Source organism: Photorhabdus aegyptia (assembly GCF_000612035.1).
Lineage (GTDB): Bacteria > Pseudomonadota > Gammaproteobacteria > Enterobacterales > Enterobacteriaceae > Photorhabdus > Photorhabdus akhurstii.
Map to the genome: position 1 here is coordinate 1 of NZ_JFGV01000028.1, position 57,671 is coordinate 57,671.

50 protein-coding genes, 1 tRNA gene, 1 other RNA gene and 2 pseudogenes (1 of these 54 running past the window's edge) are annotated in these 57,671 nt (G+C 40.2%); 17 read left to right on the plus strand and 37 right to left on the minus strand.

The window, feature by feature from the left end; translation table 11 throughout:
* Positions 1-861 (minus strand): annotated as a pseudogene (locus tag BA1DRAFT_RS10370) (lipase family protein); the annotation flags it as partial.
* Between the two features lie 1,430 nt (positions 862-2,291).
* Between BA1DRAFT_RS10370 and BA1DRAFT_RS10375 the strand changes: the two are divergent.
* Positions 2,292-2,663, plus strand: coding sequence for a LecA/PA-IL family lectin (locus BA1DRAFT_RS10375; protein WP_036778599.1), 372 nt, complete (start codon positions 2,292-2,294; stop codon positions 2,661-2,663).
* Positions 2,664-3,036: 373 nt separating this feature from the next.
* Here the strand turns inward: BA1DRAFT_RS10375 and BA1DRAFT_RS10380 are convergent, their stop codons facing one another.
* Entirely contained in the window at positions 3,037-3,615 is a 579-nt protein-coding gene (locus tag BA1DRAFT_RS10380) for a YceI family protein (RefSeq protein WP_036778601.1), read from the minus strand.
* Positions 3,616-3,641: 26 nt separating this feature from the next.
* Positions 3,642-4,196, minus strand: coding sequence for a cytochrome b (locus BA1DRAFT_RS10385; protein ID WP_036778604.1), 555 nt, complete (start codon positions 4,194-4,196; stop codon positions 3,642-3,644).
* Between the two features lie 542 nt (positions 4,197-4,738).
* On the opposite strand from BA1DRAFT_RS10385, the gene BA1DRAFT_RS10390 reads away from it, so the two are divergent.
* Together BA1DRAFT_RS10390 and argS are read left to right on the plus strand one after the other, a co-directional pair.
* A complete protein-coding gene (locus BA1DRAFT_RS10390) occupies positions 4,739-5,476 on the plus strand; it encodes a cyclase family protein (RefSeq protein ID WP_036778606.1) in 738 nt (245 codons plus the stop codon).
* Between the two features lie 228 nt (positions 5,477-5,704).
* A complete protein-coding gene (gene argS, locus BA1DRAFT_RS10395) occupies positions 5,705-7,435 on the plus strand; it encodes an arginine--tRNA ligase (protein WP_036778608.1) in 1,731 nt (576 codons plus the stop codon).
* A gap of 173 nt (positions 7,436-7,608) precedes the next feature.
* On the opposite strand, the gene murJ is transcribed toward argS, so the two are convergent.
* A complete protein-coding gene (gene murJ / locus BA1DRAFT_RS10400) occupies positions 7,609-9,147 on the minus strand; it encodes a murein biosynthesis integral membrane protein MurJ (RefSeq protein ID WP_036778610.1) in 1,539 nt (512 codons plus the stop codon).
* 769 nt (positions 9,148-9,916) lie between these two features.
* The gene (locus tag BA1DRAFT_RS10405; protein ID WP_036778612.1) at positions 9,917-10,351 is read right to left on the minus strand and encodes a DUF29 domain-containing protein; all 435 of its coding nucleotides are present in this window, start codon (positions 10,349-10,351) and stop codon (positions 9,917-9,919) included.
* Between BA1DRAFT_RS10405 and BA1DRAFT_RS24640 the strand changes: the two genes are divergently transcribed.
* The gene (locus tag BA1DRAFT_RS24640; RefSeq protein ID WP_420865129.1) at positions 10,350-10,727 is read left to right on the plus strand and encodes a hypothetical protein; all 378 of its coding nucleotides are present in this window, start codon (positions 10,350-10,352) and stop codon (positions 10,725-10,727) included. The two genes, BA1DRAFT_RS10405 and BA1DRAFT_RS24640, sit on opposite strands and share 2 nt — an antisense overlap.
* Before the next feature lie 132 nt (positions 10,728-10,859).
* Here BA1DRAFT_RS24640 and rimJ read toward each other — a convergent pair whose 3' ends face one another.
* A complete protein-coding gene (rimJ, locus tag BA1DRAFT_RS10410; RefSeq protein WP_036778615.1) occupies positions 10,860-11,444 on the minus strand; it encodes a ribosomal protein S5-alanine N-acetyltransferase in 585 nt (194 codons plus the stop codon).
* A 313-nt stretch (positions 11,445-11,757) separates the two neighbouring features.
* Between rimJ and mdtH the strand changes: the two genes are divergently transcribed.
* Complete coding sequence (gene mdtH, locus BA1DRAFT_RS10415; protein ID WP_036778617.1) at positions 11,758-12,963, plus strand: multidrug efflux MFS transporter MdtH; 1,206 nt, start codon at positions 11,758-11,760, stop codon at positions 12,961-12,963.
* Between the two features lie 38 nt (positions 12,964-13,001).
* Positions 13,002-13,565: a lipoprotein gene (locus BA1DRAFT_RS10420; protein ID WP_036778619.1), complete on the plus strand. Its 564-nt coding sequence runs from the start codon at positions 13,002-13,004 to the stop codon at positions 13,563-13,565.
* A 64-nt stretch (positions 13,566-13,629) separates the two neighbouring features.
* Here BA1DRAFT_RS10420 and BA1DRAFT_RS10425 read toward each other — a convergent pair whose 3' ends face one another.
* Positions 13,630-14,169, minus strand: a complete 540-nt coding sequence (locus BA1DRAFT_RS10425) for a TorD/DmsD family molecular chaperone (protein WP_036778622.1) — start codon at positions 14,167-14,169, stop codon at positions 13,630-13,632.
* 72 nt (positions 14,170-14,241) lie between these two features.
* A complete protein-coding gene (ghrA, locus tag BA1DRAFT_RS10430) occupies positions 14,242-15,183 on the minus strand; it encodes a glyoxylate/hydroxypyruvate reductase GhrA (RefSeq protein ID WP_036778624.1) in 942 nt (313 codons plus the stop codon).
* A 326-nt stretch (positions 15,184-15,509) separates the two neighbouring features.
* Between ghrA and BA1DRAFT_RS10435 the strand changes: the two genes are divergently transcribed.
* The 4 genes and pseudogenes from BA1DRAFT_RS10435 to BA1DRAFT_RS10440 all read left to right on the plus strand — a co-directional run bounded on the left by BA1DRAFT_RS10435 (position 15,510) and on the right by BA1DRAFT_RS10440 (position 16,369).
* Positions 15,510-15,599: transfer RNA gene (locus tag BA1DRAFT_RS10435), tRNA-Ser, on the plus strand.
* Positions 15,600-15,647: 48 nt separating this feature from the next.
* Positions 15,648-15,771: non-coding RNA, RtT sRNA (locus BA1DRAFT_RS21940), on the plus strand.
* Positions 15,772-15,983: 212 nt separating this feature from the next.
* A pseudogene (locus tag BA1DRAFT_RS23085) lies at positions 15,984-16,067 on the plus strand (type II toxin-antitoxin system RelE/ParE family toxin); the annotation flags it as partial.
* The gene (locus BA1DRAFT_RS10440) at positions 16,067-16,369 is read left to right on the plus strand and encodes a HigA family addiction module antitoxin (protein WP_036778628.1); all 303 of its coding nucleotides are present in this window, start codon (positions 16,067-16,069) and stop codon (positions 16,367-16,369) included. The pseudogene BA1DRAFT_RS23085 and the gene BA1DRAFT_RS10440, both read left to right, overlap by 1 nt.
* Before the next feature lie 36 nt (positions 16,370-16,405).
* On the opposite strand, the gene BA1DRAFT_RS10445 is transcribed toward BA1DRAFT_RS10440, so the two are convergent.
* Positions 16,406-17,575: an RNA-guided endonuclease InsQ/TnpB family protein gene (locus BA1DRAFT_RS10445; protein ID WP_036778704.1), complete on the minus strand. Its 1,170-nt coding sequence runs from the start codon at positions 17,573-17,575 to the stop codon at positions 16,406-16,408.
* Between the two features lie 41 nt (positions 17,576-17,616).
* Here BA1DRAFT_RS10445 and tnpA point away from each other — a divergent pair, with 41 nt between their 5' ends.
* From tnpA to mazF, 3 genes are all read left to right on the plus strand, one after another.
* A complete protein-coding gene (gene tnpA / locus BA1DRAFT_RS10450) occupies positions 17,617-18,057 on the plus strand; it encodes an IS200/IS605 family transposase (protein ID WP_420865130.1) in 441 nt (146 codons plus the stop codon).
* Positions 18,058-18,213: 156 nt separating this feature from the next.
* On the plus strand, positions 18,214-18,396 hold the full coding sequence (locus tag BA1DRAFT_RS10455; protein WP_235201027.1) for an AbrB/MazE/SpoVT family DNA-binding domain-containing protein: 183 nt from the start codon (positions 18,214-18,216) through the stop codon (positions 18,394-18,396).
* Positions 18,397-18,729: an endoribonuclease MazF gene (gene mazF / locus BA1DRAFT_RS10460; RefSeq protein WP_082303667.1), complete on the plus strand. Its 333-nt coding sequence runs from the start codon at positions 18,397-18,399 to the stop codon at positions 18,727-18,729. It abuts the gene before it with no gap.
* A gap of 748 nt (positions 18,730-19,477) precedes the next feature.
* Here the strand turns inward: mazF and BA1DRAFT_RS10465 are convergent.
* The 14 genes from BA1DRAFT_RS10465 to BA1DRAFT_RS10530 all read right to left on the minus strand — a co-directional run bounded on the left by BA1DRAFT_RS10465 (position 19,478) and on the right by BA1DRAFT_RS10530 (position 34,967).
* A complete protein-coding gene (locus BA1DRAFT_RS10465; protein ID WP_036778633.1) occupies positions 19,478-20,059 on the minus strand; it encodes a hypothetical protein in 582 nt (193 codons plus the stop codon).
* A gap of 168 nt (positions 20,060-20,227) precedes the next feature.
* Positions 20,228-21,340 (minus strand): long-chain-fatty-acid--protein ligase LuxE, encoded by a 1,113-nt coding sequence (gene luxE / locus BA1DRAFT_RS10470; protein ID WP_036778635.1) that lies wholly within the window; start codon positions 21,338-21,340, stop codon positions 20,228-20,230.
* Between the two features lie 96 nt (positions 21,341-21,436).
* The gene (gene luxB, locus BA1DRAFT_RS10475; protein WP_036778637.1) at positions 21,437-22,414 is read right to left on the minus strand and encodes a luciferase subunit beta; all 978 of its coding nucleotides are present in this window, start codon (positions 22,412-22,414) and stop codon (positions 21,437-21,439) included.
* 18 nt (positions 22,415-22,432) lie between these two features.
* Complete coding sequence (gene luxA / locus BA1DRAFT_RS10480; RefSeq protein ID WP_036778639.1) at positions 22,433-23,512, minus strand: luciferase subunit alpha; 1,080 nt, start codon at positions 23,510-23,512, stop codon at positions 22,433-22,435.
* 57 nt (positions 23,513-23,569) lie between these two features.
* Complete coding sequence (locus tag BA1DRAFT_RS10485) at positions 23,570-24,493, minus strand: acyl transferase (protein ID WP_036778641.1); 924 nt, start codon at positions 24,491-24,493, stop codon at positions 23,570-23,572.
* Positions 24,494-24,506: 13 nt separating this feature from the next.
* Positions 24,507-25,949, minus strand: coding sequence for a long-chain-fatty-acyl-CoA reductase LuxC (luxC, locus tag BA1DRAFT_RS10490; protein ID WP_036778643.1), 1,443 nt, complete (start codon positions 25,947-25,949; stop codon positions 24,507-24,509).
* A 766-nt stretch (positions 25,950-26,715) separates the two neighbouring features.
* Positions 26,716-27,684, minus strand: coding sequence for a hypothetical protein (locus BA1DRAFT_RS10495; RefSeq protein ID WP_152544304.1), 969 nt, complete (start codon positions 27,682-27,684; stop codon positions 26,716-26,718).
* Between the two features lie 87 nt (positions 27,685-27,771).
* Positions 27,772-28,647, minus strand: a complete 876-nt coding sequence (locus BA1DRAFT_RS10500) for a class-II aminoacyl-tRNA synthetase family protein (RefSeq protein WP_036778649.1) — start codon at positions 28,645-28,647, stop codon at positions 27,772-27,774.
* Positions 28,648-28,831: 184 nt separating this feature from the next.
* A complete protein-coding gene (locus tag BA1DRAFT_RS10505; RefSeq protein WP_036778651.1) occupies positions 28,832-30,583 on the minus strand; it encodes a carbamoyltransferase family protein in 1,752 nt (583 codons plus the stop codon).
* Between the two features lie 214 nt (positions 30,584-30,797).
* Complete coding sequence (locus tag BA1DRAFT_RS10510) at positions 30,798-31,982, minus strand: beta-ketoacyl synthase N-terminal-like domain-containing protein (protein WP_036778654.1); 1,185 nt, start codon at positions 31,980-31,982, stop codon at positions 30,798-30,800.
* Entirely contained in the window at positions 31,972-32,721 is a 750-nt protein-coding gene (locus BA1DRAFT_RS10515; RefSeq protein WP_036778656.1) for an ApeI family dehydratase, read from the minus strand. The genes BA1DRAFT_RS10510 and BA1DRAFT_RS10515 overlap by 11 nt, the downstream gene beginning before the upstream one ends.
* A complete protein-coding gene (locus tag BA1DRAFT_RS10520) occupies positions 32,711-33,571 on the minus strand; it encodes a hypothetical protein (protein ID WP_036778658.1) in 861 nt (286 codons plus the stop codon). The genes BA1DRAFT_RS10515 and BA1DRAFT_RS10520 overlap by 11 nt, the downstream gene beginning before the upstream one ends.
* Positions 33,572-33,632: 61 nt before the next feature.
* On the minus strand, positions 33,633-33,881 hold the full coding sequence (locus BA1DRAFT_RS10525; protein WP_046397594.1) for an acyl carrier protein: 249 nt from the start codon (positions 33,879-33,881) through the stop codon (positions 33,633-33,635).
* A gap of 393 nt (positions 33,882-34,274) precedes the next feature.
* A complete protein-coding gene (locus BA1DRAFT_RS10530; RefSeq protein WP_036778661.1) occupies positions 34,275-34,967 on the minus strand; it encodes an SDR family NAD(P)-dependent oxidoreductase in 693 nt (230 codons plus the stop codon).
* A 751-nt stretch (positions 34,968-35,718) separates the two neighbouring features.
* On the opposite strand from BA1DRAFT_RS10530, the gene dauA reads away from it, so the two are divergent.
* Positions 35,719-37,434 (plus strand): C4-dicarboxylic acid transporter DauA, encoded by a 1,716-nt coding sequence (gene dauA / locus BA1DRAFT_RS10535; protein ID WP_036778663.1) that lies wholly within the window; start codon positions 35,719-35,721, stop codon positions 37,432-37,434.
* Positions 37,435-37,569: 135 nt separating this feature from the next.
* Here the strand turns inward: dauA and kdsA are convergent, their stop codons facing one another.
* Genes kdsA through hemA form a run of 5 tightly spaced genes read right to left on the minus strand, consistent with a single transcriptional unit; the run spans position 37,570 to position 42,502 of the window.
* Positions 37,570-38,424: a 3-deoxy-8-phosphooctulonate synthase gene (kdsA, locus tag BA1DRAFT_RS10540; protein WP_036778666.1), complete on the minus strand. Its 855-nt coding sequence runs from the start codon at positions 38,422-38,424 to the stop codon at positions 37,570-37,572.
* Positions 38,425-38,484: 60 nt separating this feature from the next.
* A complete protein-coding gene (gene sirB1 / locus BA1DRAFT_RS10545; RefSeq protein WP_036778668.1) occupies positions 38,485-39,294 on the minus strand; it encodes an invasion regulator SirB1 in 810 nt (269 codons plus the stop codon).
* Positions 39,278-40,126, minus strand: coding sequence for a peptide chain release factor N(5)-glutamine methyltransferase (gene prmC, locus BA1DRAFT_RS10550; RefSeq protein WP_036778670.1), 849 nt, complete (start codon positions 40,124-40,126; stop codon positions 39,278-39,280). The genes sirB1 and prmC overlap by 17 nt, the downstream gene beginning before the upstream one ends.
* Positions 40,126-41,208 (minus strand): peptide chain release factor 1, encoded by a 1,083-nt coding sequence (prfA, locus tag BA1DRAFT_RS10555; protein WP_036778672.1) that lies wholly within the window; start codon positions 41,206-41,208, stop codon positions 40,126-40,128. The genes prmC and prfA overlap by 1 nt, the downstream gene beginning before the upstream one ends.
* A 31-nt stretch (positions 41,209-41,239) precedes the next feature.
* Positions 41,240-42,502, minus strand: coding sequence for a glutamyl-tRNA reductase (gene hemA / locus BA1DRAFT_RS10560; RefSeq protein ID WP_036778674.1), 1,263 nt, complete (start codon positions 42,500-42,502; stop codon positions 41,240-41,242).
* A gap of 289 nt (positions 42,503-42,791) precedes the next feature.
* Between hemA and lolB the strand changes: the two genes are divergently transcribed.
* The 3 genes from lolB (at position 42,792) to prs (ending at position 45,323) form a co-directional block, all read left to right on the plus strand.
* Complete coding sequence (gene lolB / locus BA1DRAFT_RS10565) at positions 42,792-43,436, plus strand: lipoprotein insertase outer membrane protein LolB (RefSeq protein WP_082303668.1); 645 nt, start codon at positions 42,792-42,794, stop codon at positions 43,434-43,436.
* Positions 43,436-44,311 (plus strand): 4-(cytidine 5'-diphospho)-2-C-methyl-D-erythritol kinase, encoded by an 876-nt coding sequence (gene ispE, locus BA1DRAFT_RS10570; RefSeq protein WP_036778677.1) that lies wholly within the window; start codon positions 43,436-43,438, stop codon positions 44,309-44,311. The genes lolB and ispE overlap by 1 nt, the downstream gene beginning before the upstream one ends.
* Positions 44,312-44,375: 64 nt before the next feature.
* The gene (gene prs, locus BA1DRAFT_RS10575; RefSeq protein ID WP_011146321.1) at positions 44,376-45,323 is read left to right on the plus strand and encodes a ribose-phosphate diphosphokinase; all 948 of its coding nucleotides are present in this window, start codon (positions 44,376-44,378) and stop codon (positions 45,321-45,323) included.
* 129 nt (positions 45,324-45,452) lie between these two features.
* On the opposite strand, the gene ychH is transcribed toward prs, so the two are convergent.
* The 9 genes from ychH to BA1DRAFT_RS10620 form a co-directional block, all read right to left on the minus strand.
* A complete protein-coding gene (gene ychH, locus BA1DRAFT_RS10580; RefSeq protein WP_036778679.1) occupies positions 45,453-45,728 on the minus strand; it encodes a stress-induced protein YchH in 276 nt (91 codons plus the stop codon).
* 463 nt (positions 45,729-46,191) lie between these two features.
* The gene (locus BA1DRAFT_RS10585; protein WP_036778682.1) at positions 46,192-47,160 is read right to left on the minus strand and encodes an Ig-like domain-containing protein; all 969 of its coding nucleotides are present in this window, start codon (positions 47,158-47,160) and stop codon (positions 46,192-46,194) included.
* Between the two features lie 118 nt (positions 47,161-47,278).
* Positions 47,279-48,604 carry a hypothetical protein gene (locus BA1DRAFT_RS10590; protein ID WP_036778685.1) on the minus strand — a complete coding sequence of 442 codons (1,326 nt, stop codon included), beginning with the start codon at positions 48,602-48,604 and terminating at the stop codon, positions 47,279-47,281.
* Positions 48,601-49,287: a hypothetical protein gene (locus BA1DRAFT_RS10595; protein WP_036778687.1), complete on the minus strand. Its 687-nt coding sequence runs from the start codon at positions 49,285-49,287 to the stop codon at positions 48,601-48,603. Before BA1DRAFT_RS10595 ends, BA1DRAFT_RS10590 begins: the two co-directional genes overlap by 4 nt.
* 173 nt (positions 49,288-49,460) lie before the next feature.
* Positions 49,461-50,963, minus strand: coding sequence for a hypothetical protein (locus tag BA1DRAFT_RS10600; protein WP_036778690.1), 1,503 nt, complete (start codon positions 50,961-50,963; stop codon positions 49,461-49,463).
* Between the two features lie 416 nt (positions 50,964-51,379).
* The gene (locus BA1DRAFT_RS10605) at positions 51,380-52,882 is read right to left on the minus strand and encodes a hypothetical protein (RefSeq protein WP_036778693.1); all 1,503 of its coding nucleotides are present in this window, start codon (positions 52,880-52,882) and stop codon (positions 51,380-51,382) included.
* Between the two features lie 373 nt (positions 52,883-53,255).
* Entirely contained in the window at positions 53,256-54,758 is a 1,503-nt protein-coding gene (locus BA1DRAFT_RS10610; protein ID WP_036778695.1) for a hypothetical protein, read from the minus strand.
* A gap of 449 nt (positions 54,759-55,207) precedes the next feature.
* Complete coding sequence (locus BA1DRAFT_RS10615; protein ID WP_036778697.1) at positions 55,208-56,713, minus strand: hypothetical protein; 1,506 nt, start codon at positions 56,711-56,713, stop codon at positions 55,208-55,210.
* Between the two features lie 431 nt (positions 56,714-57,144).
* Positions 57,145-57,671: the 3' end of a hypothetical protein gene (locus BA1DRAFT_RS10620; RefSeq protein ID WP_036778700.1), read on the minus strand. 979 nt of this gene lie beyond the right edge of the window; only the last 527 of its 1,506 coding nucleotides appear in the window; its start codon lies beyond the right edge, outside the window; the stop codon is at positions 57,145-57,147.

The window sequence follows — 57,671 nt, forward strand, 5'->3', positions numbered from 1 at the left end:
GTGGCATCAGTCAGGTAATTATCCAGGCTAGCGGTTCCCCGCCAACTAACAATCACATCTTTCTTACTGGCAACATAAAACAGTTTGGTATCACCCTGCTTGTTGTTCCCCTTTTGTGAATCAATAAACTCCACCCGGGTATAACGTTCACTAAATGGTACATCGTAAACGACAGGTGTTGCCGACAATGCTTCCACTTTATAGGGCAATTTTGAAACATCGACCATTTGCCGGTTAAAAAAGTGTTTCACAGAGCCTTCAATATCAACATCCCCATCGGCATAAGCCAGCACGCTCATTAAACACTGGTTATAGGCATTCACAATGGAATACTCCTTCTGATGATGCAACAACAAAACCCAAGCTCTAAACGGACACACTTCCAATACATAGCGTTGATTTAACGGATGAACCTGATAGCCTTTTGGTTCCGGGTCCGGGAAATGATAAGGCGGTGGAATATCTTTAGAATCTTTCCAATCTTTAATCACCGGCAACCCATCACTAATCTGCCCGATAGTCACATAGCGATATTGATAGCCTTCGGCTTCCGCTTTCGGTTTTACTACCGAAGCCTCTTCACCGCGTATTTCCCGCAACGGGCGCTGTTCCATTTCATTGGCCAGCGATTGGGCGTGAATATACAATGTCACGGGATGGGCTGACAGGTCTTCTTCCCTGAGCACCCCAAAACCATCCGTCTTCCCTTTGCGCACATAATTCGGTAGCCCCTTGCTTATCAGGCTATAAGGCATATTAACCAGCGGCTTCCCCTGTTCATCCACCAACTGAAATTCCACCCAGTGTTTCAACAATCTACAATCTACAATCTAAACATTCTCGCGGATCTAATGTACTCATCAGTGTTGTTTCCTTTACTCGCTATTACAATAACCGGTAAATTGACAAAATTTTGCGGCTTCCATATCCCGCCAGAAAATTGAACTGATTGATTTCTCCACCAAAAAATAAGGCAGTAAAAATCCTATTACCATAGACAAAAAGCACCGCTTATGCCGTGAGTAATAATGCGTTGAATGATAAGAAGACAGAAATGTGTTCCCATCAATTAATCCCTTTGAATAAGGGAACAGGAGTTGAAATTTCCTTCATACTGTCCATATGATAGAACTGTAGGTTATAATTATTAAATCATCACAAAATAGCAAGAAAAAATTTCCATTTTTTTCATTTACAAAAAGTAACATTTGTAAGAAAGTGTTACAAATTCAATAGGAGTTGAGTTATCGTCAATCTTATAAAAGATAAATTTATAAAAACACCCTATTCCCAGACAAAGTAATTTTCGATATATAAAGCAGTCAGGTTTTCACTGATTTTTACTCAATGACCATAAAAATATCCAACACCCTGATTTTTAATTAAAAATATCTTTAATACTACTTATCATAGCAACCAATAATATCATCTATCTAACCTTTTAATTAATCTATACCTTATGGATTTCAAGATGCATCGCGACGGCAATCGAGTGAATCCCCGGTCACATAGCAAACTATGTGACCGGGGGTGAGCGAGTGCAGCCAACAGAGAAGCAACTTGAAAGATAACGGGTATATTGATTAACAACTCAGTTTGCATTAAATCCCGGTAATATTAGCTATCTTATCCAACCCATTATACTCCTGTGTTAACCGATTTTCCGTTAGACATAGAAATATCTTGATGATTCAATAGTCGTAAAAGTCATCCTATCGATTAATAGGTATTTATTTTGGATTATCTTACTTTCTTATTCACTCTCGTAGAGAGAAAACAGATAATCTGAGATGAGTTGCCACGTAGAATACAATAAGATACCTACCTTATTTTATGCAACCTACCAGCACATAGAACAACATCTCCAACCGTGGGATTATCTAATCTATGCAAGAAACATTATCTACCAATAATTTACTGTAACCATTTCACACAATTTCCACACGGAATAAGAATTAATGGCAATTTTAATTTTCTGATATAATTAAATCATAAAATTTAAAAAAGAATCATTCTCTTTTATTCTAATGGTTCGATATAATAATTTAAAATAAAAAATAATCATAAAATCTATCATTCAATATAAAATTAATATCCTATAAAAAGAAAAAACAATTATAACATTAAATCAACCATCGATCTGAAAATTATTATTGTTATTAACGCAGATCACAATCCATAATGTTTTTCATTGCTCACCTCATCATAAAAATATAAATTTTCTTTCAGTCAAATATGTAAACATCTTTGACAAAACTATTTCTATAAAACATAATTTCGGAGGCAATACTATGGCTGATTGGTCAGGAAGTGTTCCAGCTAACGCTGAAAACGGTAAATCCACAGGGCTTATTCTCAAGCAAGGAGACATCATATCTATTGTCGCTAGCGGATGGGTGAGATACGGCAAAGAAAGTAATATGATATCCGCGCCTCAAGGTAGCATCACGCTCTCTACAAATCCAGAATACAATCTCGTTGCAAAAATTGGTGGCAAAACCTATAGGATTGGTAATGGCGTGCTCCATAGAACGGTTCCCGTAGATGGTGAATTGGTACTTCTGTTCTCTGATACACCCGGTGTATATTACGATAACTCTGGAGAGTTTCGTGTCGATGTTATAATAGAGTCTCGGTATTCTCCTCTGGAAGAAAAAAAATAAAAACTATATAAATACGTATTGCCAATATAATAAACAGTCCCATTGATATAATGCCAAGTGAAAAATCACATCATTTCACTTGGCAGACAAGAAAAAAGCCACATTAAACAACAGCCTCATCATTATTATTACTATTTTCTACAAATGGATGCTTACTATGCTTTTCTTCAAACGATATATAAGTATCCACATCAAATAAAGAAAAAGATTCTATTTGGTCTATTGATAATATATGTCGGAATAAAGCTACCTGAAAGTAAGTATTCCATTATCCATAAGACCAACTGAAAAGAAGGTTTTGCCTATCAATAAAACAGGCCACGCAATGCGCAGCCGTTAATAAATGACACTACTGAGTTAAGTAATCAGCGTATTACTTTTCCCGAATGCCTTCGACAGAGATCAGTAATTCTGCTTCCTGTGATTTAGGCCCCAAATCTTTTTGGAAATTAAAATCTTTCAGTTTGATTTTACCGTAAGCGTCAAAACCTGCGCGGTAGCCGCCCCACGGGTCTTTACCTTCACCCAGTAGTTCCGCATTCAGCACCACTGGCTTTGTCACACCATTTAAAGTCAGATCACCTGTAACAACATATTTATTCCCCTCTTTTTTCACTGCTGTTGAAGTGAATTTTGCTTCAGGATATTTATCCGTATTAAAGAAATCTTTACCGCGCAGGTGTTTATCACGTTCAGCGTGGTTAGTATCCAAACTGGCTATTTTGATCGTCACATCGACTTTATCCGCAGCCGGGTTTTTCTCATCAAATGTGAAAGAACCATCAAAATCTTTAAATGTCCCATATAACCAACTGTACCCCAAATGTTGAATACGGAATTGAATAAAGGCGTGCTGGCCTGGTATATCAATTTTATAATCGGCAGCTAATGCCGAACTTGCATTCAGTAACAGTGCACCTGCTGTCAAGCCAAGTAATGTCTTCTTCAACATATTCTTCTCCATAATCGTCTTTTGTATTATTCAGGACGGAAACCTAGCATCCGCTTTAAGGTTGCATCACGGTCAATAAAATGGTGTTTTAATGCCGCAACAGCATGTAATAGCGATAAAATTACTACCGCCCAGGCAAGGTAAAGATGAATCATTCCGGCAGTATCCGCCTGTTCGCCCTGACCTGTTAATGTGGCTGGCACAGTAAACCAGTCAAAAACAGCAATTGACTGTCCATCAGCGGTCGAAATTAAATAACCACTAATCAAAATACTAAACAGTAAGATATACAACAAAATATGCATTAAAACAGCACTGACTCTGATTAAGCGGCTATAACTGGCTAATGGTTTTGGTGGTGGAGAAACAAAACGCCAGATAACACGTACAACCATCACTATCAGCAGCACTATTCCGATGCTTTTATGAATTTCAGGCGCTTTGTGATACCACGTATCGTAATACCCCAATGTCACCATCCACAGCCCTAGCGCAAACATACCGTACACGACCAAGGCAACCAGCCAGTGTAGCAGGACAGATAAATGACCAAATTGGTTAGAAGTATTCTTCCAAAGCATAATCGTTCCTTTTTAAATCAATGCTGATGAGCTTTTTGGGATTCATTAAATCATAAACGATATTAATTTCTTTTTTATTAAAAATTTCAACAAATAATTTGCAAAAGATTTTCAATTTTAATCAATGAAATTCATTTAAAATAAAAAACATTAAATAACAATAAGATAGAAATAAATCACATTAAGAACAATGCCCCAAAAACATATAATATATATTTTTTTATTATATTTGATTTTGAATTTTAACTAATGTAAAAATCAAATATATTATTTCTTGTTATTTCTTTATAATTCTGCGTTTATAAGAAACATAACCTGATGTGCTCGTACCTGACAAATCTAACACAAACCTCGGTAGTCAGAAACGCCGAGTCCTGCCGCCTTTAAATCTATTATGCTTTTACGTCGTATGTTCATTACTGGAACAATAAAAGTGAATAAAACATGAGGAACATCACTATTTACGGCAACAAATCTTACAGCATTAATCATGTAATAGTGGTAAAAATAACATCAATAAATTATCAAAAATGAGGTTTTTTATGTCAAATAGCATTTTACAAGCGCTCACTTTGCTGAAATCAAAAAAATGGGTCGACTTGACGCATAGCTTCGATAAAGATTCTCCACATTTTTTTATGCTTGACTCCGCAGAATTTAAAACACTTTTTGATTACAAAGATGGCTTTTTTGTTCAGAAATTTTCTTTTCCCGGCCAATATGGGACTCACATTGATGCTCCCTGCCACTTTGTTCCTAATACCCGTTATGTTGATGAACTGGAATTAAAAGAATTGGTTTTACCTCTAATCGTGCTTGATCAATCAGAAAGAGCAAAACAGGACCCTAATTTTTCACTTTCCAAAGAAGATATTCTTAAATTTGAAGAAGAATATGGCGTTATTGAGGCAGGTACTTTCGTTGCGCTCAGAACGGATTGGAGTAAACGCTGGCCATCCCAGGAAAAAATGGACAATAAAGATGATTCTGGCAATAACCAAATACCTGGGTGGGGAGTAGATGCCCTTAAGTTTTTATTTGAGGAGCGTCATGTTAAAGCCATTGGACATGAAACATTTGATACCGACGCAGCTAAAGACTTTAGAAAGAATAATGCCTTGTTGGGCGAAGATTATGTCTTAAAGCAAGATACTTATCAGATAGAACTGTTGGCGAACTTAGACCAAGTACCTGTACGTGGCGCAGTCATTTTTAATATCGTAGCCAAACCTAAAAAAGCCTCTGGTTTTCCTGTTCGTTCATTTGCCATACTTCCATGACCGTTCCTTCTCTTATGCCGTATATTTATTACGGCATTATAGTTACGATCATAATTTTTCGAGGAAACGCGTTTTTTCTCTTCGCAACTTGGCACAAAGCAACAGTAAAGTGGTATGTCATGTGTTGAATATGGTATAAAACCCGCCGTTTTTTCTTATGAACCATTTTGCAAAGGATATTGTTTGCTACAATATACCTATTTCTTGTTCGTCATTTAAGGTAACCAGGTGAATATTCAGGCGATTCTTTCAGAAAAAGTCAGCCAGGCGCTGATTGCAGCAGGTGCTCCAGCCGACAGCGAAGCTCACATCCGCCAATCCGCGAAAGCGCAGTTTGGCGATTATCAGGCCAATGGAGTGATGGCCGCCGCGAAAAAAGTGGGTATGCCCCCCCGACAACTGGCAGAAAAAGTTGTTAGCCTGCTAGATCTGCAAGGTATCGCCAGTAAAGTTGAAATCGCCGGCCCCGGCTTTATCAATATCTTCCTTGATCAAGCGTGGATTGCAGCGAATATCGAAACTGCCCTGAAAGATGAGAAACTGGGCGTTACTCCAGCCGAATCACAAACTATTGTTGTCGATTATTCCGCCCCCAATGTAGCGAAACAGATGCACGTTGGTCATCTACGCTCCACTATTATTGGTGATGCTGCCGTCCGTACACTTGAATTCCTCGGTCATAAGGTTATCCGCGCCAACCATGTGGGTGACTGGGGAACCCAGTTTGGTATGCTGATTGCCTATCTGGAAAAAGTGCAAAATGAAAATGCCAGCGATATGGCATTATCCGATCTGGAAGCTTTCTATCGCGAAGCGAAAAAGAATTACGATGAAGACGAAGAGTTTGCCATCCGCGCCCGTGGCTATGTGGTGAAGCTACAAGGCGGTGATGAATATTGCCGAACCATGTGGCGCAAGCTAGTGGATATCACGATGGCCCAAAATCAACAAACCTATGATCGTCTGAATGTCACGCTGACTAAAGATTCTGTCATGGGTGAAAGTCTGTACAACGATCTGCTGCCCGGCATTGTCGCTGATCTGCAACAGCAAGGGCTAGCAGTCGAAAGCGATGGTGCAACCGTGGTTTACCTTGATGAATATAAAAACAAAGAAGGTGAACCGATGGGCGTTATTATCCAAAAGAAAGATGGGGGTTATCTTTACACCACAACAGATATCGCCTGTGCGAAATACCGTTATGAAACCCTGCACGCTGACCGCGTTCTTTACTACATCGACTCCCGTCAACATCAACATTTGATGCAAGCCTGGACCATCGTTCGTAAAGCTGGTTATGTGCCAGAATCCGTGTCACTGGAACACCATATGTTCGGCATGATGTTGGGTAAAGATGGCAAACCATTTAAAACTCGCGCCGGCGGTACGGTCAGATTGACCGATCTATTGGACGAAGCCATTGAACGCGCCAATACCCTTATCCGTGAAAAGAACCCGGATATGCCAGAAGATGAACTGAAAAAAGTGGTTGAAGCTGTAGGTATCGGCGCCGTGAAATATGCGGATCTCTCCAAGAGTCGCACCACAGATTACATCTTCGATTGGGATAATATGCTCGCTTTTGAAGGCAATACCGCACCTTATATGCAATATGCTTACACCCGTGTTGCCTCCATCTTCAAGCGTGCCGAAATTGATGAAAACAGCCTGACATTGCCCGTTATCCTAAATGAAGAACGAGAACAAGCGTTAGCCACCCGTTTGTTACAATTTGAAGAGACCATCACCACCGTCGCCCGTGAAGGTACGCCACATGTTATGTGTGCTTACCTGTACGATCTAGCCGGTCTGTTCTCCAGCTTCTATGAACACTGTCAGATCCTCAATGCTGAAAGTGAAGAGTTGCGTCAAAGCCGCCTGAAACTGGCGCTACTGACCGCGAAAACCTTGAAGCAAGGTCTGAACACTTTGGGCATTGAGACGGTAGAACGGATGTAACCGGATAATCGTTACTTGTTTGAAAAATTGGCGTGATATGGGCATACTCCCCCCTATCACGCCTGTTAAGATCTTTTTATACTTGGTATTCAATTCTGGCAAGAAACGTACCCTAGCAATTTTCTATCATCAAAACTCCGCCTAAATCTCAATAACTGCTGGAATACCTGAATTTATTGAAAACCGCGGTGGGCAAAATCTTTTAGCCGAAAACCCATCAATATCAGCGCGGCAAAATAGCTGCCTGCCCCGGCGATAACCACCACCATTAATCGCAACAGGCGCATAGCCATATTTCCCTGCTCCCATGCTGGCATCAGCCACAAAGTAACCACCAATACAGCAATCATCACTGCAATTGCTACTACAAGTTTAAATAAGAACACACCCCAACCCGCTAACGGCTTAAAAATATTTTTCTTACGTAATTGCCAGTAAAGCAGACTGGCATTGAAACAAGATGCCAAACCGATAGACAGGGCCAACCCTGCATGTTTTAGTGGACCAACAAAGGCAAGATTCATTAGCTGAGTCAGAACCAAAGTAGCAATCGCAATTTTCACCGGGGTTTTAATATCTCGACGAGAATAAAAACCCGGTGCCAACACCTTAACAATAATTAGCCCCATCAGTCCAAAACAGTAAGCAATTAACGCTTTTTGGGTCATTACTGCATCAAATGCCGTAAAATTACCGTATTGAAACAGAGAAACGATTAAAGGTTCCGCCAGCATACCTAAAGCAACAGCACAAGGCAGTGCTAACAAAAAACAGAGCCTTAGCCCCCAATCCATTAATTTGGTGTACTCCTCATGATTTCCGCTGGAAAAACTTTTCGCCAGTGAAGGCAAAAGAATTGTCCCAAGCGCAACACCCAATACACCAGAAGGTAATTCCATTAAACGGTCAGCGTAATACATCCAGGAGACAGAACCGGACACCAGAAATGAGGCGAAAATCGTATTAATAATTAACGAAATCTGGCCGACTGAAACCCCAAGAATTGCGGGTCCCATCTGCCGCATAACCCGCCATACGCCGCTGTCACGGAAAGAAATACGCGGTAATACCAGCATACCAATCTTTTTTAAATGAGGAAGCTGATATAAGAGCTGTAAAATCCCTCCGACAACCACTGCCCAACCCAATGCCATCACTGGCGGATTACAATAAGGGGCGACAAATAACGCAAACACAATCATGCTGATATTAAGTAACGTCGGAGCGAAGGCAGGAACAGAAAATCGATTCCAAGTATTTAATATCGCACCTGCCAACGAGGCCAGCGATATCAGAAAAATATAAGGGAAGGTAATTCTTAACAGATTTGTTGTCAGCGTAAATTTATCGACAGTATCGGTAAAACCTGGCGCAGTAACATAAATCACCCAAGGAGCACTCAAAACCCCCAACACAGTAACAATAGCCAGAATTAACGTCAGCATACCGGAAACATAAGCAATAAACGTCCGAGTCGCTTCATCACCCTGTTGGTTCTTATATTCTGCCAAAATAGGCACAAACGCCTGAGAAAAAGCGCCTTCGGCAAAAATACGGCGCAGTAAATTAGGCAGTTTAAATGCGACAAAAAAAGCGTCCGCTGCAACACCTGCCCCAAATATGCGGGCAATAATGGCATCTCGGATAAAGCCCAAAACCCGAGAGAACATGGTCATAGAGCTAACCGCAGCCAGTGATTTCAATAAATTCATCGTATTTATCTCAAAATCATGTTAGTTGATTTCTGAACTGTCTGTATGACAGTACAAAAATGGAAAATGGATTATACACGACTGAGATACTTGTAAGCTGCCGGTACTTTTTAAGCTGCCTGTATTAGTGCAAAAAACCACCAAGCCACACCATCTTAATCCAGCTTGCTAAGCTACCTATCAACAATGCACGGTTAGATCCTACTGACGGTTAAAGCATATCGATAAAACAATAAAAAAACCTTTTTTAAGAGAAACAATATTACTTTAAAATCAATAATTTATTATTTAATATGAAATCATGTACGGACTCAAGTTATATGAATATTTATCTTCACTCACTCTTTATTTATCTGTTTTTTCAATTAGATTGTTATTTTTATTAAATAGACCAATAAGAATAATACCTATTTTTATGGATTCAAGAAACCATTCAAATTATTTTCATAACAATTAGCTAATAATAAAATATCCAATGAATTATTTAAAGGAATACGAATATATTTACTTCCAAAGTAACGATATTGCATTTATTACGTGAATCTACCAAGGTTAATCATTCACTTTGCTAACAAAAGCGGCTAGTACAATACATAATTTCATGCTTATGCACTAGGAATCACTGACTTTTATAAGCTGCCAATGCAACATTGTATTTGGCCTAAATAATGGCACCTTGCAACTAGCCTTACTATAGAAATCCCAAATAGCCACTTCAAAAAACGCACCAATCGAAGTCAGTGCGTCAAATAAATCAACTCATTGAAGTTTAATCAGGATAGAACTCTTGGGAAAAGATCTGATTTATATTCCAGATACATTCATCCGGGAACATATCCAAGCCTGTTTCATCGACAGCGGAAGAAACTGCATCAGCCCAAACTTTAGCAAACCAGTTTTCATCAGCAATTGTGCTTTTCAAGCTGGGTGTCTCTTTTATATGCAATGCCAGTGCCTTTCGCTGTTCCTTGATAGTTCGCTGCCAACTTGAACCACGGCGCTCAGGTTGGAATTGCCATTTTAAAAGATGGGACAACAAAACTGCCATACGACTTGCTAGTTCACGTTTTTCACTCTTACCCACGTCCTCAATTTCCTCGGCAATATTAACTATATCTATCTCAGAGAATTTACCTGCACGCAATAATGCTGCTTGCTCATTTGCCCAAACGACCACATCAGTTTCGTAACGGGTATGACTCATGGTTGCCTCCGTTGATAAAAGCTGCCTGTACGACAATGCACCTTTTAATTGCCGATTCCGGCTGTTTATCGAGTTTCTAAGCTACCTGTACGGCAGTGAACGCACATCGCTCAACAATCTGGTGCTATTAAGTTTTCTAAGCTGCCTGTACGGCAGTGAACTCGTGCCTGCGGAGAACTGGATTACTAATACTTTTCTAAGCTGCCTGTACGGCAGTGAACAGGTAAAACGTAATTTTGCGTCGCGTATCCATTTTCTAAGCTGCCTGTACGGCAGTGAACTGTTACATATTAACTTCAACCTACTGACGATTAAAGCATATTTTAATAAAACAACGAAAAAACCCTTTTTTACAAGAGAAACAATATTCCATTGAAAATCAACAAATTAAAATCAGTCCTTAAAAAAGGGTCAAGAATAAGGTGCGGGGAAGGCTGACTTTCAACGGTGATTTAATTCATCATTACCAATTTGCTTTACTTTATTTAGTGACAGCACAGCTTAATAATTAACTTTTTCCACTCCATTTGTCATCTGTCAATGCGGTTAATACGTGATCTTGCCAAACTCCATTAATCATCAGGTATTTCTTGGCATAACCTTCACGTTCAAAACCCAATCGTTCCAACAATTTCCCACTACGATGATTATCCGGCATATAATTAGCCATAATCCGATGCATCCCCTGTTGACGTTGCATATAACGGATAGCTGGTTGTAAAGCTTCGTACATCATCCCTTTTCCCTGCCACTTTTCACCAAGCGAATATCCCAAATAACAGGCATGAAAAGCCCCACGCAGAATATTACTGAAATTGGCAACACCAATAACTTCATTTTCATTTGGATCAAGTAGCAGAAAATGAAAAGCCGCACTCTGTCTTTGCATCTCTATGATTAAATTCAATCGGTTTATCCAGCCAGAAGGCTGGCAATGGCTTCTATCTCTGGTCGGCTCCCAAGGTTTAAGAAACTCGTGATTTTCTGAATAGTACTCAGCCAAACGATAAGCATCCCGCTCGTACACCAAACGCACCACCATTCGTTCCGTGATCAGACGAACTTTCGGTAAAGTGGAACTATAACCAAACATTATTTCTCCCTAACTATACCCGTTATCTTTCAAGTTGCCTCTTTGTTGGCTGCACTCACTCACCCCGGTCACATAGTTTCCTATGCTCCCAGGGATTCGTTCCCTTGCCGTCGCGATGCATCTTGAAATCCATAGGGTATATATTAATTTATCCGTTAAAAATTTAAGCTATTTATCTGTAAAAAACAGCTTCCAACCATTACTTTACGATAAAAAAATATTATCCATAACTCACTATCCTAATGATCGAATTAAGTACAAAATATAAAGCAACTATATGGTCCTCCCTATTTTACTACTCCAATGGTGAGCAATGTCACTGGTTTCACAAGCACGTAGCCTGGGTAAGTACTTCCTGTTATTCGATAACTTGCTGGTCGTTCTGGGTTTCTTCGTCGTATTTCCTTTAATATCAATACATTTTGTTGAGCAACTGGGTTGGGCCGCGCTGATTGTCGGTTTTGCGCTTGGTTTACGTCAGTTTGTACAACAGGGTTTCGGAATTTTCGGTGGCGCAATTGCAGACCGTTTTGGCGCGAAGCCGATGATCGTCACCGGTATGCTATTACGCGCCCTTGGCTTTGCTTTAATCGCCTTAGCCACCGAACCGTGGATACTGTGGCTTGCCTGCATATTATCCGCACTGGGGGGGACCTTATTTGATCCTCCCCGGACCGCACTGGTCATCAAACTAACCCGACCGCACGAACGCGGCCGTTTCTTCTCTCTGCTATTGATGCAAGACAGCGCTGGCGCGGTTATCGGCGCACTGATTGGTAGCTGGCTGCTGCAATACGATTTCCAACTTGTCTGTTGGACAGGTGCCGGTGTTTTCGTTCTGGCAGCCATCTGGAACGCATTATTCCTCCCTGCCTACCGAATTTCGACTACCCGCACGCCCATCTGGGAAGGGATGCAGCGCGTTATTAAAGATCGCCGCTTCTTCACTTATGTCTTAACGTTGACCGGCTACTTTATGCTGTCTGTCCAAGTGATGCTGATGTTTCCGATTATTGTCAATGAAATCGCCGGAACACCTGCTGCGGTAAAATGGATGTACGCGATTGAAGCAACCCTATCGCTCACTTTGCTGTATCCGCTCGCCCGCTGGAGTGAAAAACGATTCCGGCTAGAACAGCGTCTAATGGCAGGGCTTTTCCTGATGAGCCTGAGTATGTTTCCAGTCGGTTTGATTGGTGAAATAAATACCTTGTTTGGCCTTATTTGCCTGTTCTATCTCGGTACCGTCACCGCCGAACCTGCCCGTGAAACATTAAGTGCGTCACTGGCTGATCCGCGCGCGCGTGGCAGTTATATGGGATTTAGCCGTCTTGGATTGGCTCTGGGCGGCGCCTTGGGTTATACCGGCGGTGGTTGGTTATATGATACCGGTCATGCGCTGCATATGCCGCAATTGCCCTGGTTACTGCTTGGGATTATTGGCTTGATAACGCTGTACGCCCTGCACCGTCAATTCAACCAACGTAAAATTGAATCTGCCATGCTGAGTGGCAGTTAATGAGGTAAAATCTGCCCTCCAAAATCAAAGGAGTCGATATGAGAAAATTTTTCTTGGGGGCAGTATTGCTGCTAGCGGGGCTAATCAGTGGTTGCGATCAGTTCAAAAGCGTTAGCATCAGCGAAGAGCTAATTAATGGTTATCTGGCAAAACACGTCCATTACCAGAAACAGATCGAGTTACATAGTATCGCCATCGCAGATATTGAATTAACAGAACTATCCAGCCAAATTGGCCGGGCGGAACCTGACAAAATAGCGTTAACCGGCCGTGCAAACGTAAATATTACCTCTCTGCTTGGCCTGGCAAAAGCTGACATGAAGCTTACCCTGAAAGCACAACCTGTTTTTGAGCAGGAACAAGGGGCTATTTTTCTGAAAGCATTGGAAATCGTTGATTACCAAATTACGCAGGAAAAAATGGAAAAACCGATTGATGCATTAGTTCCTTATCTGAATAAATCACTCAGCGCTTTCTTTGATACTCACCCGGTTTATGTATTGAAACCGGATCACAGCAAAGCTGAAGCAGCAGCTAAAACATTAGCAGAAAGGTTAGAAATAAAACCCGGCAAATTAGTTATTACTCTGACCGATAAATAACTTTCATCAAGATATAGCAAAAGGCAAATAATTCAGAATTATCTGCCTTTTTGTTATCTTCAAATTAAGAATCTAGCTCTTCTCTTAACGCTTGTAACGCTTCACGAGTCATCATTGCTAATGTCCGGTAGAAACCGGTTGTAGCATGGGCTTCCACTTTCCCCAGAAATTGCCCACACCACGGCAGCAGATATTCATCAAACAGCTCAATCTGCCCCTGAACCTCATCTTCTGCCGCCTGATCCTCTAGCCATGAAGCACCTAATAGCAGAGAACCAAACTGATCGACTGGCCCATCTGACAATGGCATGCCTCGTTCGGTCAGAAATTGACGAATATCGTTTTCACTCTCCCCGGTATAGTCAGAACGGCGGCTTGGCACACTAGCATCATCTCCATAAAACAGTACCATATAATCAGCTTGCATTGCTGACAGATCACAATTCTGTTGCAAACGATCCAACAACGCATCTTGTTCCAATGGCCATGATTGCTTCAATTTACCTTCGACAACCATCGTCAGAAGTGGTTTCAGAACCGGGTCTTGCGGTTGACGATTAAATAAAGTCCCTAAAATACGGCAGACTATTGAAAATTCATTCATCTCAGTTTCCAAATAAATAGCAATTTTGCCATTATTGTCTCTAATAGACGCCCCTACTGTAAAGAGACGTTATTAATATCCTAGTTTCATATCCACAACACTGGTTGGTAATTCCCCGTTTTCAATCCGTTGAATATTTTCACTAATCGTATCCATAGCGATATCGGGAATAGTAATAGCCGCAATATGTGGCGTCACCGTTATACGGGGATGAGTCCAGAATGGGTGCATCTCTGGTAGTGGTTCCTCAACAAACACATCCAATGCAGCCCCGGCGATATAACCTTTATCAATCGCCACCAACAGATCATGTTCTACTAAATGGGCGCCTCGTGCGATATTAATCAGATATGACTTTGGTTTTAGCTGGCTAAACAGCGATAAGTTCAGGATACCACGGGTTTTTGGCGTATCGGGCAGCAAATTAATAAGCACCTTACTACCGGAGAGAAAATCGCCCAACTGATCTTCACCGTGAAAACTAACTATGTTATTAACCTGTTTTGGAGTACGGCTCCAGCTACGTACAGTAAAGCCAAGCTCCACTAACGTCTCTGCGACACTGCGCCCCAAAACACCGGCACCCAACACGCCCACGACAAAATCTTTGCGATCATGGGGTACGAGTTGTTTCCACATTCTTTGCCCTTGTTGCAGCTTATACTCATCCATGCGCCGCAAATAATGTAAAACCATTGCTACCGCATACTCTTGCATTTGCCGCCCCATACCCGCATCTTCGAGCCGCATCAGTGGCACACCGGCGGGTAACATCCCTGGTCTTTGTTGCTCCTGTTTCAAAATGGCCTCTACTCCTGCACCTAAAGTAAAAATCCCTTTCAATTCGGAGCGATTTGCCAACATCTCATAGGGAGGGGCCCAAACCATTGCATAATCCGCATGCTTATTATCGCCGCGTTTCCATGCGCGGATATTGATATTGGGCAGTCGTTGCTGCATACCTTGAATCCACTGAGCAGCATCAAAAAAGGGGTGGTAAAAGATAATTTCCATGACTGTTTATCCTCATCTTACATTTTCATACAGGGTTATCTGATGATTGAGTGTAGGTTGCAAGTCCCTTTGTTAGCCATCATTACGAAAATTTTGAGAATGTTAAGTAGTTAACGAATTCATTTTTTTCTTATTGAGGAACTTGTACTTGTCTATTTTAGTGACATTGATGGATGTGAATTCATCGAATTGATTCTTATTTAGCTAACCAATCAAAAAACCAAAGAAAAGTATCAGAAGAGTGTTGACGCTTGTAACGGTTTTCCCTATAGTAGCGCCCCGTTGCAGCGACGATGTTAAACAAAGTTGCTGGAATGAAAAAAGATGGTGAGGTGTCCGAGAGGCTGAAGGAGCACGCCTGGAAAGTGTGTATACGTGAAAACGTATCGAGGGTTCGAATCCCTCCCTCACCGCCAAATTCGAAAGAAAGCTCAGGTTAAATACCTGGGCTTTTTTACTTGCATATACCCCCGATGCAGGGAGGGTCGAGAACCCTCGAACAGGGTTCGACAAAACGGCGAGCCGTTTTGGACCGCCAACGGCGGCCCGCAGGGTGAGCGCAGCGAATCCATCCCTCCCTCACCGCCAAATTCGAAAGAAAGCTCAGGTTTACCACTTGGGCTTTTTTACTTGCATATACCCCCGATGCAGGGAGGGTCGAGAACCCTCGAACAGGGTTCGACAAAACGGCGAGCCGTTTTGGACCGCCAACGGCGGCCCGCAGGGTGAGCGCAGCGAATCCCTTCCTCTCCTCCAAATTTAAAAAGAGGCTCAGGTTTTTTACTTATATGGACATTACTATTACCATTTCAGGAAATTGGCGTGTGACATTCGAATTTATCGATGGTGACGCGTACATCGTTAACTATGAGGATTATCATTAATGAAAATGTTTAACCCACCTCACCCAGGCGAAATTATTGCTGACTCTTTGGAAGAACTAGGTTTAGGAATTCGTGATCTAGCGCGAGCATTGAATGTTGCTCCATCTACGGCTCAACGTCTAGTATCGTGCAAAGCAGCAGTCACGCCAGAGATGGCAATAAAACTGTCGAAAGTACTTGGTAGCTCTCCACGGTTGTGGCTAAAACTGCAAGAAACTTATAGCCTTGATAAAGCAGAAAAGACAGTTGATATTTCCAAACTGACTCCGTTATTTAAACCTGCCCATTTATCTCATACGTGACTGCTCCCCGCCGTAAACGGCGAGGCTTCCCACTTCTCAGGCCGCAACCGTCTGTGTGACGGACTTACGCTGGCCTCCGTGGGCAGAGACGACGAGTCCCGCCGCCTGTAATTCCTGTATGCCCTTGCGTTTGATGTTGATTGCCGCGTTGATATCGCGGTCATGCCCGACTCCATAAACAGGGCATTGCCAGATACGCTTATTCAGGGGCATTTCCCGCATTTTATGACCACAGCAGTGACAGGTTTTCGAACTGGCGAACCATTGATCCAGTTTGACCAGATGCACGCCTTTCTCTGCTGCTTTGTATTCCAGTTTCGTGATAAACCCATGCCAGCCCGCATCGCCGATAGCGCGAGCCAGATGAGGGTTCTTCATCATGTTGGCCGATTTCAGCGTCTCCACAATTACCGCTTGGTTTTCGCCAACAATTGCGCGAGAGAGTTTGTGTTGAAAATCCGCACGGGCATTGGCTACCCGTTCATGTACGGATGCAAGCTGTATGCGGGCTTTGCGACGACGGGCGCTGCCCTTTTTCTTACGCGATAACGCTTTCTGCTTACGTCTCAGATTACGGCTGGCGTTGATAAGATGACGAGGGTTTGTCACCTTGTCACCGTTTGATTTGATCGCATAATGGGAAAGCCCCATATCCAGCCCTGTCACGTTTGTTACCCGTGATGGTTTTGCCGGCGTTTTTGCACCGTCATCGCAGAGTATTGAGGCGTAGTATTTACCTGTTGCGGCGCGACTGATAGTGATACTTTTTACTTCGCCTGGAATCTTACGATGGATACGGGCTTCGACCGGAGATAACTTCGGGATTTTGATTGCGCTATCAAGTACCTTTACTCCCACGCAATGATAGCTCGATTGTTTGCCCTGCTTACTTTTGAAAGTCGGAAAACGTGCTTTCAGCTTTGGATTGAAGAAGTTATCAAACGCCGTATTTAGATTGATCACCGCCTGTTGCAACGCGATGGAATCATATTCTTTCAGCCACCCGTATTTTCGGGATTTTTTCGCGACGGCCAGTAGCGGCTTGAGATCTTTACGCGGACTCAGGCTCACTCCGTCATACTTATACGCGTGTTTCTTGATATGGAGGGCCTTGTTGTACGCAAAACGAACCGCCCCGAACTGGGCATTAAGATACTCAGCCTGTTCAGGTGTGGGATAGAGGCGTACTTTCGTGGCTCTTAACATCATCAGCGCTCATTGTTATAGTTTATATATTTTAACATGTTATGTGGGTATATCAATTGAGTCATCAACATGAAACATTGGAAGGGTTTCTTCGCAAAAGGCACAGTACCAGTCAGCTCATTGTGCATTTAATTTTTACGGCAAAGTACCGTCGCAAGCTCTTTGACGGGCGCATGATTGAGCAGCTACGGGAAGCGTTCTTATCTTCTGCCGCAAAACTCCAGTGCGAAATCATCGAGATGGACGGAGAGCCAGATCATGTACACCTTTTAGTTGCATACCCGCCAAAACTGTCAGTGAGTGTGATGGTCAACAATTTAAAGTCGGTATCATCGCGTTTACTGCGACAGCAGAACACACATTTACCAATGCAGAGCAAAACAGGGCTTTTGTGGTCAAGATCATACTTTGCCTGTAGTGCTGGAGGGGCGAATATTGAAACGTTGAGAGCTTATGTTCAGAGTCAGGCAACGCCTGATTGATCTTTAAAGCCCTGCGGGCTTTTCGCCTTATATCCCCGCCCGCATTGGGCGAGGGTTTACGGCGATTTTTGCTAACTTATGGAGAGAATAAATCATGTCTCAGGCGACGATTAAAAAGTGGGGAAATAGCCCATCAGTAAGGATGCCATAGCTGTTATGAAAATGGCGTCTTTAAGTGTTGATGACATCGTTAATATTTCTGTAGAAGATGGAAAAGTAGTTATTGTTCCTGTCAAAGCAAAAAAATATAACCTTGATGCATTATTGGCTGGCGTAAAAGATGAAAATATTCATGCTGAGGTAGATTTCAGCGCACCAGTAGGAAAGGAAATATTATAAGTGATTAATCGCTATATTCCTGATATGGGAGATATTATTTGGCTTGATTTTGACCCTCAAACGGGGCGTGAACATGCCGGACATCGCCCCGCTCTTGTACTAAGCCCTGCGGCTTATAACGGTCAAATAGGGTTGATGCTATGTTGCCCTATGACAACGAAAATGAAAGATTATCCCTTTGAGGTTGTAATTAGTAGAAACCCCGACAGTGTTGTGCTTTCCGATCAAATAAAAAGCCTTGACTGGAGGAAATGTAACGCCATCAAGAAAGGTAAAGTTTCTGATGATGTTTTAGCCGAGGTCAGAGCAAAAGCCAAAACATTAATAGGGTAAATACTCACAAGCTCAGTTCAAAATAGGTACGGGACTTTAATTCTTCTCGACTAAAAACAAAATGGTACGCTTCGTAACATTTTGTTTTATATGAATTAGCCGTAATTTAATCTGTCACAATTAGAGAGATTAAATTAAAGCTTAAAAAAATCAAGGAAGATAATGACTCTCATTTATCCAAGCAACTTAAAGAACAAATTAATAAGCTAAACTCAAGACTTACAGACCTAAAATCAAAGATCTATGAAAAAGAAAAACTATCCTCTCACTCTCTTTTAATACCAATAAGCCAATTTGAATCAAGAATTATGCAACTCATTGGCTTAGCTCGCAACTCAATAATTTATTTATCATTAGCTATTCATTTGAAGAGCGCAGGAATCCAAAAAATGGTATCTACATGCCAATAGAAGTACCATTAAAGCAAAGTTTGTGATTATTCCAAGAGCATTTATAATGCCAAGGTGAAACTGATTATAAATGGGGCATTAATGCCCCTAACCTGCTTCCTGTAAATTAGCATACCACAAAGTTATGTCTGCTCTTCGCCCAAAGCCAACTATCTGATTTGATCGTATACTGCCAGAGCATATTGTCAGGTTAAGTCCAAGCTAATACATTTTATATTTATAAGGACATTATCTTTACGCCAATATTTATCAAAATATTTTTCAAAGCTCATACTTTCAACATATTTTATTAATTCTTGGTAGATATAAAAAACCACCCGAAGGTGGCTATTGTCGTCTCAAACATCTTCATCCAGTTTTTCACGATCTAATTCCAGTAATTCTTGGAACTCCTTTAATCCCCTTAATTCCTGGATTTTATTCTCGAAATCTGGGATCGTATGAACATCTGGACTCGTATAAATCAGTCGACTGGTTTCTATGCCTTCTTTGCTACACATTATATGTATATCAACTAATACCGTATTATTATCATAACCTACAGACATAGTTCCATTGTATTTGAGCGCATTTTCAAACTCTTCTTTTGATGGATACGATGATTCATTTCCATACTTTTTCTCTAACGATTTGCTTACTGGCTTCACGAGGCGGCCAATATCAATCTCTAATCTTTTAAATTTTCCATTTAAAAAAAATGCCATTGCTTCCTGCTTTCTGTTAGCAAACGAAAAGTCAGAACATGAATAAAGTGATACTTCTTTTATTTGAGGGCTTCCCTCAAATTTTTCAAAATCACATAACCTCTTCGAAAGAAATTCTTCTTCTGTCATGCCAAACTTTGCATCTTTATACCCATCAACTGCCATTGCACCAAAGCTCATCATTCCCAATGCAAGCATAACTGCCAATTTTTTCATATTATCTCCTTTTGCTTAACGCAATGATAACAATGATAACAGTGTTAATCCAACCCTACAAACCTCTATCAAGTCTCCAAATGTGGATGTTTTGGAGAATTTTTTCGCTATGCTCCCGGGGATTCGCTACCTTGCTATCGCAATGCATCTTGAAATCCATAGGGTATATCAACTATCAAATGCTTCGGTTAAGCTTAAAGCACACCCCTTTTGCGTCCTCGTATTAACACGACGTAAAATTTCAACGAGCACGCCGGGATAGTCACCATATTCTCTGCTAATTATTCCAACATCATCGGTGACAATAAATGCAGGATAACTCGTTGATGACGCATCCATATAACTCATCAAACCCGGCGTTCCATCAGGTACAGGTTTCAACGTTTCAGGATCAAGCGCTCGCGCATATACCCACGGCGGAACATGTTTACGTTGCATCTCATCTTCAAAGAAACAAGTGTTGAGTTCAACTTGATTAAATATATCGCGGATCTGACTAATATCACTGAGGTTAAAAATGTCGAATAAAAGATAATTAAAGTCGTCGCGTTTCAGGGATTCTTTTTCGTAACTTTTCCAACCTCCCCCCGTTATGATATAAAGGTTTTTATCTCCAGAAAATGAGATATTTTTATCTTTCATATAATGGCAGAGTAAATAAATAAAATATGGCGAACCAATAAGACAAATATCTTTTCCTTGATCTTTTATTCGCTCAAGACTATTCAGTGTTTTAACAAAATCTATTCGCTCTTCTGTTACGGTGAATGTCGTAGGATATAACAATTCCACCAAGCTCATAACATATTTAAACCAAATGTTACGTGCATTAAATCTATCTGGCCCCAAGTTGACTAATTCCATTTGATGATCAAACCAACTGCCAACATATTTCATGCCATAACTCACAGAGCCTAAAAGTCTCTCAATACTTAGTCTGTCACGCGCCACCTGGCTTTTTAAACCATTCGTGCCGCTACTGGTAAACCAACTTTCGATCTCGTTTTCCTGAGACGTTAATAAACGAGTAAACTTAAAAACTGACGTTGGGAATACAGGTATGTCATCAATTTCCGTAATATTGTCATCGACTTTGTGTGCCTGACAGTAGTGACGATATTCTCGACAATGTTTGTAGTGATGACGAAACGCATCAAGCACAAGTTTGTTTCTGATTTTTTCTTGTTCATCATAAGACCAAGCCAATGGATCGCTCGAAAAAATCAAATCATCAATTTCTGAGCTTGCTGTAATTTCTTGTTTATCAATATATGAAGTCATACCTGTTTCACCTCTCCAGATAATATTAGAAAGTATGGCAGCACTGCTGTCATACTCTTTATTCCATGTGGCACTTCTTATTCCATATAGTACTTATTATTCCATGTGATACTTCTTAATATTATCATCTACAATATCGATTACCTCTTTTTGGCACATCAAGTCACTGATTGGTTCAAAGGATAGCAGTACATCTTTTGCTCCGCACTTTTCAATTGCCAACTTAGCCGCAGTTATACATTCCGTATAATCTCCGACAGCGTTTTCTGTAATTATTTCTTCAAGTTTCTTTTCCAAATTTTCATTCGGATGCATTTCAAGAATATAATCACAGATAAATGAACGTGTCTCCTCTTTGGCTTTCTTACTATCTTCGTTATAGTTAACCAAGATCATTAACTGATGGTCTATCTCTGATAAGTCAACACCATGTTTATCAGCAATGGCTTTATACTTCTCAGCATATTCATGTCTAATATCATTAGAATCATCCCACTTAAAGATGAGGGGAATGCCTTTTTTAGCCGCCCATTCAACAACATGATGACTCGTTGCTGTTACATATTGCTTAGGCCCGCCGGGCGTATAAGCATGGGGGTTGACTGATATTTTAGGGAAACTATAAAAGTCGTTATCTGGATTACAATAACCCGTTGTTAAAGCATCGTTAATAATTTCATAACACTCTTCAAATAATTGCTGTTGATATTTATCTGGGCGATTAAAAAAATGCATTTCATCTTTCTTTTCGCAATCACTGAATCCTAAAACAAATCTCCCTTCACTCAACTGATCTAATAAGCCAGCTTCCTCCGCTATTCGGACAGGGTGATGAGTTGTAATGATATGATTCAATGAGCCAATTTTAATTTTTTCTGTCAGACCGAGTAAAAAACCAGAAACAGTTAAAGGAGCACCGACAATACCATTAACTGAAAAATGATTTTCATATACCAAAATCTGTTTAAAATTCAACTTATCAACATATTCGGTTATTTCCTGCATGCGAGCTAAACTTTGCTCTTGAACAGTTGTTGAATTGATGAAGTTAAGGAAGAACAATCCAAATTTCATTTTATTTTCCTTAGCTAATTATAATAGCGAACGTTGTTTTTCTTTAAGAAACGGCATGACATCAGACTGGAAGAGCTTCATGGAGGCAATAATTTCGTCTACTGTTCCATTAGCTTCAAACCCACAACAAATATTTGATATTCCCGTGGCGTCAATGTCTGTTTGGATTATGTCAATGCACTCCTTCGGGGTTCCTACAGGATTAATTTCATAACTGTAATCAATGCGGCGGTCAGTATCTTTATGTCCTTTCAATACAAAGTCACGCCACTGCCCTTTATTGAAATCATAACCTTTTGTTTTATCTGAATCGTCAAAAATGGTCGTGGCATTCACATAAGAATCATACCAATGCCCCAGAAAATTCCGGCAAATTTCTTTCGCTTTAACTGAGTCATGATCTACAGATGTTATATATGATAAACAATGGTCGATATTATGAATATCGTGCCCATATTCTTGAGCCACCTCATTATAAAGCTCCATTTGAGCTCTCTTTTCGTTAGTATTTATGATCCAACTTAAGATCATCGGCAAACCGTGTTGAGCGGCCCATTCAGTGGTCGAGGCTGATTCAGCCACCACATAAACAGGCGCTCCACCTCTACTATATGCGGTCGGGTTTACTTTTACCTTATGGAACTTGATATGTTCATTGTCAGCTTCTACATATCCTTCCGTCATTCCATTCTTTATCAATCCGTGCCAGCACTCCGTTAAGGCGCGAGTGTTATCCATATCCACACCAAATACGCGAAAGTCTTTGTTGTAAAGCCCCCGACAAATACCAAACCGAAATCGCCCTTTTGACATTTGATCCAATAAATTCACATCTTCAAGTTGACGTACTGGATGGGCTGTAGGAAGAACAATAGCAGCGGTCCCTACATTCAATTTTTTGGTCGCGCCCAGTAAATACGCAGCAGCGACATAAGGGTTACCAAGCAAGCCAAACTCCGTGAAATGATGCTCAAGTAACCATACAGTATCAAAACCGCACTCCTCAGAAACGCGGCCTAATTTAACCAAACGCTGCATTACCTCTGTTTGAGAAAATTGGGGCGGTTGGTATGTAAGTAAAAAGTTTCCAAATTTCATAGGGAATCCTTATATTTCTATTTGAGTGATAGCGCCAACTATCTATCCCAATAGGCTTTAAGACAGCGAAATTGCTTGATTCTCAATCTCAATTTTCATTCGGCGTTCATTGACTGTCGCAATAGTTAAATGTTCAAATGATGGTTCAGTGATATTAATATCAATATCCAAACTACCATTATCCATCGCAATAGCGGCTTTCGTAACCGATTGATAAAAATTACGCAAGACTACTAAGTTCTCACCCAAATCATGCGAGCTTCCTAGCAGAGAATATATCTTGCATCGATTATTACGAATATTTGATAACAATGTGATGACTTCATCTTGCTTTACCCAATTGTCATTATTTGCAGTAAAAGCAATAAACGGTATATCCAGATACCTCATGCTATTGATTGTAGAAGTTAAATCCTCCCAACCAAAATCAAGGCAATCTCTCGCAAAGACTTCAGCACCCAATTTATGGCCTTCAAAATCCAGATTATTCGGCAATTCATCAATGGGTAAACTGAGATAATCAAACCCTAACGCTCTTTCGAGAGTATATCGTAAGTTAACAACTCCGACCGCGGTAATTAAAAACGAAACATTGATTTCAGATAGGCTTGCGTAAACTATCCTTGCGGATAAGCTGGAAGCCAAAATACCACGATGAGTTATTTTTCGTGTATTTAACCAATCAACTACGGCTAACAGGCTCTGTTTTCCTATAGACATTGTAAATTCATCTATTGTCCCTGAACTCAATCCAACATGGTGAAGTGAATCATAGCGGATCACATGAAATCCATTCCGCGATAAATATTCCGCCAGACCAGCAAAATGATCCATCCTTCGGGCAAAACCAGACGCAATAATAATGGTATTCTTTCTTTTTGGGCTATCTTCTTCTGGCAGTGTTTCCCAAATATGAATTTTTTTATTTCCTTCAACGCAAATCACATGGTCGATGGTTTTATATCTGGCTTCATTTTCCATACTTTTTTACCTATTAAGGGACAAATACAAGGAACTTATCTTCTTCCAAGAATCGAGTCTGTTCTATTTCCACCGCAACATCCTTAGCCGTATAGTTGGCAGGTCTTTCATGAGAAATATATGTCACTAATCGTTGTAATGGTCTCATTCCATCATGAGAGCCGCCAACTCGAAATATGTTACTCATTCCGGCTTCTACAATTCTTTCCGCACCTTTTAATGCTAATGCATCTCGATATTTAAGTGCTGATTCCCAGGGAAAAATAGAGACGGTTTGCGTCTTATTTTTTTGAACATAAGGTAATATTTGCTCAATATTATCGACATGATGAAGGTACACACATCTGCCAAGTGGTTGATTAAATTCCACACCTGCGCTTGACTCAATAATCATCCAACATTGACGCGCATCCGCTTCTACTTTTAATCCAGCAAACAAGCTTTCTTTTTGAACTAATGAATAGGCCGCCTTTTCATCAAAATCTTTTTTGGCGTTTGGTAATATACGCGCATATAAGTTAAGTTTTTCTATCAACGCTAGCTTAAATTCTTCATAATGATTTCCCATGTAATATATGTTTTGGGCAGAAAAACAAGCTTGTTGATCGTAAAAACAGACATCATGAGCCGCGCCTGTCGCAGCAGACGTTAAATCATCAGGATTATCAATAATACAAAAACTCTTCTTATGACCAAATTTAATCACATCAATATAAGGTGGTGCATGCTCTACAGCCCAATTAATTGCTTCTTCCCCTCCCCAAGCAACAATAACGTCCGCATGTTGCATAATTTCTTTCGCGAGTGATGTATCACCTTGATGTTGCCAATATACAACAGACAAAGAGCGCGTTATTGGATGATTAGGGTCCACATCGATAAAACTCAACGCTAATGCACTGGCTGTAAAAGGATCCGCTGACGAGGTTTTTATAATGCATTGATTCTTGGTTAAAATGGCACGTAATATAGACATAATCCCAGATAATGGGACATTACCTGCTAGTAAATGTACAGACTTACCTTTCGGAAAAGCCTTAATATAACTTTCATCCTGAGGTAGCCATTCATCCATAATATGACGAGAACCAAGTTCATTGTTTACAACATCATAAAGACCGCCTTTAGAACATAAGATCATAGCTATCCAGTTGGCCTCTAACTTAGCCATTGCTTCTGAATATCCCATATATTTTTTTAAGTCACGAATGTATGTCCTACGTCTTGAATATTCTTCATTTTTCCATCTCTGCCCTACCGTATAGAGAAAATTGATAATGTTATGCAACCGTAATTTATTATTTTCATTATAATCAATAATGTTTTTCACTTGAGAACTATTCAATATTGGCAGGTAAATACTATTATCACCAAAATTAATGGATTGCACTGAATCATCACTTTCGGGAAAGATTTCGACTTGGCCGTTAATAATGAATGAAATTTTTTTACTCATATTTGCCATCCATTTAATGGGGTTATTTCAACTTAAGTTGTTGTTTAATCATCTTGCAAACTGGTCGTACCAATACTTGCTTTTTATATTTTTATGTTACGACGATGTAAGTAATAAAATATACAGAAAATCAGATTCTGATTACTGGACACCTGACCTGTAACTTTCGTCAGAATATGATAATACTCTGAATTTTCTACTCAAATCTGTTAATGTGACTGAACGGATCGTCAATATAATATCTACCTCAGCTTTAATACTTGTTAAAATAGCAAAGGAAAATTTTCATATCAACAAGATTTGTTAATAAAAAGTTTAAATTAAAAGAGTCACTATTCTTTTATGCGTGATAATACTCATGCAAATTATTAGCCTGATTATGCTCTCAAGATGTTTTATGCTATTTTTCAAATACCAACAGAATACATTGAATGGTAATGCCGCTCTTCACCACCAGATTTCTAGAAGAAGAGCTCAAGTTTAAAATACCTGAGCCTTTTATTTGTATACACCTACGATGGAGGGTCTATGCTCTTCCAATTAAAGCCGTTGCCTCTCGATCAGAACAAGCGTTGAGTAAAATTATCATCTGCGATGTCGCTAGCTGCGCTCGCCTCACGGATGGTACAAATTTGCCCATCGCTCAATAGTCCGTCATCTTTCTCATGGTGCGATACGTTGATATATCGTTACCAAATCCCCATCACTTATTCAACGTAATTATTAATTAACAGTATCCCCCAACACCGATATAAGAGATTCAAACTCAACCTTTATACCGATATAACTCTTCCCACATCATGTTAGTTATTTGCTCAATATGATCAAAACGCCCTGCTATTTTTTCCAATACTTGCGATGATAATGTGGCTTCAAACTTCAACGCTAAAATAGATAAAGCTTTCCAGTGATCAATCAATTCCGTGCACTGTTCAATCAAAGAAGGCGCAATATCAGCTCTGATTAAAGAGTGTTTTAACAAATTCAAATTAGGGATCACATACAATACGCTAATATGATCAAACAATCTTTTAGCCGCCCGGCAAGCTTCTTCCTCTGCCTGCTGAAACGCATTCAGACATAATTTGCCATAATTTTTCAACGCGTCATAATATTCAGGCAAGGTATTAAATAATTCAGCCTGACGCGTCAGTAATTCCCTTACCGGCATAGGCTCCTGATCTTTCAGTGAATCAACAATATAAAAATTACCCATATGATCATAAGTTTCATTGGGCACTTTATCAGAAAGCGCTAAATAAAATTGCTCAGATGACATCCATGCCTCACAAGCATAGGATTCCCGATCAACTACTAAAGAATCGAAGATACGCACTTGTGAATAATCATCTGCAATAGCGCTGATCAGCACGGCATGGAGATATTCTGGTTTATTGGCGTAAGCCTCAGAATAAGATAAATGCGCCGAATTAACCCAAGCAACGACGCCTTTCCTGTGACGTAATAATTCATATAATTGACGACGCCAATGGACGTAATCTATCGGTAGTAAAACTATATCTGCACCCAAATTTGCTGTGCCAGTTAGCCCAACAGTTTCAATCGAACAAGTATATTCAGGCATATTCAGTGCATCATAACCACTACGAAATAGATAACCATTGCCAGATTCAAAGATCTCTGCCTCAAAAATCTCTTTACCCTGTAGATTAAGTAATCTTGTCAGGCTACCGGTAAAACAATTTATCGCGACATTTGCGTATGATTTATCCATCACATTTTCCATGAGCATTTTATCACCTCGATACAATGGATTAATTTATGAATAGCGGACCAAATATATTACGCCCTGTAATCACTATTATTTTTCCTCCAATATTATTGCGGCTGCTTGTGCTATATTTTCGACGAGTAAGTCAGGTTCATAATTCAAAGTATGTGCTAACAGCGCCAAAAGTAATCTCTCCATCCCAAACGCAATACAAGCGGAATGCATAGAACTATCACTGACACGACTGATAATATTGAAGTTGGTGGTAAATAAATCTCGGTGTAAATTTCGTGAACCAACGCTAACATTATATTTATCAAACCAAGGAATAAGTATTTCACACTTGACGCCCATTGATAATTGTACTTTACGAGTAACTTTAGAATGTTCTCCATAAAATACATCACTGGCTTTTTCTACCGAAAGGGAAGGAAACAGTAAGCGTAAGAATTTAACGGCTTTCCCAAATATCATTTCACAATGTGTTTCTACTTTTTCCTGTAGCCCCACCAATATTAATTCACGCATGGTAAAATTCCCCATACGGGTCGGCTCATCTTTAGCCGGTTCATATCGATGACATTGCCCTTTAGCCGTAAAATATTTCAGTTCCCAATCATGAATACTCTCTGCTAAATGAGCAAAGGTATGATAGCAAGTCGATGGGCTCAATACCCATGCATCCCCGCTATTTTCACTCATAGCATCGTGAGTTAAATGGGGATAAACATGCAATGGATTGCTAGGCAATTTATCAAAGAAACTGATACGCTCTAACGTGGATCGAGGTAACAATGTGGTGCATGTGTGTGAGGTAACAGATATTCCCTTACTTAAAACTTGTAAAAGTGCCTTATCAAGGAGTTCAGCAGCAGCATATAAACTGTCAGAAAACCGGTACCCGATAAGGCCATTCTGCGATTGCACAATTGATAGCAGCTTACGCTGTTGAAGTTCTTTTATCATATTTTTATATTACCTTTGCTGATCGATAGTTACGTTATGCTGCCCAGCAGACAATCTCTATTTTGCAAAAGGATGTGTTTCTATATCATCAAATATCATCTCCAGACATTTTTCTAAGATGATAAAGAAACACATTTGATGCCAAAATCAATTAACTGACATCTCAATCAGGACGCCATCAAGGTTATTCTTTCCATACGACAAACCCCTCAATATAAAGCTTATCCAGTGAGGTTTTCAAAAATGTCTCTACTGCAACCTCCGGTGACATAATAAGCGGCTGCCCCCTAACGTTAAATGAAGTATTCACCAGACAGCCATAACCCGTTATTTTTTGCACCTCTTTCAATAATCGCCAAAAAGTTGTGTTAATAGTACGTTCAACAAGCTGAATACGCGCCGTTCCATCAGCATGGACAATACCTGACACCGGCTTCATCATTTCTGGTTTTACTTTGGCGGTGCAAAGCATATATCGAGTTGGCGTTAAATTGCGTGTCTCAAAAATAGTGTCGCAATCCTCATCCAAAATTGCCGGGGCAAATGGACGGAAAGCCTCACGGAATTTCACGGTGCTATTAATTCTATCCTTTATTTTTTCACCTGCCGGCAAAGCTAAAATTGAACGGTTGCCAAGCGCCCTTGGGCCAAATTCCATTCGATCATGGAACCAGGCAATGATTTTATCTTCTGCGATATCTTGAGCCGCAGAAGCAAAATAATCATCATTCAGCCCCAAATAACGCCATTTCATGCCCGCATTGCCGCCATGCCGGAATAATACATTACGGACTTCATCGGTGGAGAAACGAGGACCGAGATAAGGACTAAAGTAAGGATCTGCGCCATTGTGGTATCCACCAGCCACAAAAAGCGCAGCGCCCAAAGCCGAACCATCATCACCCGATGCCGGTTGAACAAAGACGTTTTCTACACCATCAAGCTGACAAAGAGCTTGGTTTGCTTTGCAGTTTAAGAACGATCCCCCGGCAAGGCAGAGTGATGTTTCACCGGTTTTTCGCAGCCAATAGGTCACTAACTGTTTCAACAACAGTGTAAATTTCTCCTGTAATCCGGCAGCAAAATCCTGATGAACATCCAGCAGAGGGTCATCTTCATTTCTCGTCGTCAAACCAAACATATCGCTCAGTTGTGCGATTGCACCGGGAAAACCATATTCCGAATTGTCAAATGCTTGCGGTAACCAGTTTATCTGTATCGTTCCACTCTCTGCATCGAATTGAGCCAATTTATTGAAGATATCGCGGTATCGCTCAGGATTACCATACGCGGCAAGTCCCATGACTTTATATTCATCACTATTAAATACAAAACCAAGGAACCGAGTACAGATAGAATAAAATATTCCTAATGAAGAGCTAATTGGCTGACTGTACAATTTCTGGAATTGCTGGTCTTTAGCAAGATAAACACTTAGGGATTCTATTTCGCCCATACCGTCTGAAATGACGCATAGCGCAGACGGGAAGCCGCTGGGATAAAAGGCTGACGCCGCATGAGCCAGATGGTGATCTACCCCCTGAAAACGTGATTCAATATTCTGCCACCCTTCGGAGGCCAATGCATTAATCACAGTTTTTCCACTAAAAGCCTCTTCAAACATTTTCTGATTCGACATGAAAAAACGGCGATACTTATCATAATTAAAACCGTGGGCAATAACCTGTATATCATCTTGCGTAAGACCCGCTTCCGCTAAACAGTAATTAATGGCATTAGCAGGAAATCGGCCTGTTCCTTTTTCTCCGGTAAATCGCTCTTCCGCAGCCGCGGCAACAATTTTTCCATTAACCATCACACAGGCCGCACTATCGACTCCCTGGCAAATACGCTCGTCTAATTTACCTACGCCTGGGTAATTTTCTCGCATAAAATGTTGAGAATTGGGAAGGCCGCTGATACCTAATATAATCATTTTCTTCACCTCCAAATTGTTATACCCGTCATCTTTCAAGTTGCCTCTTTGTTGGCTGCACTCACTCACCCCGGTCACATCGTTATCTATGCTCCCGGGGATTCGCTCCCTTGCCGTCGCGATGCACCTTGAAATCCATAAGGTATGTTTTTCTTTCATAAAAATTAAACTATGCGCTGCTTTATACTAATAGCCCATTTTGCATTATGAAGAATCAAGTCACCTTGCCAAATAGAGTAATGGCATTATTACCACCAAAACCAAATGCATTATTTTGTATATATTTTAAATTATTCTTCATTTCCATTTGACGAGTGATTAAATTAAATTGATATTCAAAATCCTCCGGTAAGATATTTGTTGGCGGCATAATTTGGTCCCTCAAAGATAAGCAAGCACTGACTGCGCCAATTGCTCCCGCTGTCGCCATCATATGTCCGATCGTTCCTTTAATGGCTGAAACCGCCGAATTTGGGAAATATTCAGAGAATATCGATGCTTCTACAGCGTCATTAGCCTTAGTCCCTGTACCGTGTGCATATATGCCACCTATATCTTTGGCTTCCACGCCTGCCGAATCTAATAGTTTTCTATGGCATTGAGTGACACTGTTAATATCAGGATTGGTCGGATGTAATGCGTCATTATTGCTGGCAGTAGCAATCAATTCAGCATAAGGCGATTGATATTCACCAACGTGTTTTCTATTCTGCAACACCAAAAAAGCGGCGCCCTCAGATATCGTAATAAAGCGTCTTAATTTCGAAAATGGACGGCACTGTTCCGCACCTAATGCATTAAGCATGTAAAAACCTGACCACACCTTTTTTGAAAAAGCGTCTCCGCCTCCAATGACGGATGTTGAGACAATGCCGGCATTCATCATGCGTAGTGCTGTTTCAAGCGCAATATTTGCTGACGCACAAGTATTATGTATCGTCATGGAAGGCCCGAATGAACCAATTGCACGAGCAACATTACCGGAAACGGCGTGACTCGAATAGATATTCGAACGCCAATTTACCGGCACACCTTCAACTAATTGATCAAGAATATCCGCCTCAGCCTCATTATTACCCACACACACCAAGGCATTGCGCAATTCAGCACACCCTGGCTGCAATCCTGCGTCCGCTATCGCTTGAAGTGCGGCATCGACAGCATATAAAGAAGAATCAGGGACCTGTGGGCCGGTACATTTCGGTGCCCTGGCTTTTATATCCAGACGCCGCTCAGCCGAAATTCTTCCAGCAATAAAATTTGGCTTCAAAGAAGGATAAATCGGTTCCAGTCGAGTAAAATTTGACTCGCCGGCACATAAATTTTTCCAATAACTTTCGACGTCTATACCAATTGGAGTAACGACGCCAAGACCTGTAACATATATTTTATCCAACATCGTTCTCCTTCTTCTTAATTGATACTGCGTCAGTTATCCAAAGTAACTTTTCCCCTTCACGATATGCCCTGGCATCCCAACACATTATTGAGCCAAATCGAGTTACTTTAGTCTCAATAAACACAGGAGAGTTAATATGTTCGATATCAGGATCGAAAGCCAACTCACCAAATTTGGCAAAAACATAATCGCCTGCTGTTGAAATACTCTGTTGCTGACGCTGCAAAATTAATGCTAAATTCCCCATTGCCTCGACCAGAATAATCAAAGGGAAATAATGATATTTTTGCAAATAAGCCGCTTCACCACGCAATGATTTCATATCCAGGCTGCAATTCGCTCTGTTTAATCCATCATTAACATAGACTATTTTCGGCAAAAACCAAAATTCGGGTTCACGCAATGATGGTGATAATAAAGAAGATGAGTAAAAAATTTTTTTACTTTCACCTTTTGCATCTTTGCCAGAATAATTCAGGAGAAAAGAAAAACAGCGTTGTTCCGATACCATTGCAGAAATTTTATTTTCCTCTTGGCGATATTGGATATTTTCATCAGGACGTATAAATTGATGAAAAAATAGATTTCTTAAACTGATAAAATCGGCAGATGCATCAGCCATCTCTTTACAAAAAGCGGCGACGGGCAAGATCCCTGGAACAACAGGATTACCGGGAAAATGATATTTGAATATTTCATCTTGAGGTGAAAAAACATGGTTAATACGATTAATCATCATTGTGTATAACCCTTACGCCTGAAACATTCATGTTATCGATTACAATAAATACAACAGCATCTCCTTTTTGACTGAGCTTAATCGCCCCCATAAACTCATGAAACAGAAAAGCGCTGTTATATTCTTGATATTCAATTGCATTATTATCTTCAACAACATGAATTAATGCGTCATTCTGATCCAACGTATTGTATATAAATATCTTGGTATCCGGTGACAAAGCATCACACTGTTTTTTTATCTCTCCCACTGTTAACCCGAAGAAAAAATCTGCCGTAAATTGTTTTCCACTCAATAGTGTTGCACACATCACACCAGAAGATATTGACTTCTGATTGCCGATTTTCTTTCGTATATCATCAAGTGCTTCTGTGCAATAAACATTGCCGCAAAAGAGGTAGCTGGCGCCTGCTGCTCTATTATGCAAATTAAGCAATGCTTGCATGAATACCATTACCGGGGTTTTACTGCCTGCATTTAATGTACAGTTTCCTCCCGTCACCTTCTTGTCAATGTTAATAAAGGTTGAAGCTGAACTGGTGGTAGCATAAGGGAATTGTTGAGCCGATACCGTTTTATCATTGTTCATGACCTGCCGTTGAAAACGAAGCATCGCTTCAAGGTTGCCGTATTCTGTCCCCACAATCACCGATTCATTTTCTGCATGTCTATCTTCTGCAATAAACTGATTCGCCAAGTAGGTACAAACGCGGCTAAAGTCGTCACGAAAACGATCACCTTTATTGCTTACAAATTCAGAAATATCAGCGGGAAGAGAAAATTCCCCCTCTCTCTCATTCCGAAATATATTCGGATAAATAGCTAAATTTTCCACGTTAAAAGTCAACATTTTCCCTCAACTTATTATTTGAAAAATAGAGAGTTTTTGATTATTGATTAAGTCAACCCGATTATTGCAGGTTATTTTTTATTTCCTCCCATAACTCACCTACAGTTTGAATACGGGCAAGCGCATCTTCAGAAATCTCTTTGCCAAAGGTTCGCTCAACTGACAAAATGACATCAATTAACTTCAATGAGTCAATGCCGAGATCACTTTTCAACACTTTATTCGATGTTATTTTAAAATCGGAGTCTAACTCAGCAACATTCACCAAAATACTCGCTAATTCTTCATTAACCATGTCAATATTATCCATATCACATCCCCAATGATGTTTATTCAAATCTAATGGTTTAAAGATCTATTTATATCAAGTATATAAATTTCTCCTGAATCGCTTTCCCCATACATACATCAAAAGACGCACTCCAACTAACGGCCTGCAACAATTATGCCTGCTGGGGTAGGTTCTCATTTACCCAGGAAAATAATTCATAAACGATATAAAAACAGAGATATCTGATAATTCAGTTTCGGCTCCTATTCCAAATAGCGTAACCAAAATTGGAATAATAACCAATAACCTTTTCTCATTAAAGCGATTGGCAACATTGGGCTAGGTGAAGAAATACATTTATCATAAATCCAGCCCGATATTCTAGCTAATTGATGAAAACATGATTGTAGATCACGATTTATGATATTGTTATTAACCACTTAATCCCCCATCAATGCAAAGAGATGTTCCTGTGATATAGGTTGATGTACTCAATGTTCCCACACAAAAACTGGCAATTTCATCAACATCTGCCATTCGTTTTAATGCTGTGCTTCTGGCGAATTCCATTTTCTTTTCTGGAGAAATATGCCGCAACATACCACCATCAACATATCCCGGCATTACAGTGTAAGCCCTAACATTAAAACGGCCGTAGTCATTAGAGATGTTTTTTACCAATGCATTCATGGCTGCTTTCGAACAAGAATAAGCGTTGGCGCCTGTCTCTCCACGTAAACTCGCTGTAGAAGAAATAAATTGCATCACGCCATTACGATTCTTCATAAAATGGGGCAGCAAATATTTTGCTACTCTTGCTGCGCCAAACAAGTTGACATTAAAAACATCATGCCAACCCTCAATATCCTGAGCATGCAATAAACCATCCAATGACATTGCCGGCGTATAGATAACCGCGTCAATACATTTCATCTTGTCAACTGCAATGCCAATGGCTTCTCTAACACTGTTATCCGACATAACATCTAAATAAATTTCTTCATTACACGGTTTACGTGAAGTACCTAATACCTCATAGCCGCTGGCAACCGCATGTCGGCAAATTGCATTCCCAATTTCACTTGATGAACCAATAATAAGTATCTTGCTGTTATATTTATGCATTCAAACATTCCTACCTTATCTAAAAGTTATTTTCCAACAGTAAACCCTACTTTAAATAAAGCATCCAGAATAAATATTATCTAAACAAGAAAACATTTTTAACTTATATATTTCTAAATACATGTACTTTTAACGCATATATCTTTAGCTTACCTATTTTCAACTCATTTAATCCATCTAATTCTATGAGTCATCCTAAATAGTAGGATGAGTTCTTATATCTGTCAAATTATTAATCTAATATTTCAGCGATATCAATGCATTGGTTAAATTACATCCAAAAATTAAATAAAAACCATCATGCGTAAAAATATCTAATACAGCTAATTTAATCTAGTCATAATCAATACATGTGGTGAATGCATAATTAATTATTTAACTTTCTGACAATAACAATTAAAAATTGTAATTGATTCTGTTATTTTATTATAAAGATAAAACATTATATTTAATAGAATAAATATATAGATTTAAGTTTGAAAATATTAATTAAATTCTTTATGAAGTTAATTCAATAATATTCACTAATAAGAATAGATACTTAATAGAATCGGTTTCAGCCTATTTTATGGTGATAAGAACACTATTCTCCCTTTTACTTTTCACTTTCCTGGCGTTAAGCTATTAACATTAAGTTTGATCTAATAGCGCTATCGCGTTGAACTAAAAGCACTATTTTTACAATTCGGTTTGCAGTTTGGTTGTAACAACCCTATTGCTTTTTCCCTCTATATTTTTGGTTTATGCACAGATGAAAACTCGTAGAATGAACGGCATACGGCCGTTTAGTGCTGTAATTGATGCTTGTTGGAAAGAACCCTACTCTTTTGCTCGTTTAACTAAAGATATTATTGCCGGTATTACTGTCGGTATTATCGCCATCCCACTCGCTATGGCGCTAGCAATCGGAAGTGGCGTCCCACCACAATATGGACTTTACACCGCCGCTATCGCCGGGATGGTAATCGCGATAACCGGCGGCTCACGCTATAGTGTTTCCGGCCCTACCGCCGCTTTCGTTGTCATTCTCTATCCAGTCTCTCAACAATTTGGCCTGAGCGGTTTGCTCATTGCAACATTAATGTCAGGCATTATTTTGCTGGTGATGGGATTAGCCCGCTTTGGTAAATTGATCGAGTATATTCCCCTCCCCGTCACACTCGGTTTTACTTCTGGAATCGCGATTACTATCGCAACCATGCAAGTAAAAGATTTTTTCGGCCTGCAATTGGAACATATGCCAGAGAATTATATCAATAAGGTTGCGGCTTTGTTTCAAGCGCTGCCAACACTGTATTTGAGTGATACGCTGATTGGCTTAACGACACTCGCCATTCTGATTTATTGGCCTAAGCTTGGGCTGAAATTACCCGGGCATCTTCCCGCCCTCATTGCAGGAACCGCTGTGATGGGGATCATGAACTTATTCGATCAACATGTTGCTACTATTGGTTCTGAGTTTAGTTATATTTTGAATGACGGTACTCAGGGGCAAGGCATCCCCCCCATCCTGCCGCAATTTGTTTTACCGTGGCATTTACCTGATACGGGGTTCCATCAAGTTGATATAAATTGGGCAACAATTTCAGCCCTATTACCCGCCGCCTTCTCAATGGCGATGTTAGGTGCCATTGAATCACTGCTTTGCGCCGTGGTTTTGGATGGTATGACCGGTAAAAAGCATCACTCAAACAGTGAATTGATTGGTCAAGGCTTCGGAAATATTGTCGTGCCATTCTTCGGCGGTATTACGGCTACCGCCGCAATCGCCCGTTCAGCCGCCAACATCAGAGCTGGCGCGACATCGCCGGTTTCAGCCATTGTTCACTCTCTGCTCGTGTTATTAACTTTACTGGCATTGGCTCCCATGCTCTCCTATCTTCCTCTGGCCGCTATGTCTGCCCTGTTGCTCATGGTCGCCTGGAATATGAGCGAAATACATAAAGTTATCGACCTCATGCGCCGTGCGCCAAAGGATGACATTATTGTGCTGGTACTTTGCATGTCGCTCACAGTTCTGTTTGATATGATTATTGCCATTACGATCGGTATCGTATTAGCTTCACTGCTGTTTATGCGCCGAATAGCCAATATGACTCGCATCAGTCAATTGCCGCAAACAAATGTCGATAAAGGTCTGCTGGTTGTCCGTATCAATGGCCCGCTATTCTTTGCCGCTGCTGAACGTATCTTCACAGAATTAAAGGAAGAAAGCGCCAGTTATCAGACGATCATTATGCAATGGGACGCCGTTCCCGTGCTGGATGCCGGTGGGATGCACGCTTTCCAACGCTTTATCGATGAAGTGGGTAAAGATAAATATATTGCTGTTTGTGATATTCCATTCCAGCCTTTAAAAACACTGGCCAGAGCTAAGATCCTATTGGTTGAAAATCACCTTAGCTTCCATGCGACATTGCCACGAGCAATGGCAGAATTAAATTTCAATGGCAAAATGGATAGCTGAAATTGCCAGACAAAAACTTGCTAACTCTTTTTCCAATACTTTTTTCCCCATAATTAATGGCGCTGTAAACCAGCGCCGAATCTATTCATCACCAAATCTCGTCATCATTTGATGTCATGGCATCAAAAAGACACTTTATTTACTGGTATCCAGTTGAGGGAAGCTTTTCACCACATCATCAATGGTTTTCATCTGGTTCAAGAATGGCTCTAGTTTTGCCAACGGCAATGCTGATGGACCATCGCACATCGCATTCGCAGGATCAGGATGAGCTTCAAGGAACAAGCCGGCAATACCGACCGCCATTCCCGCACGCGCCAGTTCAGCAACCTGAGCGCGACGACCACCAGAAGCGGCGCCAAATGGATCGCGGCATTGGAGTGAATGAGTGACATCAAAAATTACCGGATGCCCCCCGGTCGCCTGAGCCATAACATTGAAGCCCAGCATATCCACCACCAAATTGTCATAACCAAAGTTGCTGCCACGGTCACATAAGATCACTTGATCGTTGCCGCCTTCTTTGAATTTTTCCACAATATTCCCCATCTGACCCGGGCTGATAAACTGCGGTTTTTTAACGTTGATCACCGCACCGGTACGCGCCATCGCTTCAACCAAGTCAGTCTGACGCGCCAAAAATGCAGGCAGTTGGATGACATCAACCACTTCCGCCACTGGCTGCGCCTGTGCCGGTTCATGCACGTCAGTGATGATTTTCACACCGAAAGTTTGTTTCAGCTCCTGAAAAATCTTCATTCCCTCTTCCAGACCAAGGCCACGGTAAGAGTGAATCGATGATCGGTTTGCTTTATCAAAGGAGGCTTTGAAAACATAAGGAATGCCCAATTTTTGTGTCACTGTGACATAGTGCTCACAAATACTCATGGCCAAATCCCGTGACTCAAGGACATTCATACCACCAAAGAGAACAAACGGTAGATCATTCGCGACCTTGATATCACCAATATGAACCACTTTCTGTTGCATACTTATACCTTCCGTTAGGGACCAATAAATTAATGAAATAAATCAGTGTAAAACAATATTTTAGTGTAAAACAACGCATTGCTGCTTAATGGCGTATATTTGCATTCTGATCATTTCTGCCACCGGGTCTTCCGGGCAATTCTCGACAAAATAATTTAAATCAGAAACCGCAATATGATTACAATCAAGTTCCGCATAAATCAGCCCTCTATCACGTATTTCATAGGGGTTATCGGGATCAAACATCAGCACAGCTTCACTCGTCCTCAGCGCCAATTCCATTTGTCCTTCGTCCATTAATGCGACTTTTATCGTATCTAGCATTTTACGTATAATGCTAGCGTTATCAGCGCCTTGCAAATCATCTGCTGCTAATTCCGCTGTCTGGCTAATATTACCTTTCAGCCATACATCAAGCACACGTTCGCTTAGCGCTTCTCCATTGATTGGATTAATAAACTTTGCCGTGTTATCTGGATAATCAACACGCAAAATCAACTGCGTCGGAAAAATAACCGGCATAAACGGCAGTTCTAAAGCCTGAGCAATATGAATCAGAATTGCCCCTAAAACAACAGAGGAACCTCGGCGGGTTTGCAATACTTTATCCAGCCATAATGTATCTGACAGGCAATAAACACCACTGGCGCCGCCGAATTTCCAGGTTTGATAAAAAAGCCTCAGTAATTTTTCCAGTCGTTCTTCTATATTTAGCTGCGGAGATATTTCACGTCTGGCTTCATCAATCAATACTTGAAGCTGCATTTCCACTGAATGCTGAGGAAAATCAGCACGCAAAGTTCTGGAAATTAACAGGATACCGCTACTCAACGATGCATCATTAAATTCATAATCAGCTATGGCTTTCATCACTTTTCCACTGACCCAGTGTTATTCGCTCATTACCGCCATAATCCTGAAAAGTAGCCACCTGCCGATAACCACTCTCAGAAAATAGGCTTCTTACAACATTTCCCTGTCTCCAACCATGTTCCAATAACAACCATCCACCAGGCAACAAAAAATGGCGAGATAGATCAATAATGGTATTCAGATCAGCAATTCCCTGTCGCGCCGCAATTAATGCACTATCCGGCTCGAACCGAACATCACCCTGAGAGAGATGTGGATCGGTTTCATCTATGTAAGGCGGATTACTGACAATCATACCAAACTGTTGATTATTCAACGAAGAGAACCAATCGCTTACCCCAAAATCCACATTTTGTATTTTGAGTTTTTCAGCATTGCCCTGCGCCAGCATGACCGCATCAGGATTGATATCAACTCCGGTAATCTGGCAATCAGGGCGCTCACTGGCGATTGCCAGTGCAATTGCGCCGGTTCCGGTTCCCAAATCCAGAATGCGGCAAGGAGTCGGCAATAGCCGTTCAAGCGCCTTTTCTACCAGACATTCCGTGTCAGGACGCGGGATTAACGTAGCGGGAGAGACATTTAATGGCAACGACCAAAATTCACGCTCACCGGTGATGTAGGCAATCGGTTCACCTTTTACCCGGCGAGCGAGTAACGCCTCAAGCTGGCTGAACTGCGCCGAAGCTAGCTGCGTTTCCCCGAATGCCAATAGGTAAGTCCGGGAATGGCGAGTGACAAACCCCAACAAAATTTCCGCATCTCGTTTAGGGCTGTCACTTGCCGATAACTGTATTGCGGCTTGTTTAAGCCAAGATTGATAATCCATCAATCTTGCTCTGACAAAGCCGATAAGAGATCAGCTTGATATTCATTCACGATCGGCTGAACAAGCATATCTAATTTGCCTTCCATCACTTCATCAAGGCGGTATAACGTCAAGTTAATACGGTGATCCGTCACTCGCCCTTGGGGAAAATTGTAAGTGCGGTTGCGATCTGAACGATCACCGGAACCTAATAAGTTACGACGCTCAGACGCCTCGGCCTCTTGACGCTTACGAACTTCCGCCGCATGAATACGCGCGGCCAACACGGACATCGCTTTCGCTTTGTTTTTATGCTGAGAGCGCTCATCCTGACACTCAACCACAATACCGGTTGGAATATGAGTGATACGGATAGCGGAATCTGTGGTATTGACGTGCTGACCGCCCGCCCCGGAGGAACGAAACGTATCAATACGCAAATCATTTGGACTAATATCGGGCAACTCCGCTTCCGGAACCTCCGGCAAAACCGCAACGGTACAAGCAGAAGTGTGAATGCGCCCTTGCGATTCGGTTTCCGGCACACGCTGAACACGATGACCACCCGATTCAAATTTTAAGTGACCATAAACCTGCTCACCGGAAACTTTAGCAATAATTTCCTTATAGCCGCCATGCTCGCCATCATTAGCGCTAATAACCTCGACTTTCCAACGATGGGATTCCGCATAACGGCTATACATACGAAACAGATCCCCGGCGAAAATAGCCGCTTCATCACCACCGGTTCCCGCACGTACTTCAAGAAAACAGTTACGCTCATCATCAGGATCTTTTGGCAACAGCAATAATTGTAGTTGTTGCTCTAACTCTTCATTGCGGACCTTGGCGTCCCTGATCTCTTCCTGTGCCATTTCCCGCATTTCAGGGTCATCAAGCATTATTTCGGCTGCTTTAAGGTCATCCTGAACAGCACGCCAGGCCCTAAAACAGCTCGTCACATCAGTCAGTTGAGCATATTCCCGCGACAAAGCACGAAAACGTTCCTGATCAGCAATCACATCGGCATCACCGAGATGAGCCAAAACTTCCTCGTGACGTTCTTGCAATGCTTCCAATTTAGCAACAATAGAAGGCTTCATTCTTGGTTTCAGACCCTATTCCGAGATATGGTTAATTATGTTCCAGCCCCAGGCTGTCACGTAATAAATTAAGGCGCTCCAGATCACCATTGCTGGCGGCTTGCTGGAGTGATTTGGTAGGAGCATGTATCAGACGGTTCACCAATTGATGAGTCAATTGATTAACGGCCTGTTCTACGTCAGCTCCCTGATTGATAGCAGTCAGTGCCTTAGCTGTCATTTCAGCCCGCACTCGTTCTGCCTGATTACGATACTCACGGATTGAATTTACTGCGCTCTGCGAACGCAACCAGTCCATAAAATAACGGCTTTCCTGCTGAACAATACATTCAGCCTGAACCGCCGCCGCTTTGCGCTGCGCAAGATTCTGCTGAATAATTGCTTGTAAATCGTCAACACTGTAAAGATAAACGTTATCCAGTCTCTCTACGTCAGGCTCTATATCACGAGGAACCGCAATGTCAATGAGTAACATTGGTTGGTTACGACGTAACTTTAATGCGCGTTCAACCATCCCTTTACCAATAATAGGCAAAGGACTGGCAGTCGAACTGATAACAATATCCGCTTCTGCTAAACGTGTGTCAATTTCAGGCAGGGTAATCACTTCCGCCTGAACTTCATCAGCCAACACTTGTGCCTTCTCTTTCGTCCTGTTAGCAATCATCATATGGTGCACGCGATGCTCTTTCAAATGACGAGCCGCCAGTTCAATCGTTTCTCCGGCACCGACCAGCAAAATATTTAGTTCAGAAAGTGATTCAAAAATCTGTCGCGCCAGAGTGCAAGCGGCAAATGCAACGGAAACCGCGTTCGAACCAATTTCTGTTTCCGTTCTGATGCGCTTGGCGACAGAAAATGATTTCTGAAACAGTCGCTCCAGTTCACTCGATAAAGAGTCGCTGTGCTGCGACTCGGCAAATGCTTTCTTCACTTGCCCAAGAATCTGAGGTTCTCCCAGCACCAACGAGTCCAGCCCACTCGCCACTCTCATCAAGTGGCTGACAGCTTCATTATCACAATGCCAGTAAATACTGGATCTTAGATCTCTGGGATTTAGCTGATGATATCCACACAACCAGTCAATTAACTGCTCATACAGATTATCTTGTTGCTCTACGCTGAGATAAAGTTCCGTACGATTACACGTTGACAACACAACTCCCCCTTTCACCAGGGGATGCTGGAGAAGGTTATCAAGCGCTTCCCCAATAGTACCCGGAGAAAAAGTGACCCGTTCACGCAGGGATACAGGAGCCGTTTTATGGTTAATACCAAGTGCTAACAAAGTCATATCAACTTCATTGAGTTATCAGCAGAGAGACAGTTCATCGTAAAAAACATTCTATTTGATGAAATCATCACCCTTAATAAGGACTCTTATAAACTGTGCATTCTACTTGATACCTCAGATCAATAAAAGACAATCAGTAGTGTCTGATATCATCATTCAGAACATTTTTTTGAAATTTAACTGGATTAATAGTTCATTCTTCATTATTAAGTGACGTAAAAGTTTTCACGTTATTAAACAGAGATTGCCGATGAAATCAATGCCGATAAAACCAATGCTGATAAAACCCATGTCGATAAAATCAGCGCCGACAAAACCGATACAAAAATTATCCCTATTCCGTCTATTGCCGCTCTCTTGTGTACTGTTGACCGCCTGTACATTAACGCAACCTGGCGGAACAGGTTCGGCAGATTCTCCCCAATGGCGAACACGTACCCAACAGCTACAGCAATTAAATCAATATCAAACACGTGGCTCTTTTGCCTATCTGTCTAATGAGAAAAAGGTTTATGCCCGCTTTTTCTGGCAACAATATCATCCTGAACGTTACCGTTTATTACTAACTAACCCGCTAGGCAGCACTGAATTAGAGCTGATCGTTCAGCCTGGCATGACGCAATTAACTGATAGCCAGGGTAAAAAATATTTTAGTGATAATCCCGAAGAGATCATTTATCAGCTCACCAATATGGATATTCCATTAGATAATCTGCGGCATTGGATAACAGGTCTCCCCGGTGATGCCAAAAACTTTAAACTGGATGCTAACCATCTATTAAAAACCGTCAATTACCAGCGACATGGCGCGACATGGCAGGTTAATTATCAATCCTACGATACCTCAACGACCCCCGCCCTTCCCAATCGCCTGGAACTGATTCAAGGGGATCGTCGCATCAAATTGAAAATGGATAACTGGACAACAAAATAATGACATTAACCTGGCCTTCGCCGGCAAAACTTAACCTATTTCTCTATATCACCGGTCGTCGCGCTGATGGTTATCACCAGTTGCAAACGCTATTTCAATTTCTTGATTATGGTGATGAAATTACCATTACCCCTCGTCAGGATAATGAAATCCGTTTGCTAACACCGATAGAGGGGGTGGAACACGATAACAACCTGATCGTTCGCGCCGCGCGTCTATTGCAATCCTACAGCGATAAACACCATACCGGGATTGCTCATAAAGGCGCTGACATCCATATCAACAAACGTCTGCCAATGGGCGGTGGATTAGGCGGAGGTTCATCCAATGCCGCTACCGTACTCATTGCCCTGAATTATCACTGGCAAACCGGTTTCACAGACGAAACACTGGCAACCCTTGGCGTGAGCCTTGGCGCTGATGTGCCGGTCTTTGTCAAAGGACACGCCGCATTTGCAGAAGGTATTGGTGAAATTCTGCACATGGCAGAGCCGGCAGAAAAGTGGTATCTGGTTGCACATCCCGGTATTGAAATCTCAACTCTGCGCGTCTTCACAGATCCGGAATTAAAACGTGATACGCCAATTCGCCCTCTGGCCGCATTATTAAAGGCTCCGTACCTAAATGATTGTGAATCTCTTGTAAGAAAACGTTTTCGTAAGGTTGAACAGCTTCTTTCATGGCTGCTAGAATACGCGCCGTCACGCCTGACCGGAACCGGTGCCTGTGTATTCGGTGAGTTTGAATCAGAAGCATCGGCCCGTAAGGTGTTAAATCAAGCCCCTGAGTGGTTGCAGGGTTTTGTTGCGCGTGGCGTTAACAATTCACCTTTGCACAGTTTTCGCTCTGGGATACCCGTGTTATTGAACCAATGAATAAATATTTGTTATTTACATTGGTCAACAATATCTCTCTGGACGCAAGCCTGAGGTCTTTCTCGTGCCCGATATGAAGCTTTTTGCTGGTAACGCTATTCCTGAACTAGCACAACGTGTTGCCAACCGCCTGTACACCAACCTTGGAGACGCGGCTGTCGGCCGTTTCAGCGATGGTGAAGTCAGCGTGCAAGTTAATGAAAATGTGCGTGGTGGTGATATTTTCATCATCCAGTCCACTTGTGCACCGACTAACGACAATTTAATGGAATTAGTCGTTATGGTTGATGCGCTGCGTCGTGCTTCCGCAGGACGTATTACCGCAGTAATCCCTTATTTCGGTTATGCTCGTCAGGACCGTCGAGTCCGTTCAGCCCGTGTGCCAATTACCGCCAAAGTTGTTGCGGATTTCCTCTCCAGCGTTGGTGTAGACCGCGTACTGACCGTTGACCTGCATGCTGAGCAGATCCAAGGGTTTTTCGATGTTCCGGTTGATAACGTATTTGGCAGCCCAATTCTGCTGGAAGATATGTTACAGAAAGAGTTGGAAAACCCGATCGTTGTTTCCCCGGATATTGGCGGGGTTGTCCGCGCTCGTGCTATCGCTAAGCTGCTGAATGATACCGATATGGCTATCATCGATAAACGCCGGCCACGCGCTAACGTTTCTCAAGTGATGCATATTATCGGTGATGTCGCTGGCCGCGATTGCGTGCTGGTCGATGACATGATCGATACCGGCGGCACCTTATGCAAAGCGGCGGAAGCATTGAAAGAACGCGGAGCAAAACGGGTATTTGCCTATGCCACTCACCCGATTTTCTCCGGCAATGCGGTGGACAACATTAAAAACTCGGTGATTGATGAAGTGGTTGTCTGTGACACCATCCCATTATCTGCTGAGATCAAGGCACTCAATAAAGTTCGTACTCTCACTTTGTCCGGTATGTTAGCTGAAGCGATCCGGCGTATCAGCAATGAAGAATCAATTTCTGCAATGTTTGAGCACTAATAAATAAGTTGTACTCATAATATTGCTATTTAAGAAAAAACCCGTTGTACAAGAGATTCAACGGGTTTTTTGCTTATCTGGAATAGTAATACTTTTCCATTAGCACAAACTATACTAACTCTATTCTTGTTATGGATACCGATGATCACCACGACGATAACGCTCATCATAGTTTCTTAACCACCAATAACGATCTGCCACACCTTCCCGGCCTCCCACACCGGCACCAGCCAACCAAACAAGCGCGCCAATAAAAACACCCAATAGCGCGGCTTCAGATAAAAACTCAGGCCAGCCAAAACCGAAGATGTGAGGCAGTAATGTATAAGCCAGGCTACTCACTATGGTGAACATACCGACACCCATTAATACATTACCGACTATGAAAGCACTTTGACGTTTCATATATTACCTCCAACACTCTTCGTGAATACACACTCTCCGTGAATACACACTTCTCCGTGAACACTAAGAACCTATAATTCAAAAGTTAACGTTAATTGACTCGATATAACTATAAAGCTTATTTATAGTATAGCCCTATTTCACAAAAGGTCATTGCGGGCGCGATCACAACTAAAGGAGATTTAATAACAACACCCTAATCATTGTAAGAAATAACATGAAGAAATAATGAGTTAGTAGCCTGAACTTCACTTAAAGAAAAGTTCAGGTTTTTAACTAAATATTGATATATAACAATGATAGTTGTGAAATTCCATCCAGGTTATATATTTTTAATCAATGATTCCTACCGGGATAATAAAAATCATCTTATTTTCACACTGCATGATAACGGCTAAAAACAGGGGATTTGTCTAATTTTTCAATGCGTAACCATCAATCAGCATCCCCAAATATCCAACGCCTAATATAGCCCTGGGGTTAATTCTATCCACGTTTGAGAATATACCCGCCCATCAATACAACTTATATACACCGGTGCGGATTCATTCATGGGAGGTACATGATTATGAGGCGAATACCCTCGAGTATAAGAAGAAGAAACTCTAAAGCTGAAATAGCCATCTTTATCGGTAGTCATATGTTTGTCTTGATCACTCAATGACAGATAAAATCCCATAGATACTGATATAGTTACATTAGGTTCACCTACGCCATTCTTATATAAATATCCAGCTATAATACCGCTTGAAAATGAAGACAGAATAGCCGGAGATTTTCCAATCTTTAACTGATATGGATTATACGTGAAACACATAGCTATAGCCTTTTCAATAGCTCCCGCTTGTGCCATTAGCATCACTTCACCAGCACTATTAGATTGTATTGACGCCGTTATTTTACCCTCTTTATCTGTCATACCCGACGACGGAACTACTGTTGCCCCACTATCTGCATAAAAGGTTATTTTTTGGTTTTCAATTCCCTTACCCAACCGATCATACACAGTTACAACTACCTTATTCTCATCGGCACTATTAGTCCATGCATTATTTTTTTCTAAGTCAAGATTAAGCGCTGCCACCACTTGGGGAGCAACAGTAAACTCGACCTGGAGAGGAGGGGCTGCTATTTGAGTATCATTTTCCAAGTAAGCATATACATTCCCTTGACACGGAGTTAAATCAGTAGAAACTATTTCAACTGATACCTTACCCATTACTCCTGTGTTTTTTATAATTTTACGATCATTATTCTCTTTAAATACCATAGATTTATTATCTAAAGTGAAACTTACATTCACCCCATGCAATAAATAACCATCTTGCATTACGTTTACACCGATATCTATCGGTTTATCCGCAGTCTCCGTTTTTTCACTTGATAGCCAATTTAATGTTTTAGCCTCTTTTGGTGCTTGTTCGTCATTCATTTCTTTCTCCTAATTTATCACTATCATGTATATTTATATATGTCATCATCGATTTGAAGTTAAAAAACAAAATAATTTCAATTTGATAACATTATGCTAATTAACAATATTCCTTACGCTAAATAGAAGGAAAGTGTTTAAAATTAATAGAAAATTGAATCGACTTATCACTATCGGGTAAACTTATTATTACATTATTTTTTTCCGCTTTGGTATTAGTTATATGGAAAGTTGTACAACCATCCTGACTAATTGCAACCTGCAACTCTCTTTCATTATCACCATAGCCTGAAATTATCGCGGAGCCATCAGTACGAACAAGTAATCTTTTGCCGGAATAGGCAGTACGGTCCACAATAACATAACCACTACAAACACTCACGCCATCAGCAGGTACCTCAGAGGTAAATGCATAAGCCTTGATAATATTCCCTCCATCTCTCCACTCACTAAATACTGCCTGACCTACACCCGGTGTTATAGAACCATCCTCCGCCGAAACAGTACAACGAAAACTACCCGCTACCTCAGATTGCAAATGAAAATAAGCCAGCCCGAAACTATTAGGAGCAAACTGATATTTTGCACCACCTCCTTCAACAATACTTCCTGATTCAACACTGGCCGATAATCTCTTTCCTGGCGGCCCATAAACCACAGCTAAATTTTTCGGGTTTATTCTGGGATATTCATTAGATACCATCGGCGCACCTTCACTAATTGATATCATGGCAGATGACATATCCATTAATGACAAGATCACTGAACCTGGAGCAGAAATAGTATTACCAACCTCATAATACCCTGTTCCCACCCCCTCTTGCCCCAAACAAAGCACATTTTCCGCCGGCACCACTAAAGAAACATAACCCTGCTTAACATCCTCATCACTGACTGTTATTGGTTGTGTATCCCAGGCCGCCCTCGCAATCGGCTCATAGTCAAAATTATGCCCTTGCCAGTGGAATATGACGCTATCGCCTTTCTGCATCTGCGGATAACTAATATGCACATTTAACCCATGATGTTGTTTAAGAGATGAATAGTGAATCACGCCAGATGTTGAATCTGGATAAATTGATGGTAATAATTTTATCGATGGGGAATTAATAATTTTAATAACAGCCGGTTTAGAGAAATTTTCATTCTCGAAATCATCGGCTGATGTATAAGTCACATTATAGCAACCATCCGGTATTTCAGAGAACGGAATAGTTACAGTAAAAAAATCAAGATTAATATTCTGAATATAATAGGGCCGAGAAAGGATTCCCCCAACATTTACCACGATCATATTCCCGATTCTTAGCCACTCATGATAAGGTACTTTGATAATTAAATCTTGGTTCTGTTGAACAGAAACATCAATCAGGCCATCGTGATCTGCTTGCGGCAATTCTGGCGACGATAAAGAAATAAGTATATTGTCGTTATTGGTAATCATATTTCACCTCCCATTGGAGTCGGTCTGAACGATAAAACAAAATTGACTTTATCGCCTGAATCTGAATCAGGCGCTGTTAGCCAAACATTAACTTTACCTACTGTGTTGCTAATCACATTCACTGTCGCACTACCATCCTCCTTTAATGGAATATCTGCCCAGTCTTTATTATAACCATCGATGATGGCATTATTATTCACTCTTATACGGATTTGATTAATATCATCATTATGTTCACGATCAATAAAAAGATATATCGAGCAAGGCGTCTCCCCATCTGCTGGAGCGCCTGTAGTATAATTATAGGCGGTAAATACTATAGCTTCATCAGACTGACGATAATTACCAAAAATAAGCGGAAAGGATATTACTTTATTGATATCCTTTTGTGGGGCAATCACCACAAAAGCCGAAAATTCTTCGCTATTTTCAATATTTTTATGTTCAAACGGAGAACGAACATAAAAATGTCCTTTTCCAGTCTCATCTAACGTCAATATGATCTGATCCACATTAATGTTATCGTCTACAATAGAAGCACCAATAGATGTCGTTGCATAAAATTTATGCCCAGGCAGACCATATATAGTCACAATATTTTGAGGGTTAAGATTAGGGTAATCGGTTAAATCACTTATCGCCGCGTTTTCTGTGATAATCACACTTGATATGCCGTTATTCATATTGTCACCATTAACTCCATGATTTATTAATTGAAAATAAAATAATAACGTTTAAGAAGATATTACAGTTATGCAACAAAGAAATAGCCAGTTTACAAATAAGAAACAAGTCCGGGAAAATGGAAAACGCTTACGCATTTTCCATAAACAGGTAAAAGCTCAATCAGTTAAATCTATTGCCCGGGGGGAACCGTATCAATAAGTCCAAACCAAATCTTAGAGTTCTTTATGCCGACACTGTAAGTGATATAAACCGAGCCTGACGTACCATCACGATATGAATCTACATCAGTAAAAGGCGCCTGACCAAGAGGAATAATAACCTCCCCAGCCGCCTCTTCATCGGTAGTTACCGTATGAGGATCAAGAGAATAAATTTTTGAAGATGGATGCCCATTTACAGTACCGTTAACGTAAACATGTATCTTGATAACTCTATTTACCTCTATTCCATAATTTTTACCCACAGCAATATACACATCCAATCCTCCCCCTTGAATAATTAGATAATTGATTTTTCCTTGTTGTTCAAGTTCTAAATGACATCGGTGAGTAAAAATTCTGGGTACAGATAATGTACGCTCAATCTCAGGTGGCACATTCGGGATTGCCTCTGTCAAATTAAAATAGTGGGCAGATGACATAGTTGTTTTCCCCGTTTTGTCAGTTACATAATAATATAATTCATTATCGCCAGCATTTGGAATATTGGCATACGGAACTAAAATAAGCGAATTATCCAACTGGCACAACTCAGTGATTACCGCAGACCGGATTTTTGTTTCTTTATCACCTTCTCTAATTATTAAGAAAATTTGATCCAGTGGTTCCGCATCTGTATAAAATGGGATAGTCACATTAAAACCTGTACTGCTATTTCCTGGCGGTGGTGTTAATTTATCACCATCCAATCCTTCAATATCTGGCGCTGGAAGCGTTGGAGCAATATCTTCGGTAATCATCAAAATGCTTGATGAAGCGTTTTTCGAAAAAGATGGCAGTTTTGTGAACATGCTCACCGAGTAACTCCCCTCAGATTTCTTAGGGAAAACTCTTAAGGCAACAAAACCATTACTATCTGTATTAATATAATATTGATAATTATCTTTTTCACTAATAAAAGGCGATATTTCTGTCGTAAGTTGTTCTCCATCATCCCCAAAAATACGTACTGGCTTATCCGTTACCAGAGGAATTTGAAAATAGGGAAGTGGATCATTTGTCTTATTCAACGCATAGATATTAATGAGCAGGCTGCCATTGTATGATGAAGGTCGCTCATTATCTGCCGCCGGAGAGAAATCTTTTACCCATGAATCGCCAATAATTATAGGGGTAAACCCTGCGTATGAAAAACCATTTTCATCAATAGGATGAAACGCAATCTCCAATTTAGCATCAGGGTCCGTAGCCTTATCCATTGAAAATGTTATGGTGAAATCACTAGCACTATAATGAGCCGTAACAACAAATTTTGCAGTGCAAATATTTTTCTTGGTATCCCTTGAAATACTGTGATTACAATCAAAGCTGGTATTTTTTGGTAGACTGTACACTATATCAGTCGTTTCCGTTACTTTATGAACATCATCACCTGAATAAGTCACAGTGATAACAACTGGGCATTCTTCTAAAACCGCTATTCCTGAAACGATATCTGCTGTCAATGTCGACATATTAAACCTCATATTAAAGTTAACACCAATAATACGTTTACACAACGATACTTACTACCTATTACCTCCTTTTTACTTCTCACATAAATAAATTATTTACTTTAATTGTCAATGTAATAACAATAAATTCCTGCTCGAAGCATAAGCTTTATATCCAAGTATACCCCATATAATCACAATATCTATGGAGTTAAGATTACGGTAATTGTTAAATCATTTTTCGCCATGTTTGCCATTATTTATACTGTCACCATTAGTTCCGTGATTCATTAGTTAAAAATAAAATGAAAATACTCAATTAAATATTATAGCTATGTAATAAAGAAATCTCCAGCTCACAAATAAGAAACATGTCCGTGGAAATGGAAAACGCTTACGCATTTTCCATAAACAGGTAAAAGCTCAATCAATTAAATCTATTGTCCGGGGGGAACCGTATCAATGCGTCCAAACCAAATCTTGGAATTCTTTATATTTACACTATAAGTGACATAAACTAATCCTGGTCCATCATCATACGAGTCCACACCGGTAAAAGGTGCCTGACCAAGCAGAATAATAGCCTCTCCTGCCGTCACTTCGTCGGCAGTTACCGTATGAGGTTCAAGAGAATAAATTTTTGAAGATGGACTATGATTGACAACACCACTAACGTAGATACATACCTTGATAATACTATCCACATCTATTCCATTTTTTTTACCCACAGCAATACGCGCATCCAGCCCTCCCCCTAAAATTTTTACAAGATTGATCTTACCTCGCTGTTTAAGTTCGGTCTGATCTTTATGAGTGAAAATTCTAGGTGCCGCTAATGTACGCCTAATCTCTGGTGGTTGATTCGGTACTGACTTTGTTAAATAAAAATAGAGGGCTGTTGACATACTAACGTTTCCAATTGCATCAACAACATAATAATACAATTCATTATCGCCAATATTTGGAATATTAGAATATGGAACTAAGATAAATGGCATATCAAACTGATTCATATTAGAAATCACAGCAGATTGACTTTGAGTTTCTTCACTATCTTCTCTAATCACTAAGAAAATTTGATCTTGTAGATTAGCACCTGCATAAGATGGGATAATCACATGAAAACCTGTATTACTATTTCCTATCTGTGGTGTTAATTTATCACCAATCAATTCTTCAATATTTGGTGCAGGAAGATTTGGAACAATATCTTCTGTAATAAATAGAATATTTGATGAAGCATTTCTTAACAAATATGGCAGTTTTGTGAACATACGTACTGAATAGTTACCCTTAAATTTTTTAGGGAAAACTCTTAAAGCAACAGAACCTCTACTATTGGTATTAATATAATATTGATAATTACCATTTTCACTAATAAAAGGCAATATTTCTGTCGTAAGTTGCTCTCTATCATCCTCAAAAATACGTACCGGCTTATCCGTTACCAGAGGAATCTGAAAATAGGGTAACGGATCATTTGTTTTACTCTGAGCATATATATTAACAAAGAGGCTGCCATTGAAGAATTTAGAGGGTTGTTCATCATCTTCTGCCGGAGAGAGGTCTTTTATCCACGAATCGCCAATAATTATCGGTTCAAACGCGGCATATGAAAAACCATTTTTATCAATAGGATGAAACACAATCTCCAATTTAGCATTGGGGTCCGTAGCCTTATCCATTGAAAACATTATGGTGAAATCACTAGCACCGGAATGAGCAGTCACAACAAATTTCGCAACACAGGTATTTTTCTCGGTATCCCTTGAAATACCGTGGTTACAATAAAAACTAGTATTTTTTGGTAGACTGTACACTATATCAGTCGTTTCCGTTACTTTATGAACATCATCACCTGAATAAGTCACAGTGATAACAACTGGGCATTCTTCTAAAACCGTTATTCCTGAAACGATATCTGCTGTAAGTGTCGACATATGAAACCTCATATTAAAGTTAAACACCAATAAGTAACAAACGTCTAATTTTCCTACCAAAATAATGAGCTTCTATAATGATGCTAACTACCTATTACCTCCTTTCTACTTCTCACATAAATAAATTATTTACTTTATCCGTTAATGTAATAACAATAAATTCCCACTAGAAGCATAAGCTTTATATCAATCATATTTTATGGCAATTGTAAAATAACTTTTCGCTATGTTTTCCATTTTTCATGCTGTCACTGTTGATACCACGATTCATTGATTAAAAATAACAGGTAGATTCGCATAATAAATAGCATGACCGGAGAAATGGAAAATGCTCACGCATTTTCCAGCAAATAAAAAGTTCAATCAGTTAAATTTATTGTCCAGGTGGAACCGTATCAATACGTCCATACCAGATCTTAGATTCCTTTTGGTCTACGCTGTAAGTGACATAAACTGAACCTGGCCCCCCATCACTATACGAGTCCACACCAGAAAAAGGCGCCTGACCAAGCGGAATAATAGTTTCTCCAGCCGCTGCTTCGTCGGCAGTTACCGTATGAGACTTAAGAGAATAAAGTTGTGAAAACGGATTCGCATCTACAATACCATTAACGTAAACACTCACCTTGATAACACTATCTACATCTATTCCATCTTTTTTATCCACAACAATACGCGCATCCAGCCCACCACCTAAAATACTTTCAAGATTGATCTTGCCTTTTTGTCCAAGTTCTTCCTGATCTTTATGAGTGAAAATTCTAGGTGCTGCTAATGTACGCTCAATCTCCGGTGGTACATTCGGTACTGACCGCGTTAAATTAAAATAGAGGGCTGGTGACACCGTGATATTTCCATTTGCATCAACCACATAATAAGACAACCTATTATCGCCAGTATTTGGAACACTGGCATACGGAACTAAAATAAATGGCATATCCAACTGATATGGCTCAGTGATTACAGCAGACTGGCTTTCTACTTGTCTATCACCCTCTTCAACTATTAAGAAAATTTGATCACGTGGTTTAGCACCCTCATAAGATGGAATAATCACATGAAAACCTGTATTCCTATTTCCTATCGGTGGTGTTAATTTATCTCCAACCAATTCTTCAATTCCCAGAGCTGGAAGAATTGGGTAAATATTCCGTGTAATCATCAAAATACTTGATGAAGCGTTTCTTAAAAAATATGGCAGTTTTGTGAACATACTTACTGAATAGTTCCCTTTAGATTTCTTAGGGAAAACTCTTAAGGCAACAAAACCATCACTATTCGTATTAATATAATATTGATAATTATCTTTCCCGCTAATAAAAGGAAATATTTCTTCCGTCATTTTTCCTTGCTTCATTCCAAAAATACGCACTGGTTTATCTGTCACCAGAGGAATCTGAAAATAAGGTAACGCTTCTTTATTTTTACCTAGCGCATATATATTAACAAGGAAGTTGCCATTAGATTTAGAAGGTTGTTTATCATCTTCTGCCGGAGATAAATCTTTTATCAGCGAATCGCCAATAATGATAGGTTCAAATGCTGAATACGAAAAATCATTTCCACCAATAGAATGAAACGTAACCTCTAATTTAGCATCGGGATCTGTAGCCTTATCCAACGAAAATGTTACAGTGAAATCACTGGCGCTGGAATGAGCAGTAAAAACAAATTTTGCAGTACAGGTATTTTTCTCTATATCCCTTGAAATTCGGGGGGTATCATCAAAACTGGCATCTTGTAGGTCACTGTAAACTATGCCTGTTGTTTCTGTTACTTTATGAGTATCATCACCCAAATAAGTCACAGTAATAACAACCGGGCACTCTTCTAAAACCGTTATTCCTGAAACGATATCTGCTGTAAGTGTCGACATATTAAGCCTCATATTAAAGTTAAACACCAATAAGTAACAAGCACCTAATTTCCTATCAAAATAATGCATTTACACAACGATGCTTACTCTCTATTATCTCCTTCCTGTTTGTCACACAAATAAATTATTCACTTTAGCTATTAATATCATAGCAATAAACCCACCACTCATAACATAAGCTTTATATCCAAGTATATCCTATATAGTTACAATATATCTGGGGTTAAAATTACGGTAATTGTTAGATCACTGTTCGCCATGTTGACTATTATTCATCCTGTCACCATTAGTTCCATGATTCCTTGGTTGAAAATAAAATAACAACGATTAATAAAACATTATAGTATGTAATAAAGAAATCGCCAGTTCACCAATAAGAAATATGTTCGGAAAAACGGAAAATGCTTACGCATTTTCCAGCAAATAAATAAAATCTCAATCGGTTAAGTTTATTGTCCAGGTGGAACAGTATCAAGATATCCAAACCAAATCTTAGATTCTTTTTTTCCTACGCTATAAGTGATATAAACCGAGCCTGGTGTACCATCACGATGTGAATCTATATTAGTAAAAGGCGTCTGACCAAGCGGAATAATAGTCTCTCCTGCCGCCACTTCTTCGGCAGTTACCGTATGAGGTTCGATAAAATAAAGTTTCGAAGATGGATTATCATTGACAATACCATTAACGTAAATACGTACATTGATAACATTATTTACCTCTATTCCATTGTTTTTACCTACAGCAATATGGACATCCAATCCTCCACCTAAGATATCGTTAAGATTGATCCAAGCTGGCCAGCCAAAATCCAACTGTAGCATATGACTAAAAATTCTAGGTACAGCTAATGTACGCTTAATCTCTGGTGGTACATTTGGTGCTGACCTCGTTAAATTAAAATAGAGGGCAGATGACATAGTGATATTTCCCATTGCGTCAGCAATATAATAATATAACTCATTATCGCCAATATTTGGAACACTGGCATATGGAACTAAAATAAACGAATTATCCAACTGATTCAGATCAGTAATGACAGCAGACGCACTTGGCGTTTCGTCATTATCTTCTTTGATCATTAAGAAAACTGTGTCTTTCAGTCCAGCACCTTTATAAAATGGGATACTCACATGAAAACCTGTACTGCTATATCCTATTGATGGCGTTAATTTATTACCATTCAGTTCTTCAATATCTGGCGTTGCCAGCGTTGGAGCAATGTCTTCTGTAATAAATAGAATGTTTGATAAAGGTTTTTTCGAAAAATCCGGCAATTCTGTGAACATATTAACTGAATAGTTACTATTCTCTTTCTGACTGGAGAAAACCCTTAAAGCAACAAAACCGTTTTTATCCGTATTGATATAATATTTATTAATACTTAATTTTCGAATAAAAGGAGATATTTCTTCCGTAATTTTTTCTCCATCATACCCAAAAATACGCACTGGCTTATCCATTACCAGAGGAATTTGAAAATAGGGTAATGGCTCATTTGTTTTACTTAATGCATAGATATTAATTAGCAGGCTGCCATTAAATTCAGAAGGTCGTTCATCATCCGCTGCCGGAAATAAATCTTTTATCAACGAATCGCCAATAATGATAGGTTCAAATGCTGCATATGAAAAACCATTTTTATCAATAGGATGAAATACAATCTCCAATTTAGCATCAGGGTCCGTAACCTTATCCATTGAGAATGTTATGGTGAAATCACTGGTGCCAGAATTAGCAGTAACAACAAATTTCGCAATACAGATATTATTTTCGACATCTCTCAAAATACGAGGGGTCTTATCAAAACGGATATTTTCTAGGGTACTATACACTATATCAGTCGTTTCCGTTACTTTATGTGTATCATCACCTGAATAAGTCACAGTAATGACAAACGGGCACTCTTCTAAAACCGTTATTCCTGAAACGATATCTGTTGTAAGTGTCGACATATTAAACCTCATATTAAAGTTAAACACCAATAAGTAAAAATCGCCTAATTTTCTATCAAAATAATGGGTTTACACAATGATGCTTACTCTCTATTACCTCATTCCTATTTGTCACATAAATAAATTATTTAATTTAGCCGTTACTGTAATAGCAATAAACCCACCACTCACAGCATAAACTTTATATCTAAGTATATCTCTGAGGTTAAGATTAAGATAATCGTTAAGTCACTTTTCGCCATGTTTGCCATTATTCATAATGTCACCATTAACCCCATGATTCATTGATTAAAAATAAAACAACAACGCTTAAGAAAATATTATAGCTCGGTAATAAAGAAATCGCCAGTTCACCAATAAGAAACATGTCCGGAAAAATGGAAAACGCTTACGCATTTTCCATAAGCAGGTAAACGATCAATCAGTTAAATTTATTGTCCAGGCGGAACAGTATCAATATATCCAAACCAAATCTTAGATTCTTTTTGGCCTACACTGTAAGTGATATAAATCGAGCCTGGCGTACCATCACGATATGAATCTACATTAGTAAAAGGCGCCTGACCAAGCCGAATAATAGTCTCTCCTGCCGCCACTTCTTCGGCAGTTACCGTATGAGGATCAACAGAATAAAGTTTCGAAGATGGATTATCATTTACAATACCATTAACGTAAATACGTACATTAATGACATCATTTACCTCTATTCTGTTGTTTTTACCCACAGCAATATAGGCATCCAACCCTCCTCCTAAAATACCGTTAAGATTAATTGTACCTGGACAGCTAAATTCCAACTGTGTTCTATGATTAAAAATTATAGGTCTCGCTAATATACGCCTAATCTCTGGTGGTACATTTGGTACTGACCGCGTTAAATTAAAATAGAGGGAGGATGACATAGTTACATTTCCCATTACATCAGCTATGTAATAGTATAACTCATTATTGCCAATAT

Excerpts from the sequence above, each read along its gene's own strand:
- BA1DRAFT_RS10375 (WP_036778599.1), top strand. The coding sequence starts at position 2,292 with ATGGCTGATTGGTCAGGAAGTGTTCCAGCTAACGCTGAAAACGGTAAA.
- BA1DRAFT_RS10380 (WP_036778601.1), bottom strand. The coding sequence starts at position 3,615 with ATGTTGAAGAAGACATTACTTGGCTTGACAGCAGGTGCACTGTTACTG.
- BA1DRAFT_RS10385 (WP_036778604.1), bottom strand. The coding sequence starts at position 4,196 with ATGCTTTGGAAGAATACTTCTAACCAATTTGGTCATTTATCTGTCCTG.
- BA1DRAFT_RS10390 (WP_036778606.1), top strand. The coding sequence starts at position 4,739 with ATGTCAAATAGCATTTTACAAGCGCTCACTTTGCTGAAATCAAAAAAA.
- murJ (WP_036778610.1), bottom strand. The coding sequence starts at position 9,147 with ATGAATTTATTGAAATCACTGGCTGCGGTTAGCTCTATGACCATGTTC.
- BA1DRAFT_RS24640 (WP_420865129.1), top strand. The coding sequence starts at position 10,350 with ATGGTTGCCTCCGTTGATAAAAGCTGCCTGTACGACAATGCACCTTTT.
- BA1DRAFT_RS10405 (WP_036778612.1), bottom strand. The coding sequence starts at position 10,351 with ATGAGTCATACCCGTTACGAAACTGATGTGGTCGTTTGGGCAAATGAG.
- rimJ (WP_036778615.1), bottom strand. The coding sequence starts at position 11,444 with ATGTTTGGTTATAGTTCCACTTTACCGAAAGTTCGTCTGATCACGGAA.
- mdtH (WP_036778617.1), top strand. The coding sequence starts at position 11,758 with ATGTCACTGGTTTCACAAGCACGTAGCCTGGGTAAGTACTTCCTGTTA.
- BA1DRAFT_RS10420 (WP_036778619.1), top strand. The coding sequence starts at position 13,002 with ATGAGAAAATTTTTCTTGGGGGCAGTATTGCTGCTAGCGGGGCTAATC.
- BA1DRAFT_RS10425 (WP_036778622.1), bottom strand. The coding sequence starts at position 14,169 with ATGAATGAATTTTCAATAGTCTGCCGTATTTTAGGGACTTTATTTAAT.
- ghrA (WP_036778624.1), bottom strand. The coding sequence starts at position 15,183 with ATGGAAATTATCTTTTACCACCCCTTTTTTGATGCTGCTCAGTGGATT.
- BA1DRAFT_RS10440 (WP_036778628.1), top strand. The coding sequence starts at position 16,067 with ATGAAAATGTTTAACCCACCTCACCCAGGCGAAATTATTGCTGACTCT.
- BA1DRAFT_RS10445 (WP_036778704.1), bottom strand. The coding sequence starts at position 17,575 with ATGTTAAGAGCCACGAAAGTACGCCTCTATCCCACACCTGAACAGGCT.
- tnpA (WP_420865130.1), top strand. The coding sequence starts at position 17,617 with ATGTGGGTATATCAATTGAGTCATCAACATGAAACATTGGAAGGGTTT.
- BA1DRAFT_RS10455 (WP_235201027.1), top strand. The coding sequence starts at position 18,214 with ATGAAAATGGCGTCTTTAAGTGTTGATGACATCGTTAATATTTCTGTA.
- BA1DRAFT_RS10465 (WP_036778633.1), bottom strand. The coding sequence starts at position 20,059 with ATGAAAAAATTGGCAGTTATGCTTGCATTGGGAATGATGAGCTTTGGT.
- luxE (WP_036778635.1), bottom strand. The coding sequence starts at position 21,340 with ATGACTTCATATATTGATAAACAAGAAATTACAGCAAGCTCAGAAATT.
- luxB (WP_036778637.1), bottom strand. The coding sequence starts at position 22,414 with ATGAAATTTGGATTGTTCTTCCTTAACTTCATCAATTCAACAACTGTT.
- luxA (WP_036778639.1), bottom strand. The coding sequence starts at position 23,512 with ATGAAATTTGGAAACTTTTTACTTACATACCAACCGCCCCAATTTTCT.
- BA1DRAFT_RS10485 (WP_036778641.1), bottom strand. The coding sequence starts at position 24,493 with ATGGAAAATGAAGCCAGATATAAAACCATCGACCATGTGATTTGCGTT.
- luxC (WP_036778643.1), bottom strand. The coding sequence starts at position 25,949 with ATGAGTAAAAAAATTTCATTCATTATTAACGGCCAAGTCGAAATCTTT.
- BA1DRAFT_RS10495 (WP_152544304.1), bottom strand. The coding sequence starts at position 27,684 with ATGGATAAATCATACGCAAATGTCGCGATAAATTGTTTTACCGGTAGC.
- BA1DRAFT_RS10500 (WP_036778649.1), bottom strand. The coding sequence starts at position 28,647 with ATGATAAAAGAACTTCAACAGCGTAAGCTGCTATCAATTGTGCAATCG.
- BA1DRAFT_RS10505 (WP_036778651.1), bottom strand. The coding sequence starts at position 30,583 with ATGATTATATTAGGTATCAGCGGCCTTCCCAATTCTCAACATTTTATG.
- BA1DRAFT_RS10510 (WP_036778654.1), bottom strand. The coding sequence starts at position 31,982 with ATGTTGGATAAAATATATGTTACAGGTCTTGGCGTCGTTACTCCAATT.
- BA1DRAFT_RS10515 (WP_036778656.1), bottom strand. The coding sequence starts at position 32,721 with ATGATGATTAATCGTATTAACCATGTTTTTTCACCTCAAGATGAAATA.
- BA1DRAFT_RS10520 (WP_036778658.1), bottom strand. The coding sequence starts at position 33,571 with ATGTTGACTTTTAACGTGGAAAATTTAGCTATTTATCCGAATATATTT.
- BA1DRAFT_RS10525 (WP_046397594.1), bottom strand. The coding sequence starts at position 33,881 with ATGGATAATATTGACATGGTTAATGAAGAATTAGCGAGTATTTTGGTG.
- BA1DRAFT_RS10530 (WP_036778661.1), bottom strand. The coding sequence starts at position 34,967 with ATGCATAAATATAACAGCAAGATACTTATTATTGGTTCATCAAGTGAA.
- dauA (WP_036778663.1), top strand. The coding sequence starts at position 35,719 with ATGAAAACTCGTAGAATGAACGGCATACGGCCGTTTAGTGCTGTAATT.
- kdsA (WP_036778666.1), bottom strand. The coding sequence starts at position 38,424 with ATGCAACAGAAAGTGGTTCATATTGGTGATATCAAGGTCGCGAATGAT.
- sirB1 (WP_036778668.1), bottom strand. The coding sequence starts at position 39,294 with ATGAAAGCCATAGCTGATTATGAATTTAATGATGCATCGTTGAGTAGC.
- prmC (WP_036778670.1), bottom strand. The coding sequence starts at position 40,126 with ATGGATTATCAATCTTGGCTTAAACAAGCCGCAATACAGTTATCGGCA.
- prfA (WP_036778672.1), bottom strand. The coding sequence starts at position 41,208 with ATGAAGCCTTCTATTGTTGCTAAATTGGAAGCATTGCAAGAACGTCAC.
- hemA (WP_036778674.1), bottom strand. The coding sequence starts at position 42,502 with ATGACTTTGTTAGCACTTGGTATTAACCATAAAACGGCTCCTGTATCC.
- lolB (WP_082303668.1), top strand. The coding sequence starts at position 42,792 with ATGTCGATAAAATCAGCGCCGACAAAACCGATACAAAAATTATCCCTA.
- ispE (WP_036778677.1), top strand. The coding sequence starts at position 43,436 with ATGACATTAACCTGGCCTTCGCCGGCAAAACTTAACCTATTTCTCTAT.
- ychH (WP_036778679.1), bottom strand. The coding sequence starts at position 45,728 with ATGAAACGTCAAAGTGCTTTCATAGTCGGTAATGTATTAATGGGTGTC.
- BA1DRAFT_RS10585 (WP_036778682.1), bottom strand. The coding sequence starts at position 47,160 with ATGAATGACGAACAAGCACCAAAAGAGGCTAAAACATTAAATTGGCTA.
- BA1DRAFT_RS10590 (WP_036778685.1), bottom strand. The coding sequence starts at position 48,604 with ATGATTACCAATAACGACAATATACTTATTTCTTTATCGTCGCCAGAA.
- BA1DRAFT_RS10595 (WP_036778687.1), bottom strand. The coding sequence starts at position 49,287 with ATGAATAACGGCATATCAAGTGTGATTATCACAGAAAACGCGGCGATA.
- BA1DRAFT_RS10600 (WP_036778690.1), bottom strand. The coding sequence starts at position 50,963 with ATGTCGACATTGACAGCAGATATCGTTTCAGGAATAGCGGTTTTAGAA.
- BA1DRAFT_RS10605 (WP_036778693.1), bottom strand. The coding sequence starts at position 52,882 with ATGTCGACACTTACAGCAGATATCGTTTCAGGAATAACGGTTTTAGAA.
- BA1DRAFT_RS10610 (WP_036778695.1), bottom strand. The coding sequence starts at position 54,758 with ATGTCGACACTTACAGCAGATATCGTTTCAGGAATAACGGTTTTAGAA.
- BA1DRAFT_RS10615 (WP_036778697.1), bottom strand. The coding sequence starts at position 56,713 with ATGTCGACACTTACAACAGATATCGTTTCAGGAATAACGGTTTTAGAA.